Source organism: Georgenia halophila (assembly GCF_039541595.1).
Window position 1 is genome coordinate 1 of the sequence record NZ_BAABGN010000009.1, and the last position, 57,671, is coordinate 57,671.

General features: G+C 72.5%; 50 protein-coding genes and 1 pseudogene (1 of these 51 running past the window's edge). 43 read left to right on the forward strand and 8 right to left on the reverse strand.

The window, feature by feature from the left end:
- The 7 genes and pseudogenes from ABD907_RS21255 to ABD907_RS10415 all read left to right on the forward strand — a co-directional run.
- Window positions 1–109: pseudogene (locus tag ABD907_RS21255) on the forward strand (IS110 family transposase); the annotation flags it as partial.
- Window positions 110–123: 14 nt separating this feature from the next.
- Window positions 124–870: an MBL fold metallo-hydrolase gene (locus ABD907_RS10390; RefSeq protein WP_345216186.1), complete on the forward strand. Its 747-nt coding sequence runs from the start codon at window positions 124–126 to the stop codon at window positions 868–870.
- A gap of 109 nt (window positions 871–979) precedes the next feature.
- Window positions 980–2,332, forward strand: a complete 1,353-nt coding sequence (gene hisS, locus ABD907_RS10395) for a histidine--tRNA ligase (RefSeq protein WP_345216187.1) — start codon at window positions 980–982, stop codon at window positions 2,330–2,332.
- Window positions 2,329–4,089 (forward strand): dynamin family protein, encoded by a 1,761-nt coding sequence (locus ABD907_RS10400; RefSeq protein ID WP_345216188.1) that lies wholly within the window; start codon window positions 2,329–2,331, stop codon window positions 4,087–4,089. The genes hisS and ABD907_RS10400 overlap by 4 nt, the downstream gene beginning before the upstream one ends.
- The gene (locus tag ABD907_RS10405; RefSeq protein ID WP_345216189.1) at window positions 4,086–5,792 is read left to right on the forward strand and encodes a GTPase; all 1,707 of its coding nucleotides are present in this window, start codon (window positions 4,086–4,088) and stop codon (window positions 5,790–5,792) included. Before ABD907_RS10400 ends, ABD907_RS10405 begins: the two co-directional genes overlap by 4 nt.
- A gap of 46 nt (window positions 5,793–5,838) precedes the next feature.
- Window positions 5,839–6,381 (forward strand): P-loop nucleotide/nucleoside kinase family protein, encoded by a 543-nt coding sequence (locus ABD907_RS10410; protein WP_345216190.1) that lies wholly within the window; start codon window positions 5,839–5,841, stop codon window positions 6,379–6,381.
- A 220-nt stretch (window positions 6,382–6,601) separates the two neighbouring features.
- A complete protein-coding gene (locus ABD907_RS10415) occupies window positions 6,602–9,226 on the forward strand; it encodes an HNH endonuclease signature motif containing protein (protein ID WP_345216191.1) in 2,625 nt (874 codons plus the stop codon).
- Between the two features lie 111 nt (window positions 9,227–9,337).
- On the opposite strand, the gene ABD907_RS10420 is transcribed toward ABD907_RS10415, so the two are convergent.
- Window positions 9,338–11,182 (reverse strand): DEAD/DEAH box helicase, encoded by a 1,845-nt coding sequence (locus ABD907_RS10420; protein WP_486334074.1) that lies wholly within the window; start codon window positions 11,180–11,182, stop codon window positions 9,338–9,340.
- A 311-nt stretch (window positions 11,183–11,493) separates the two neighbouring features.
- On the opposite strand from ABD907_RS10420, the gene aspS reads away from it, so the two are divergent.
- The 3 genes from aspS to ABD907_RS10435 are packed head-to-tail and all read left to right on the forward strand — an operon-like array spanning window position 11,494 to window position 15,323.
- On the forward strand, window positions 11,494–13,326 hold the full coding sequence (aspS, locus tag ABD907_RS10425; RefSeq protein WP_345216193.1) for an aspartate--tRNA ligase: 1,833 nt from the start codon (window positions 11,494–11,496) through the stop codon (window positions 13,324–13,326).
- Window positions 13,323–14,690: a glycoside hydrolase family 3 N-terminal domain-containing protein gene (locus ABD907_RS10430; RefSeq protein ID WP_345216194.1), complete on the forward strand. Its 1,368-nt coding sequence runs from the start codon at window positions 13,323–13,325 to the stop codon at window positions 14,688–14,690. Before aspS ends, ABD907_RS10430 begins: the two co-directional genes overlap by 4 nt.
- 12 nt (window positions 14,691–14,702) lie before the next feature.
- Window positions 14,703–15,323, forward strand: coding sequence for an L-threonylcarbamoyladenylate synthase (locus tag ABD907_RS10435; protein ID WP_345216195.1), 621 nt, complete (start codon window positions 14,703–14,705; stop codon window positions 15,321–15,323).
- 81 nt (window positions 15,324–15,404) lie between these two features.
- Here ABD907_RS10435 and ABD907_RS10440 read toward each other — a convergent pair whose 3' ends face one another.
- Both ABD907_RS10440 and ABD907_RS10445 read right to left on the reverse strand, forming a co-directional pair.
- Window positions 15,405–16,682 (reverse strand): MFS transporter, encoded by a 1,278-nt coding sequence (locus ABD907_RS10440; RefSeq protein ID WP_345216196.1) that lies wholly within the window; start codon window positions 16,680–16,682, stop codon window positions 15,405–15,407.
- A 56-nt stretch (window positions 16,683–16,738) separates the two neighbouring features.
- Window positions 16,739–17,287 (reverse strand): hypothetical protein, encoded by a 549-nt coding sequence (locus ABD907_RS10445; RefSeq protein WP_345216197.1) that lies wholly within the window; start codon window positions 17,285–17,287, stop codon window positions 16,739–16,741.
- Between the two features lie 138 nt (window positions 17,288–17,425).
- Here ABD907_RS10445 and ABD907_RS10450 point away from each other — a divergent pair, with 138 nt between their 5' ends.
- Entirely contained in the window at window positions 17,426–18,157 is a 732-nt protein-coding gene (locus tag ABD907_RS10450; RefSeq protein ID WP_345216198.1) for an AIM24 family protein, read from the forward strand.
- 51 nt (window positions 18,158–18,208) lie between these two features.
- Here the strand turns inward: ABD907_RS10450 and ABD907_RS10455 are convergent, their stop codons facing one another.
- Window positions 18,209–20,491 (reverse strand): MMPL family transporter, encoded by a 2,283-nt coding sequence (locus tag ABD907_RS10455; RefSeq protein ID WP_345216199.1) that lies wholly within the window; start codon window positions 20,489–20,491, stop codon window positions 18,209–18,211.
- Between the two features lie 41 nt (window positions 20,492–20,532).
- On the opposite strand from ABD907_RS10455, the gene ABD907_RS10460 reads away from it, so the two are divergent.
- The 28 genes from ABD907_RS10460 (at window position 20,533) to ABD907_RS10595 (ending at window position 49,420) form a co-directional block, all read left to right on the forward strand.
- Window positions 20,533–21,894 carry a replication-associated recombination protein A gene (locus tag ABD907_RS10460; RefSeq protein ID WP_345216200.1) on the forward strand — a complete coding sequence of 454 codons (1,362 nt, stop codon included), beginning with the start codon at window positions 20,533–20,535 and terminating at the stop codon, window positions 21,892–21,894.
- Between the two features lie 141 nt (window positions 21,895–22,035).
- Window positions 22,036–22,659 (forward strand): 30S ribosomal protein S4, encoded by a 624-nt coding sequence (gene rpsD, locus ABD907_RS10465; RefSeq protein WP_345216201.1) that lies wholly within the window; start codon window positions 22,036–22,038, stop codon window positions 22,657–22,659.
- 155 nt (window positions 22,660–22,814) lie between these two features.
- Window positions 22,815–23,171, forward strand: a complete 357-nt coding sequence (locus tag ABD907_RS10470; protein WP_345216202.1) for a DUF948 domain-containing protein — start codon at window positions 22,815–22,817, stop codon at window positions 23,169–23,171.
- On the forward strand, window positions 23,168–23,383 hold the full coding sequence (locus ABD907_RS10475; RefSeq protein WP_345216203.1) for a hypothetical protein: 216 nt from the start codon (window positions 23,168–23,170) through the stop codon (window positions 23,381–23,383). The genes ABD907_RS10470 and ABD907_RS10475 overlap by 4 nt, the downstream gene beginning before the upstream one ends.
- 52 nt (window positions 23,384–23,435) lie before the next feature.
- Window positions 23,436–26,138: an alanine--tRNA ligase gene (gene alaS / locus ABD907_RS10480; RefSeq protein ID WP_345216204.1), complete on the forward strand. Its 2,703-nt coding sequence runs from the start codon at window positions 23,436–23,438 to the stop codon at window positions 26,136–26,138.
- The gene (gene ruvX / locus ABD907_RS10485) at window positions 26,135–26,611 is read left to right on the forward strand and encodes a Holliday junction resolvase RuvX (RefSeq protein WP_345216205.1); all 477 of its coding nucleotides are present in this window, start codon (window positions 26,135–26,137) and stop codon (window positions 26,609–26,611) included. Before alaS ends, ruvX begins: the two co-directional genes overlap by 4 nt.
- On the forward strand, window positions 26,608–27,771 hold the full coding sequence (mltG, locus tag ABD907_RS10490) for an endolytic transglycosylase MltG (protein ID WP_345216206.1): 1,164 nt from the start codon (window positions 26,608–26,610) through the stop codon (window positions 27,769–27,771). The genes ruvX and mltG overlap by 4 nt, the downstream gene beginning before the upstream one ends.
- Window positions 27,771–28,754 (forward strand): shikimate dehydrogenase, encoded by a 984-nt coding sequence (locus tag ABD907_RS10495; protein ID WP_345216207.1) that lies wholly within the window; start codon window positions 27,771–27,773, stop codon window positions 28,752–28,754. Before mltG ends, ABD907_RS10495 begins: the two co-directional genes overlap by 1 nt.
- Window positions 28,751–29,356 (forward strand): prepilin peptidase, encoded by a 606-nt coding sequence (locus ABD907_RS10500; RefSeq protein WP_345216208.1) that lies wholly within the window; start codon window positions 28,751–28,753, stop codon window positions 29,354–29,356. Before ABD907_RS10495 ends, ABD907_RS10500 begins: the two co-directional genes overlap by 4 nt.
- Window positions 29,357–29,404: 48 nt before the next feature.
- Window positions 29,405–30,619 (forward strand): chorismate synthase, encoded by a 1,215-nt coding sequence (gene aroC / locus ABD907_RS10505; RefSeq protein ID WP_345216209.1) that lies wholly within the window; start codon window positions 29,405–29,407, stop codon window positions 30,617–30,619.
- Window positions 30,616–32,226: a 3-dehydroquinate synthase gene (gene aroB, locus ABD907_RS10510; RefSeq protein WP_345216210.1), complete on the forward strand. Its 1,611-nt coding sequence runs from the start codon at window positions 30,616–30,618 to the stop codon at window positions 32,224–32,226. The genes aroC and aroB overlap by 4 nt, the downstream gene beginning before the upstream one ends.
- Window positions 32,223–32,798: a shikimate kinase gene (locus tag ABD907_RS10515; RefSeq protein WP_345216211.1), complete on the forward strand. Its 576-nt coding sequence runs from the start codon at window positions 32,223–32,225 to the stop codon at window positions 32,796–32,798. Before aroB ends, ABD907_RS10515 begins: the two co-directional genes overlap by 4 nt.
- 32 nt (window positions 32,799–32,830) lie before the next feature.
- Window positions 32,831–33,454 carry a hypothetical protein gene (locus tag ABD907_RS10520; protein ID WP_345216212.1) on the forward strand — a complete coding sequence of 208 codons (624 nt, stop codon included), beginning with the start codon at window positions 32,831–32,833 and terminating at the stop codon, window positions 33,452–33,454.
- Window positions 33,451–33,846 (forward strand): hypothetical protein, encoded by a 396-nt coding sequence (locus ABD907_RS10525; RefSeq protein WP_345216213.1) that lies wholly within the window; start codon window positions 33,451–33,453, stop codon window positions 33,844–33,846. Before ABD907_RS10520 ends, ABD907_RS10525 begins: the two co-directional genes overlap by 4 nt.
- A gap of 86 nt (window positions 33,847–33,932) precedes the next feature.
- A complete protein-coding gene (gene efp / locus ABD907_RS10530) occupies window positions 33,933–34,496 on the forward strand; it encodes an elongation factor P (protein WP_345216214.1) in 564 nt (187 codons plus the stop codon).
- Window positions 34,497–34,499: 3 nt separating this feature from the next.
- Window positions 34,500–34,922, forward strand: a complete 423-nt coding sequence (gene nusB, locus ABD907_RS10535) for a transcription antitermination factor NusB (protein WP_345216215.1) — start codon at window positions 34,500–34,502, stop codon at window positions 34,920–34,922.
- Between the two features lie 126 nt (window positions 34,923–35,048).
- Window positions 35,049–35,654: a bifunctional pyr operon transcriptional regulator/uracil phosphoribosyltransferase PyrR gene (pyrR, locus tag ABD907_RS10540; RefSeq protein WP_345216216.1), complete on the forward strand. Its 606-nt coding sequence runs from the start codon at window positions 35,049–35,051 to the stop codon at window positions 35,652–35,654.
- Window positions 35,651–36,667 (forward strand): aspartate carbamoyltransferase catalytic subunit, encoded by a 1,017-nt coding sequence (locus tag ABD907_RS10545; protein WP_345216217.1) that lies wholly within the window; start codon window positions 35,651–35,653, stop codon window positions 36,665–36,667. The genes pyrR and ABD907_RS10545 overlap by 4 nt, the downstream gene beginning before the upstream one ends.
- Window positions 36,664–37,989, forward strand: coding sequence for a dihydroorotase (locus tag ABD907_RS10550; protein WP_345216218.1), 1,326 nt, complete (start codon window positions 36,664–36,666; stop codon window positions 37,987–37,989). Before ABD907_RS10545 ends, ABD907_RS10550 begins: the two co-directional genes overlap by 4 nt.
- A complete protein-coding gene (gene carA, locus ABD907_RS10555) occupies window positions 37,986–39,290 on the forward strand; it encodes a glutamine-hydrolyzing carbamoyl-phosphate synthase small subunit (RefSeq protein WP_345216219.1) in 1,305 nt (434 codons plus the stop codon). Before ABD907_RS10550 ends, carA begins: the two co-directional genes overlap by 4 nt.
- On the forward strand, window positions 39,290–42,658 hold the full coding sequence (carB, locus tag ABD907_RS10560) for a carbamoyl-phosphate synthase large subunit (protein ID WP_345216220.1): 3,369 nt from the start codon (window positions 39,290–39,292) through the stop codon (window positions 42,656–42,658). The genes carA and carB overlap by 1 nt, the downstream gene beginning before the upstream one ends.
- Window positions 42,655–43,497, forward strand: coding sequence for an orotidine-5'-phosphate decarboxylase (pyrF, locus tag ABD907_RS10565; RefSeq protein WP_345216221.1), 843 nt, complete (start codon window positions 42,655–42,657; stop codon window positions 43,495–43,497). The genes carB and pyrF overlap by 4 nt, the downstream gene beginning before the upstream one ends.
- A 75-nt stretch (window positions 43,498–43,572) precedes the next feature.
- The gene (gene mihF, locus ABD907_RS10570) at window positions 43,573–43,884 is read left to right on the forward strand and encodes an integration host factor, actinobacterial type (protein WP_345216392.1); all 312 of its coding nucleotides are present in this window, start codon (window positions 43,573–43,575) and stop codon (window positions 43,882–43,884) included.
- Between the two features lie 67 nt (window positions 43,885–43,951).
- Entirely contained in the window at window positions 43,952–44,548 is a 597-nt protein-coding gene (gene gmk / locus ABD907_RS10575; protein WP_345216222.1) for a guanylate kinase, read from the forward strand.
- A 59-nt stretch (window positions 44,549–44,607) separates the two neighbouring features.
- On the forward strand, window positions 44,608–44,871 hold the full coding sequence (gene rpoZ / locus ABD907_RS10580) for a DNA-directed RNA polymerase subunit omega (RefSeq protein ID WP_345216393.1): 264 nt from the start codon (window positions 44,608–44,610) through the stop codon (window positions 44,869–44,871).
- A gap of 5 nt (window positions 44,872–44,876) precedes the next feature.
- Window positions 44,877–46,148 carry a bifunctional phosphopantothenoylcysteine decarboxylase/phosphopantothenate--cysteine ligase CoaBC gene (gene coaBC / locus ABD907_RS10585; protein WP_345216223.1) on the forward strand — a complete coding sequence of 424 codons (1,272 nt, stop codon included), beginning with the start codon at window positions 44,877–44,879 and terminating at the stop codon, window positions 46,146–46,148.
- 29 nt (window positions 46,149–46,177) lie between these two features.
- The gene (metK, locus tag ABD907_RS10590) at window positions 46,178–47,371 is read left to right on the forward strand and encodes a methionine adenosyltransferase (protein WP_486334078.1); all 1,194 of its coding nucleotides are present in this window, start codon (window positions 46,178–46,180) and stop codon (window positions 47,369–47,371) included.
- A 9-nt stretch (window positions 47,372–47,380) separates the two neighbouring features.
- Complete coding sequence (locus ABD907_RS10595) at window positions 47,381–49,420, forward strand: primosomal protein N' (RefSeq protein ID WP_345216225.1); 2,040 nt, start codon at window positions 47,381–47,383, stop codon at window positions 49,418–49,420.
- An 18-nt stretch (window positions 49,421–49,438) separates the two neighbouring features.
- Here the strand turns inward: ABD907_RS10595 and ABD907_RS10600 are convergent, their stop codons facing one another.
- From ABD907_RS10600 to ABD907_RS10615, 4 genes are read right to left on the reverse strand one after another with little or no spacing between them, the layout of a single operon-like run.
- Complete coding sequence (locus ABD907_RS10600; protein WP_345216226.1) at window positions 49,439–51,130, reverse strand: DUF4091 domain-containing protein; 1,692 nt, start codon at window positions 51,128–51,130, stop codon at window positions 49,439–49,441.
- Between the two features lie 4 nt (window positions 51,131–51,134).
- Complete coding sequence (locus tag ABD907_RS10605) at window positions 51,135–51,944, reverse strand: carbohydrate ABC transporter permease (protein WP_345216227.1); 810 nt, start codon at window positions 51,942–51,944, stop codon at window positions 51,135–51,137.
- 8 nt (window positions 51,945–51,952) lie between these two features.
- On the reverse strand, window positions 51,953–52,903 hold the full coding sequence (locus ABD907_RS10610) for a carbohydrate ABC transporter permease (RefSeq protein WP_345216228.1): 951 nt from the start codon (window positions 52,901–52,903) through the stop codon (window positions 51,953–51,955).
- 5 nt (window positions 52,904–52,908) lie between these two features.
- Entirely contained in the window at window positions 52,909–54,147 is a 1,239-nt protein-coding gene (locus tag ABD907_RS10615) for an ABC transporter substrate-binding protein (RefSeq protein ID WP_345216229.1), read from the reverse strand.
- A 299-nt stretch (window positions 54,148–54,446) separates the two neighbouring features.
- Here ABD907_RS10615 and ABD907_RS10620 point away from each other — a divergent pair, with 299 nt between their 5' ends.
- From ABD907_RS10620 to rpe, 4 genes are all read left to right on the forward strand, one after another.
- Window positions 54,447–55,064 carry an HAD family hydrolase gene (locus tag ABD907_RS10620; protein ID WP_345216230.1) on the forward strand — a complete coding sequence of 206 codons (618 nt, stop codon included), beginning with the start codon at window positions 54,447–54,449 and terminating at the stop codon, window positions 55,062–55,064.
- A gap of 9 nt (window positions 55,065–55,073) precedes the next feature.
- Window positions 55,074–56,021: a methionyl-tRNA formyltransferase gene (locus ABD907_RS10625; protein WP_345216231.1), complete on the forward strand. Its 948-nt coding sequence runs from the start codon at window positions 55,074–55,076 to the stop codon at window positions 56,019–56,021.
- Window positions 56,018–57,514, forward strand: coding sequence for an RsmB/NOP family class I SAM-dependent RNA methyltransferase (locus tag ABD907_RS10630; RefSeq protein ID WP_345216232.1), 1,497 nt, complete (start codon window positions 56,018–56,020; stop codon window positions 57,512–57,514). The genes ABD907_RS10625 and ABD907_RS10630 overlap by 4 nt, the downstream gene beginning before the upstream one ends.
- Before the next feature lie 62 nt (window positions 57,515–57,576).
- Window positions 57,577–57,671, forward strand: the 5' end (the start) of a protein-coding gene (gene rpe, locus ABD907_RS10635; protein WP_345216233.1) for a ribulose-phosphate 3-epimerase. 571 nt of this gene lie beyond the right edge of the window; only the first 95 of its 666 coding nucleotides appear in the window; it begins with the start codon at window positions 57,577–57,579; its stop codon lies beyond the right edge, outside the window.

Genomic DNA, 57,671 nt, shown 5'->3' on the forward strand with positions numbered 1-57,671 from the left:
GACTGAGGCCCTGCGCTGCCTGAAACGCCGACTCGCAAGAGTCGTGTTCAACACCCTGAAGAACAACCAGTCGACCGCCGCCGCACCCACCTACGCGGCAGCGGCTTGACATAGGAGAAACCCATGCTGCTCCGACGAACCACGACGCCCGTGCTCGAGGAAAACTGCTACGTCGTCGCGGCCCGCGAGGGGACCGAGGCGCTGGTCGTCGACCCCGGTTCGGGAACCGCTCCCGAGGTCCGTCGCGTCCTCGCCGAGCACGATCTTCGCGTCGGCGCCGTGGCACTGACCCACGGCCACGCCGACCACGTCTGGGACGCGGCTGCCGTCGCCGGCAGTGCGCCCGTGTACATCGCGGGTCCGGACAGCTACCGGCTTGCCGATCCCGCCCTCGCCCTCGGCGAGCCCCTGGCCACCCTGTTCACCGAGCTCGCCGCCGAGGACTGGAAGCGCCCCGACGACGTACGCCAGCTTCCGGCCGAGGTCCTCACCGGTGGGGGAGCGGAGCTGGTGCCCGGCGTCGGGATCCGTGCCGTCCCTGCGCCCGGACACACGGAGGGCAGCACGATTCTGCTCCTCGGCGGCGACGTTCCGCGCAGCGTCACGGACGACGTCCTCCCGGTCGGCGACGACGTGAGCGTCGAGGGCGGTCTCGTCGCCCTGTGCGGCGACGTCATCTTCGCTGGCTCCGTGGGGCGCACCGACCTTCCCGGCGGCGACGAGAAGGAGATGACGTCGACGCTGCGCACCCTGGCCTCCTCGCTCCCGCCCACGACCATCCTGCTGCCGGGCCACGGACCGGCTACCGTCCTGAGCCGGGAGATCGCGAACAACCCGCACGTGCGGGCCGCCACGGGACGCGGGCGCTGAGGCGCGGCCTGCCGCCGATGCCGCCGGACGAGCCGCCTGCTGAGCACCCGACGACCCGCCCGGTGGGCGGAATCGCCGAGGGGCGAGACGGGATGCGAAGATCAGCGCCATGGCACGTGCGTCATCCTTGTCCGGATTCCCCGAGTGGCTGCCCGACGGTCGCGTCGTCGAGCAGCACGTCCTGGACTCGCTGCGGCGCACCTTCGAGCTGCACGGGTTCGCCGGGATCGAGACTCGCGCCGTCGAGCCGCTCTCCCAGCTGGAGCGCAAGGGCGAGACCTCCAAGGAGGTCTACGTGCTGCGCCGTCTGCAGGACGAGCGAGCGGAACCGGACGCGTCGGGCACCGAGGACGGGCTGGGTCTGCACTTCGACCTGACGGTGCCGTTCGCGCGGTACGTCCTCGAGAATGCCGGGCAGCTCGCCTTCCCGTTCAAGCGCTACCAGATCCAGAAGGTTTGGCGCGGTGAGCGACCCCAGGACGGGCGTTTCCGCGAGTTCACGCAGGCCGACATCGACGTCGTCGGCGCCGACACCCTGCCGTTCCACTTCGAGGCCGAGCTGCCGCTCGTCATGGCGGAGGCGCTGGCTGCGTTGCCCATCCCGCCCGTGCTGATCTCGGTCAACAACCGCAAGGTGGCCCAGGGCTTCTACGAGGCGATCGGTCTGGCCGACGTCGAGGCTGCGCTGCGGGTGATCGACAAGCTCGACAAGATCGGGTCCGACGCCGTTGTCGAGTCCCTGCAGACCGAGGCCGGCGCCACCGCCGACCAGGCACGCGCCGCGCTCGAGCTCGCCGCCATCAAGGGCGACGACCCGTCGGTGGCGGACCGCGTGCGCGCGCTCGGCGCCCGTTCCGAGCTGCTCGACGAGGGCTTGGACGAGCTCGTCCGTCTGCTCGAGGCGGCGCAGCAGGCCTCGCCGGGCACCGTCGTCGCCGACATGAGCATCGCCCGCGGCCTCGACTACTACACCGGCACCGTCTACGAGACCACGCTCGTCGGTCACGAGAACCTGGGCTCGATCTGCTCCGGCGGCCGATACGACTCGTTGGCCTCCGACGGCAAGCGCACCTACCCGGGTGTCGGCCTGTCCATCGGCGTCTCCCGGTTGCTCACCCGCGTCCTCGGCAGGGGCCTGGCCACGGCGAGCAGACCTGTCCCGACGGCGGTGCTCGTCGCCGTGGCGGACGAGGCCGACCGGGCTTCCTCGGACCGGGTCGCGCGCTCCCTTCGGGCACGTGGCATTCCCACCGATGTCGCCCCGACCGCCGCCAAGTTCGGCAAGCAGATCCGCTACGCGGACCGGCGCGGCATCCCGTTCGTCTGGTTCCCGGGAGAGCACCCCGCCGGCGAGGTCAAGGACATCCGTTCCGGCGACCAGGCGCCGGCCGACGCCGAGACCTGGCAGCCGCCCGCGGCCGACCTGTGGCCCCGTGTGCTGGGCCAGGACGAACCGCGATGAGCCTGCCCGCCGGCACCGGCGACGCCGCGCGTGCCGTGCTCGGGGCGCTGGGCGAGCTGCGCGACGTCCTCGAAGGGCTCAACCTGCCGCTCGACGTCGAGGACGCGGCCCACGCGCGCGCCGACCGCCGGGAGGTCCTGGACCAGCTGTCCGACTACGTCATCCCGCGGTACCTCCAGCTGGAGGCTCCGCTGCTGGCCGTCGTCGGCGGCTCCACCGGTGCGGGCAAGTCCACGCTCGTCAACGCGTTGCTGCGAGAGAAGGTGACCGCGGCGTCCGCGATCCGGCCGACCACCCGCCGCCCGTTGCTGGTGCATCACCCGGACGACGCCGCCTGGTTCAGCGACGACCGGATACTTCCCGGACTAGCACGCGTCACCGTCGCGCCCGGGGCGCCGCCCACCCCGCCGGCGGGTGACGAGACGGCGGCGCGCGAGCTCGAGCTGCGCACCTCGACGGCGCTGCCGGCCGGCCTGGCGCTGCTCGACGCTCCGGACATCGACTCCGTGGTCGCCGACAACCGCCAGCTCGCGAATCAGCTGCTGGCCGCCGCCGATCTGTGGGTCTTCGTGACCACCGCGGCCCGGTACGGCGACGCCGTGCCGTGGGCGCTGCTCACCGACGCGGCCGAGCGCCGCATCGTCGTCGCCGTCGTCCTCGACCGGGTCCCGGCGGGAGTCTCGGCAGAGGTCCGACAGGACCTGTCGGCCCGGTTGGAGGAGGAGGGCCTTGGCCGAGCCCCGCTGTTCGTGGTCGGCGAGACAGAGCTCGGCGACGACGGTCTGCTGCCCTCGCAGGACGTCTCCGCCCTGCTCGGATGGTTGCACGGCATCGCCGCCGACGCCGGCTCCCGGGCCGCCGTCGCCCGCCAGACGCTCGGCGGGGCCGTCGACGCCGCGCTCGGGCGATCGATGCTCGTCGCCGACGGCGCTCAGCACCAGACCGTCGCGATGGTGCGGCTCGCCGGTCACGTGGACGAGGCCTATGCGGCTGCGCACCAGCGGATCATGACGGCCACGGCAGACGGCGCGATGCTGCGTGGCGAGGTGCTCGCGCGGTGGCAGGAGTTCGTCGGCACGGGCGAGTTCTTCCGGTCGGTCGAGGCCCACGTGGGCCGGCTCAGGGACAGGGTGGGGAGCTTCTTCCGCGGCCGGCCGGCACCCGTGGACGAGGTCGAGGTCGCGATCGGCACCGGGCTGCAGATACTGCTCGTGGCCGAGAGCGAGCGGGCCGCCGCCGAGGTGGACCATTCGTGGCGACGCGAGCCCGGCGCCCGCGAGGTGCTCGATGCCGCCACGAGGGCACTGCCCGACGAGCAGAGCCTCGCCGCGAGCAGCGCCGACCAGGTGCGCGGCTGGCAGGACGACCTGCTCGCGATGGTGCGCAGCGAGGGGTCCGACAAGCGGCTCACGGCGCGCGTGCTGTCCTTCGGCGTCAACGGGCTCGGCATCGCGCTGATGGTCGTCATGTTCGCCTCGACCGCGGGACTGACGGGTGCCGAGATCGCGATCGCCGGAGGCACCGCCGTCGTGGCGCAGAAGCTGCTCGAGGCCGTCTTCGGCGACGAGGCCGTGCGGCGAATGGCCGCCGCCGCACGCCGCGACCTGCACGGCCGGGCCGGCCGGCTGCTGGCCGACCAGGCGGACGCGTACCGCCGAGCACTGGCCGACACGAGGATCGACCCGTCTGCGGCCGACCGGATCCGAGGCGCCGTGACCGCCGTCAGCGCGGCACGCCGGTCGGAGGCCGGCCTGTGAGGGTCCTGCACCGCCGTCGTGCGGACGACGCCGCCACGCTGCCCGTTGATCTCGACAAGCTCGGGTCGGCGGCCGAGATAGCCGCGGGGCACCTGCCCGCACCGGCCGTCGAGAAGGCGCAGACGCTCGTCCGGCGTGCGGCGGAACGGCAGAATCTCGCCGCAGGCAGGACCGTCGTCGCCCTGCTCGGCGCGACCGGGTCCGGCAAGTCCACGCTGTTCAACGCGCTCGTCGGCCGGGACGTCGCCCCGATGGCGGCGAGGCGGCCGACGACGACTCGTCCGCTGGCGGCCGTGTGGGCGTCCGGGGACGACGGGGACACCGCCGACGCCACCGAGCTCCTCGACTGGCTCGGGGTGCCGGAGCGGACCACCGGCGGGCCCGGAGGCCCCGGCGGCCCCGGAGGTGCCGACGGCCGGGGAGGTCCCGGCAGCGGCCGGGCCGACGGCGAGCTGGCCGGCCTGGTGCTGCTCGACCTGCCGGACATCGACTCGACGGCCCGGGAGCACCGGCAGGTCGCCACCCGGATGGCGGGTTCGGTCGATGTGCTCGTCTGGGTCCTGGACCCGCAGAAGTACGCCGACGCCATCGTGCACCGCGACTACCTGACGCGGATGTCCGCGCACGCCGAGGTCACCCTGGTGGTCCTCAACCAGGTCGACACGCTCGCTGCGGACGAACGCGACGGTGTCCTCCTCGACCTCGACCGGCTGCTCGCTCGCGACGGCCTTCACGACGTGCCCGTGCTGCCGGTCTCCGCGCGCACCGGTGAAGGCCTGGACCTGCTCCGCGAACGCATCAAGACCGTGACCGCGTCGACCCGGGCCACCCGGCTCCGACTCGCGGCGGACGTGCGAACCACCGCCGCGGACCTGCTTCGCACGGCGGAGCTCGAGGGCGACGGCGAGGAGCCGCCCACCACCGTGGGGGAGCGGCCCGCGCGCCGCCTGTCCGCGACCGCTGCCGAGGCTGCCGGTGTGGATGCCGTGCGCGAGGCCGTCCGGGGCGCGTACGTGCGGGCCGCTCGCCGTCGCGTCGGCTGGCCACCCGTGCGCTGGCTCGCACGGCTGCGTCCTGATCCCATCCGCCGTCTGCACCTCGACAAGGTCGGCTCCTCGGAGGCGGCCCTCGCGAGGACGTCGCTACCGGGGCCCACGCCGGTGCAGGAAGCCGCCGTGCGGTCGGCCGCGCACTCGCTCGTGGCGTCCGCGACGACGCATCTGCCCGGCACGTGGCGCGACGACGTCCTCCTGGACGTCGAGGGGCGGATCCCCTCGCTGGTGGACTCGCTCGACCAACGCATCGCGGGCACGGAGCTCGAGCAGACGCGCAGACCGGCGTGGTGGTCGCTCTTCGGGGTGCTGCAGGGACTGTTCTTCGCGGCGGCGCTCGCCGGCGGCGCCTGGCTCGGCACGCTCGCGATGCTCGCGTACCTGCAGATGCCCGAACCCGCCACGCCGATGGCCGGCCCGGTGCCGTGGCCGACTTCGTTGCTGGTCGGGGGCTTGATCATCGGGCTCGTGCTCGCCCTCGTCGGCGGTCTGCTCGCACGGGCGGGGGCACGGCGGCGTGCTCGTCGGGTGGACAGGCGGCTCCGCGCCGAGGTCGACGAGACGGTCCGCGCACAGGTGGTGGCGCCGCTTGAGCGGCAGCTCGACGAGTTCGCGACGTTCCGGCGGATCGTCACGGCGCTGGCCGGTTGACGGACCGACGGTCGAAGGCTGGCTGGCCAGGGCGGGTGAGCTCGACGTGACGGCTCGGGGTGGCGATGTGTCCGGCGAGGTGGCACGGCTGATCGTGGTGGTGGGTAGACCCGGGACCGGGAAGACGACACTCGCCCGGGCGCTGAGCGAGCGGCTGGGCGCTATGTATCTGCGGGTCGATGCGGTCGAGGCGGCGCTACGACGGGTCCAGGGTCACGACCCGGGGGTGGCGGGCTACGCCGTCGTGCACGAGCTGGCCGAGGCGAATCTCCGGCTCGGGCGCGACGTCGTCGTGGACGCCGTCTGCCCGGTTCCGGAGGCGCGTGGCTCCTGGGTGGTGACCGCCGCCGCTGCGGGCGCGGAGGTCACCGTGCTGGTCACGCACCTGCCGGACGACCGGGAGCACGAGCGACGGGTCACGCAACGGCGACCCGACCTCGCCGGCCAGCACGTGCCGACCTGGCCCGAGGTCAGAGCCGCCCGGTGGGAACCGTGGGACAGGGCCCGAGACGGCCCGTCCACCGAGGTGGACACGACGTCGTCCGGTGCGGCGCTGGAGCGGGCGTTGCGGGTGCTTGGTCAGACGTGACATCGATGGCGGAGGACACAGCCGCCTCGAACTCGCGGACCACACGTTCCGGTAGGGGTCAGCTGGGGGCAAGACGTGGCCTGGGACGTCGCTCGTCGCTGCGAGTCTGCGAGGTCGGCTGACAGGACCGGATGCCCCACATCCGCACTCCATGGCCCGTCGGTCCACAGGGGCCTCAGCCGCCGACCGCCGTGTCGGTGGTCGAACGTATATTCGATTCATGGCCACCGACCCCGCGCCGCAGCCGCCCGAGTGCTGCACGGACCCGTTCGGTCCGTGCGAGCACGAGCGCGCGCTGGTGCGGCGCCTGGACGCGGAGATGCGGATGGCGCGAGCCGCCGACGTCGCTCGGATGGGTATACGTGGAGTGGTCGAGCGCGCCGACGCGGGTGATCCGTGGGCCGACGAGGTGTTGGCAGACCTGTTCGGGGGCATCGCACCGGACGAGGACGGCGCCGCGTACGCTCCCGACAAGCTGCCGGTCGACCCGTTGGCTGACGAGTTCGCGGCCGAGGTGCCCGATGGATCCGCACCCGCCGTTCTCACCATGGTCCGTCGAGAGTCGCCCCAAGCTGGCGACTGTGATGAGGCCGGCTTCGACGCGACGGCGTTCTCGCGCGTGCTCCGTGGTGAGTACGGCGAGCTGGTGGGCAAGGCCCACGACGATCAGGTGTCCGCCTCCTTCGGCGTCGGCCTGGTCGCCCTGGCTTCCATGCCTGCTGGTCCCGAGCTTGCCGCAGCGCTGGCCGGAGTCGACATGACGCAGCTGGGACGGGCAGCCCTGGTGGAGGTGATGGCCGCCTTCAAGAGGTTGGAGTCCCAGTTCGCCGGGCAGGCGGCTCAGGCAGCGGCCCAGCTGGCAGCCACGTCACAGATTCATCGCCATCCGACCAACGGGCGCAAGTTCCACGCCGCAGGCGAGGAGATCGCGATGCGACTCGCCGTGTCCCGCCGCGAGGCCAGTCGGATGGTTCGCGTCGGAGCAGGCCTTGGTGACCGGTTCAGCGAGACCGGCGCCGCCCTGGCCGCCGGTGCCATCGACTACCGCAAGGCGGAGACGATCGTGACGACCCTGGACGGCTCGTCTGCCCCGGTGGCGTGGACGGTCGAGCACGATGTGCTCGACCGCGCCGACGGACGGACCCGCGGCCAGATCGAGACCGATCTCCATGACTCCCTCGTATCGGTCGATCCGGAAGACGCCCGGCTCCGCCACACTCGCGCCAGGTCGCGCCGGAGGGTGGAGCGCACGCGCGTGCTGCCCGACGGCATGGGCTCGATCACAGCGGTGCTGCCCGCCGGCGACTGTGTGCTGGTCGACAAGACGTTGGACGCCGTTGCCCACGCCGCCCACAGTGGCGGTGACGTGCGCAGCACCGACCAGCTCAGGGCCGACACCCTCGTGGCGCTCACCCGGGCCGCCATCCACACCGGACGCACCGGTCACCACGCGGAGATGGAGACTGACAGTGCCTGTTGGGACGCCATCAGTGCGAGCCTGGACGACAACCCCGCTGCCACGGCTGAGTGCGGTACCGGCTCGGAGGACGCCCCTGCCCGCCATGGCGAGGGTGGGGCGCACGCCGAGCATCCTGCCCGCACAGAAGTCGGGACTGACGCTTCGGAAACGGGGGAGTCGCCCGCGGCGCCGCAGTGGTGGGAGCGACACAGTCGCCCGCAGCCGCATGACACGGATAGCGGACCCCAACCGGACGGCGGCGGTCAGGCTCCGGCGGAGAGCGACACAGGGGCCGGTCGCACCGCCGATGACGGCGGCAACGGGCAGACCATCGACGTTCCGCCGGGCGTGGTCCCCGACGTTGCGGTGATCTCACCTCTGCTGATGCGGCTCCTGCGCGACCCGTCAGAACGCCTCGGCGTACCGAAGCCGCAGATTCGCGTCACCGTGCCGTTCCGGGTGCTGGTCCCGCCGCACAAGGACGCGGAACCCGGCGATGTGGCGGCGGACAACGGCCAGCAGCAAGGGGCCGCATCCTTCGTCGGGACGACTCTGCCCACGGAGACCGACTCGCCAGGGCACATCGGGCGTGTGCCGGCGGACCGGGGGACGAGTGTGCCCGCCGGGCAGCGAGAAGGCGCAACCGTTCGGCAGGGGAGCAGTCCGTCAGCAGAGCGGCAGAACGACCGGTCGGCCCAACGAGCTAGCGATGAGGCGATCGAAAGCACGAGCGACCTGCCCGGCATCGGCACCCGCGAATCTCCTTCCGAGCTGGCCGCGATCCTGGATGCCGCTTCCCAAGAGGTAGCAGTCCTCGCGGGATACGGCCCGATCGACGACGTCGAGGCACAGGCGCTGGCTGCCGGCGGCGTGCTGCGGCGCATGCTGACCGACCCGATCACGAATGTCCCGATCGAGCTCGGGCGCCGGCGCTACCGACCGCCGCAGGCGTTGCAGGACCTCGTACGCGCCCGTGACCGCACCTGCGCGCGGCCTGGTTGCACCGTGCCGGCCGAGGACTGCGAGATCGACCATACGATCGCCTGGTCCGCTGGTGGCGAGACCGGACCGGGCAACAACAAACCGTTGTGCGGACGCGACCACCTGCTCAAGACGGTGGGTGCCATGCGGGTGAGGCAGCCCAAACCGGGCATCTTCCTCTGGACGACGGCGACCGGCCACACCTACCGCCGCGAGCGCGACGGCACCATCACCCTCATCGCCGTCGACCTGCCCGACGAGGAGCGTCCCGGTGACTACGAGGGACCCAGCCGGACGGCGACCGCCGGTGATGGCCAGCAGCGCCGAGACGCCGACCAGACCGGTCAGGGCGACCCTCTCGCCGAGACGCCGGACGACCTGTGGGAGGACGAACCGCCGTTCTGACCGGAACGCCCTGTTCAGCCGAGAGGGCGCCGCCGGTCTCACCGGTCTCGCACATGACAGAACCCGGCCAGCGCACCGCTGACCGGGTTCCGTCGTGACGAGTGTTGTGCGTCAGGCCTTGCGAGCCTTGGGCCGGCGCGCCTGGGCGCCGTGGGCTGGGCGCGAGGCACGCGGGCCCGAGTCCGGACGGATCTTCAGGCGACGGCCGGCGACCTTGGCGGCACCGATACGTGCGCTCACCTCGGGACTCAGGTCGCCCGAGATCTCCACGAGCGAGAAGCTGGGGTAGATGTCGATCTTCCCGAGCTCGGAGCCGTTCAGGCCGCCCTCGCCAGTGATGGCACCGACGATGGCACCCGGCTGGACGCCGTCCTTGTGGCCGACCTCGACGCGGTAGCGGTTGCCTCCGCCGACGGGACGGCGACCGCCGCGCTCCCCGGATCCGCGGCGAGCCGATGAGCCTTCGTCGAAACGGGCTGCGACGAACGATCCATCGCCGTCGAGCGTCTCCTCGTGGCGCACGCGGCGTCCGTCGTCGTTGCGACGCGGCCCCTCGTCCCCGACCGCCAGGGCCACCAGCGTGGCAGCGACCTCCTCGAGGTCGTTGCCCGTCTCCTCCAGGTGCGCGCGCAGGACGTCGCGGTACATGTCGAGCCGACCGGCCTTCCGGCGGGTCTCGAGCTGCTCGATCAGTACACGCGCCTTGTGCGCGGAAACGTCGGCCGGCGTCGGGACCGTGATCTCTTCGAGCCGCGAGCCGGTGAGTCGCTCGATCTGGGCGAGGCGTCCACGCTCACGCGGCGTCAGGAACAGCAGCGCCTTGCCGCTGCGGCCCGCTCGGCCGGTGCGCCCGATGCGGTGGACGTAGGCATCCGCCTCACGGGGCACGTCGAAGTTCACGACCAGACCGATGCGGTCGACATCGAGCCCGCGCGCCGCGACGTCCGTGGCGACGAGGACGTCGAGGGTGCCGGCACGGAGCCGGCCGATGAGCTTCTCACGCTCCTTCTGCGGGACGTCACCGGACAGACCGGCCGCGGACACGCCGCGCGCGGCGAGCTCGCTCGAGACGTCCTCGACGGCCGCCTTGGTACGCACGAACACGAGCGCAGCGTCGGCGTCGGTGGTGGCGAGGACGCGGGAGAGCGCCCCGACCTTGTGCTGGAACGGCACGACGGCGAAGGTCTGGTGAACCGTCGCGACGGTCGAGGCCGGCCGGGAGACGGTGACCCGGACCGGGTTGTTCAGGTGCGTGTCGGCCACGCGACGGATGGCTGTCGGCATCGTGGCGGAGAACAGCGCCGTGCGCCGGTCGTCGGGCACGTGCGACGCGATGGTCTCGACGTCCTCCGCGAAGCCCATGCGCAGCATCTCGTCGGCCTCGTCGAGGACGAAGAACTTCATGGCACGCAGGTCGAGGCTGCCGCGCTCGAGGAGATCCATGACGCGGCCGGGCGTGCCGACGACGACCTGTGCACCGTCGCGCAGCCCTCGCAGCTGGGGCACGTAGCTCGAGCCGCCGTAGACGGGCAGCACACGCAGGCCGGTGCGGGTGGCGAAGGAGGCGATGGCCTCCGAGACCTGAACGGCGAGCTCACGAGTCGGTGTGAGCACGAGCGCCTGCACCTTGCGCTGGCCCGGGTCGACGGCCGCCAGCAGCGGAAGTCCGAACGCGGCGGTCTTACCGGTGCCGGTCTGAGCGATGCCGACGACGTCACGGCCGGACAGCAGCGTGGGGATCGCCTCGGTCTGGATGTCGGTCGGGATGGTGAAACCGAGCTCTTGGACGGCGGCGAGCAGGTCGTCGGGAAGGCCAAGGTTCGCGAACGTGGCGGGCACCTCGGTCGGCGCAACGGTCGGCGCAACGGTCGCGGCGGCCGGTTCGGCGACGTGGGTGGTCGGCTCGGCGGTCGGAGCGGCGGGCATGGTTGACACAGCGGTCACAGGGAATCTCATCTCACGAGGCGGAGTGTCGGTGGCGACGCAGGTCTGCGAAACACCGGTCCGCTCGTGGGCCCGACATGCGCAACTTCCGCGGAGGGCCTGGTGCGGGGACGTGCACTCCAGGAGGTACCAGTCTACGGGCGGCCAGGCTCGACGGGGCGGTGGAGACTTCGTGACCTTGCCCACCAGCGCCCGCGTACGCCGGCAGTACAGCGCGTACGCGGGCAGTACAGCGCGTACGCCGGCAGGACGGCGTCGGCAACTAAGATCGTCGGCAGCGCCCGCCCGTCTCGCGGTGCGCTCCGCAACCCGGAAGGACTCCCGTGCTCCGCACACACCCCGCAGGTTCGCTGCGCGCCAGCGACATCGGACAGACCGTCACCCTCGCCGGCTGGGTGGACCGCCGGCGTGATCACGGCGGTGTGGCGTTCATCGACCTGCGGGACGCCTCGGGAATCGCCCAGGTGGTGGTCCGCGACGAGGACGTGGCGCACGAGCTGCGAGCCGAGTACGTCCTCCAGGTCGCCGGAGAGGTCGCACGCCGCCCGGAGGGCAACGCCAACCCGAGCCTGCCCACGGGCGCCATCGAGGTCGTGGCGTCCGACGTGGCCGTGCTCAACGCCGCCGCGCCCCTGCCGTTCCAGGTCTCCGAGCACGCCGAGGACTCCGGCCAGGTCGGCGAGGAGGCGCGCCTGCGCCACCGCTACCTCGACCTGCGCCGCCAGGCACCGGGCGAGGCGATCCGGCTGCGCGCCAAGGTCAACCAGGCCGCGCGCCGGGTGCTGGACTCGCACGACTTCGTCGAGATCGAGACGCCCACGCTGACCAGGTCTACCCCAGAGGGTGCGCGTGACTTCCTCGTCCCGGCGCGGCTATCCCCGGGAAGCTGGTACGCGCTCCCGCAGTCGCCCCAGCTGTTCAAGCAGCTCCTCATGGTGGCCGGGATGGAGAAGTACTACCAGATCGCCCGCTGCTACCGCGACGAGGACTTCCGCGCGGACCGGCAGCCGGAGTTCACCCAGCTCGACGTCGAGATGAGCTTCGTGGACCACGACGATGTCATCGAGCTCTCCGAGGAGGTCCTCGGTGAGCTGTGGCGCCTCATCGGCTACGAGATCCCGCGCCCCATCCCGCGCATCACGTACCGCGAGGCCATGGAGAAGTACGGCACCGACAAGCCCGACCTCCGGTTCGGTCTCGAGCTCACCGAGCTCACCGAGTACTTCGCCGAGACCCCGTTCCGGGTCTTCCAGGCGCCCTACGTCGGTGCCGTCGTCATGCCCGGTGGCGCCTCGCAGCCGCGGCGCACCTTCGACGCCTGGCAGGAGTGGGCGAAGCAGCGCGGCGCCAAGGGCCTCGCCTACGTCACGGTCGCCGAAGACGGCACGCTGGCCGGTCCGGTCGCCAAGAACCTCTCCGACGCCGAGCGGGACGGCCTCGCCGCCGCGGCCGGCGCGAACCCCGGGGACTGCGTCTTCTTCGCCGCGGGCAACCCCGCCGCCTCCCGTGCGCTGCTCGGAGCAGCCCGGCTGGAGATCGCCCAGCGTGTCGGCCTGCTCGACGAGAACGCATGGTCCTTCGTGTGGGTCGTGGACGCGCCGATGTTCAAGCCGACCGGAGAGGACGACGACGTCGACCTCGGGCACAGCGCCTGGACGGCCGTGCACCACGCCTTCACCGCGCCCACCCCGCAGTGGCTGGACCGCTTCGACGAGAACCCCGCCGAGGCGCTATCGAACGCCTACGACATCGTCTGCAACGGCAACGAGATCGGTGGTGGCTCGGTCCGTATCCACCAGCGCGAGATCCAGGAACGGGTGTTCGCCGTCATGGGTATCGGGCCGCAGGAGGCGCAGGAGAAGTTCGGGTTTCTTCTCGACGCGTTCCAGTACGGCGCGCCGCCGCACGGCGGCATCGCCTTCGGCTGGGACCGGATCGTGGCGCTGCTCACCGGCTCTGACTCGATCCGCGAGGTCATCGCGTTCCCGAAGTCGGGCGGCGGCTACGACCCGCTGACCGAGGCGCCCGCGCCGATCACGCCGCAGCAGCGCAAGGAGACCGGTGTGGACGCCGCGCCGAAGGACAAGGAGGCCGCGTCGACGGACCAGCGCGCCGACAGCCCCGGTGAGCGTCAGGCGGCCGCCGTCACGCGATGACCCGACGGCTCCTCCCGCTCGCGCTCGCCACGCTCGCCGCCACCACGCTGGCGGCGTGCACGCCGTCCGTACCCGGGCCGACGGCGGAGCCCTCGGCGACGCCGTCCGCCACCGGCACGGGCACGGGCACGGGCACGGGCGAGGCGAGCGCGGCACCATCCCGGTCTCCCACGCCGAGGCCGGCGCCGACCCCGACCGAGCCGGCGGACTTCGCCAACCCCTGGGGGCCCACGCCCCAGGAGGTCGATTCCGCCACCGCGATCGCGGCGCAGATGACGCCGGAGGAGGTCGCCGGACAGGTGATCGTGTCCACCATTCTCGTCCCCGACCCCTCGGCGGTCGCCCAGCACGTGGCGGAGCTCCACCTCGGCGGCGTGATCCTCATGGGCGACGCCGTCACCGGTCTGGACCAGGTCGTGACGCTGACCGACGCGGTCCAGGGCGCCCAGGCGGACGGCGGACGCGACTGGCCTGCGCTCGTCAGCACCGACAACGAGGGTGGCACCGTGCAGCGGCTCGACGCCGCGGCCGGGCCGTGGACGGACTTCCCCGAGTACGCCGTCGCGGGGCAGGCCGTCGCGAACGGCCGCACCGACGTCGTGCGCGACGCCTACGCCGCCATGGCACGCGAGCTGCGCGGCTCCGGTGTGAACACCGACTGGGCACCGGTCGCCGACGTCACCGTGCCCGGGCAGGACGTCACGATCGGCGGCCGGTCGGCCGGCTCCGACGCCGCCGTCGCCGTCGCCGCCGAGACGGTCGGCGCCACCGTGGCCGGATTCCTCGACGAGGCAGTCCTGCCGTCCGCCAAGCACTTCCCGGGTCACGGATCGCTCAGCGTCGACTCCCACGAGAGACTGCCGACCCTGGAGCGCACCGAGGATCAGATCGCCGCCCAGGACCTGCCGCCCTTCGAGGCAGCCGTCCAGGCCGGCACGCCGATGGTGATGATGGGACACATCGAGGTTCGCGCGTGGGATCCCGGCGTCGCCGCGTCCGTCTCACCAGAGGCCTACCGGCGGCTGCGGGAGGACCTCGGCTTCTCCGGTGTCGCCGTCACCGACGGTCTCGACATGGGTGCGTTGACACCGGTCGGCGACCCGGGCGACATCGCCGTGGCCGCCCTCGGGGCGGGTGCCGACCTCCTGCTCGGACCCGCGGATGACGCCACCGCGCACGCCGGCGTGGTCGCCGCCCTGCGTGACGGCACGCTGGACCGCGCCCGGGTCGACGAGGCCGCGGGTCGCGTCATCGCGATGATGCAGCACCAGAGCGAGCTGGCCGAGCAGGCGGGTCCGGTCGGTCCAGACGCCGTCGGCAGCGCCGACGAGCCCGTCGCCGCGCTGTCGGACGCCGCGGACTGATTCACTGGGTCCATGGCTAGGTATCTCGAGATCCATCCCGAAGACCCGCAGCCGCGACTCGTCGGGCAGGCCGTGGACGCCGTCCGAGACGGCGGTCTGATCGCCTACCCGACGGACTCCGGGTACGCCGTCGGGTGCGCGCTCGGCAACAAGGCCGGGCTGGACCGGATCCGCACCCTGCGGCGTCTCGACGCGAAGCACCACTTCACCCTCGTCTGCCGGGACTTCTCGCAGCTCGGGCAGTTCGTCCACGTCGACAACGCGGTGTTCCGGCTCGTGAAGTCGCTGACCCCGGGGCCGTACACCTTCATCCTGCCCGCCACGCCGGAGGTGCCACGGCGGCTGCTGCACCCGAAGAAGCACACGGTGGGCGTCCGGATCCCCGCCCACCGGACCACCCAGGCGCTGCTGGCCGAGCTGGGGGAGCCGCTGCTGTCCTCGACCCTCATCCTCCCGGGACAGGAGGAGCCGCTCTCGGAGGGATGGGTGGTCAAGGACGAGATCGACCATCTCCTCGACGTCATCGTCGACAGCGAGGTCGACTCGACGGAGCCGACGACGGTGGTGGACCTGACGTCCGGCGCACCGGAGGTCATGCGCACCGGCAGCGGTGACACCTCGCGCTTCGAGTAGCGGTCCTCAGCGGTGCGGGTGCTAGCGCCTTGGCGCTGCACTCGGCGCGGGACCTCGGCGTGAACCGTCCGCGCAGGCCGCTCACGGGACCGGGTGACGCGAGTCGTAGGCGAGGAAGCCGCGCTGCCAGCGAGCAAGCAGCACCACCGCCACGACGCACGCCAGCCCGCCGGCCACCACGGCCGTGCCCTCGGTGAGCAGCGTCGCCACGGACCCGGAGACGGTGTCGCCCAGCCGTGGGCCGCCGGCCACCACGACGACGAAAACACCCTGCAGACGCCCCCTCAGGTGGTCGGGGGTCGCCGCCTGCAGGATCGTGGTGCGGAACACGGACGAGACGGAGTCGGCCGCACCGGCCGCGGCCAGGCACGCGGCCGCCACCCACAGAGCGACGGTCGGGTGGAGCACGTTGCCGGCGGCGAGGACCGCGGCGCCGAACCCGACGACCGCACCGCCCCAGCCGACGACCGACACCACCACCGCGCGGCCCTGGTGGACCACACCGCCGAGCGGTCCGGACAGGAGCATCGCGACCATCGCGCCGACCGCGATCGCGGCCGACATGATCCCCACCGTCGCGGCGCCACCACCGAACGCCAGCACCGCGACAGCGGGGAACAGCGCCCGGGGATGGGCGAGGATCATGGCGCAGAAGTCGGCCAGAAAGGTCATCCGGACGTTCGGGCGCGTCGACAGGAACCGCAGCCCTTCGACGACGCTCGAGAGTCCCGGTACCCGGCGCCGCGCGGTCGCGGCATCGACCTCCGGCGGGATCGGGGGCAGCCGGAAAATGCCCCACAGGGCGGCGACGAACAACACCGCGTCGAGGCCGTAGGTGACGGTGTAGCCGTAGAGGTCGACGAGGAACCCTGCGCAGAGCGGGCCGACCGTCATGGCGACGTTCATCCCGACGACGCTCAGGGCGTTCGCCGCGGGCAGCAGCCGAACAGGCAGCAGCCGGGGGTAGATCGCGGAGCGGGCGGGGCTCACGACGGCGAACCCGGCGCTCGACAGCGCCACGAGCCCGTAAAGCACCCACTCGTTGGTGTTGCCCAACGCCGCCTGCACCGTGTTCAGGATCGCCGTCACCCAGAGGAAGAGTCCGGCGACCAGCGCGACGGTGCGGCGATCGTGCGCGTCCACCAGGGCACCGCCGTACAGACCGAGCGCGACGAGCGGCACCAGCGCGAAGATGCCGACCAGGCCGACCGAGAAGGACGAGCCGGTGATGTCGTAGACCTGCAGGCCGATGGTCGTCGTCGCCAGCTGCGTCCCGACGCCCGAGAGCGTGAACCCTGTCCACAGCCGCCGGTAGCGGGCATCGACCCGCAGCGGAGTGAGGTCGAGCAGCAGGGCCACCGTCGAAGGTTAAGCCTCAGGCCGGCGGCGGCCGCTCGCTGTCTCGCGCAGGCAGCTCAGCCCTGGCCCTTCTGCGTCATCCAGGACGGTGGTGGTGGCGAAGCATGCTCGTCGCGCGCGGGGCCGGGGCGCTGTTGCTGTGCCTGTTGCTGTGCCTGCGACTGCTCCGCCGGCTGGGACTGCGGGTGGGCTTGGGACTGCGTGGGGGCTTGGGACTGCGCGTGGGCTTGCGACTGCGCCTCGCCCCGGGGCTGCGTGGAGCCGGGCGGCGGGGGGACGGTCTGACCGGCCGGCGCAGCCGGCGAGCTCGGCGCACCGGGCGCTCCCGGTGCCGGCGGGGGCGCCGTGTGCAGCGAGAAGGACCGGACCGCACCGCGCGAGTCCAGGTCCCGCAGCGCCGCCAGGATCCGCTCACGCTCGCCCGGGGGCACGGGGCGCCCGCTCTCCTCGAGATAGGCGAGCACGCCCAGATCCCGGAAGTACCGTTCGGCGTCACCACCACCGGCTGGCGCTCCCGGTGTATTCAGGCCGGACCCCGCCATCGCGGTGTCCGCCTTCGCCGCCAGGTCGTTCGCCGCGGCTTTGGCCTTGTCGAGAAAACCCATGTCGAACATCTCCCTCGGTCGCGCCCCGTGACGCCCGCCAACTTCCGGTTCCGAACAGTACTCACGCCGGCAAGCGCATCGATAAGGTCCAAGTGACCCGGGCCACCGCCCGCCGTGAATACCAGAAGGAGACCACACATGGCCGTCCACGGCTCACTGTTCAGCGACTTCCAGGAGACCCGGTCTCAGGACCCCTTCACGCTCCAGAACAAGAAGTTGCTGAAGATTCAGATGGGTTACGGCCCCGTATGGGCGAAGAGCGGCTCGATGGTGGCCTACCAGGGCGACGTGCGCTTCGAGAACAAGGGCTCCGGCGGCTTGAGCAGGATGGTGAAGTCGGCGGTCACCGGTGAGGGTGTCGAGCTGATGCAGTGCTCCGGCCAGGGCGAGGTCTTCGTCGCCGACAACGCCAGCGAGGTCCAGGTCATATACCTGGAGAACGACTCCATCTCCGTCAACGGCAACAACGTCCTCGCCTTCTCCTCCTCGATCAACTGGGACATCCATCGCATCCAGGCCCGTGGTGGCGCGATGACCGGCGGAATGTACAACGTGTCGCTGCAGGGCACCGGCTACGTGGCCGTGACCACGAAGGGCGACCCGATCGCTCTGGACGTCGCGGGCTCGCCCACGTTCGCCGACGCGCAGGCCGTCGTGCTCTGGACGGCGGGCGTGAGCATGGACGTCCGGGTGGACACCGGCGGCCTGAAGTCGTTGGTGCGTGGCGGCACCGGGGAGATGCTCCAGATGGCTTTCGGCGGTCAGGGATACGTCCTGGTCCAGCCCGCCGAGTCGGTCGTCGAGGGCGGCCACCAGTCCAACGGGAACCAGAGCTCCAGCGGCGGCCTCTCGAACCTGTTCGGCGGCTGACCGGTCCCGCAGGCCGCGCCCAGCCGGCTCAGTGCACGACGCCCAGCCGGCTCAGTGCACGACGCCCAGCCGGGCGTACAACCGCCGCAGCGGGGCCGGCGCCCACCAGTTCCATCGGCCCAGCAGGGTCATGGTCGCCGGCACGAGGAGCATCCGAACCACCGTGGCGTCGACCAGGACCGTCACCGCCAGCGCGAGGCCGACCTGCTTGATGACCACGAGATCGCCCGCGACGAAGCCCCCGAAGACGGCGATCATGATGACGGCGGCCGAGGTGATGATGCGGCCGGAGCGCTGCAGACCGTGCTCCACGGCCGCGTCGTTGCCGGCTCCGGCGTCCCAGTACTCCTTGATCCGCGCCAGCAGGAACACCTCGTAGTCCATCGCCAGGCCGAAGCCGAACGCCACCACGACCGCGACCACATAGGACTCCAGGCCCGCCACCGGGTCGAAGCCCAGCAGCCCGCTGAGATGGCCCTCCTGGAACACCCAGACCGTCACCCCGAGCGAGGCGATCAGCGACAGCGAGTTCACCAGCAAGCCCTTGAGCGGGACCAGCAGCGAGCCCGTCATCAGGAAGAGCAGCACGAAGATCGCGGCGACCACCACGGCGCCCGCGAGCGGCAGCCCGTCCAGCAGCGCCTGGTTGAAGTCCGTCTGCACGGCCGCCTGGCCGGTCACCCACGTCTCGAACCCCGGTTCCATGGCACGCAGATCCTCGACGACGGCGACCGCCTCCTCGCCGGACGCGTCGCCGCCGGAGACGAAGACCGGCAGCACCGCGTGATCACCGGCCTGGCGGTCACCGGCCTCGGCGGGCTCCCCGACGCGCTCCACGCCGGGGAGGTCTGCCACCTCGTCCGCCCATGCATCGAGGTCATCCGTGCCCGTCCCGGCAACGGCATAGATCTCGGGCGAGCGGGCCAGCGGGTACTCCGCGGACATGACCTCGGTGAACTCACGCTGCTCGCTCCCCGCGGGCAGCATCTGGGCCATCGAGCTGCGCATGCTCAGACCCGTCACCGGGGAGGCGAGAAGGACCAGCAGCGCGAACGAGCCGAGCATGACCAGCCAGGGACGCCGCTGCACGCCGCGGGCGAGTCGGGAGAAGGCCCCGTCGCGCGGGGAGACGTCGCCGAGACCCCGGACGAGGCCCCGCATCCCGGGAACGCGAGACAGGGCGGAGGGGCGCGTCATGCGGTCACCGAGCAGCACGAGAACCGCGGGCACGAGCGTCACCGCGCACGCCACCGCGAGGAGCACGGCGGCGATACCGGCCGCGGCGATGGCCCGCAGCATCTCGGGCCGCATGAGCAGCAGCCCGGTCACCGCCAGCGCCACGGTGAGTGCCGAGAACGTCACGGTCCGGCCCGCGCTGGCGATCGTGGCCCGAACCGCCTCGAGCAGGACGGGGTCGCGGCCACGGCCGCGTCGCCGTCGTCCGCCGCCGGCGCCGTCCGCCGTCGCGCCGCCCACCGCCGGCGTGCCCAGGCGGTGCAGCTCCTCGCGGTACCGGGAGACGACCAGCAGCCCGTAGTCGATGGACAGCGCCAGGCTCATCAGGGTGATGACGTTGACCACCACCGAGTCCAGATCGATCACGTACGACAGCCCCAGCAGGATGCCGAGGCCACCGACGATCGAGACGAGCGAGCCGAGGAGCGGCAGGCCCGCGGCGAGGAAGCCGCCGAAGACGACGACCATGATGACCAGCGCGACCGGAAGTGCGACGGCCTCCCCGGTGACGAGGTCCTCCTCCATCTGGCCGACGATCGCGTCGGCGACCAGCGTCCCGGACCCGACGACCCCGCCGGCTCCCGGCGCCTCGGGCGCCAACGCGCCCGGGACGTCACGCAGGATCTCGACGACCGTGTCGTGGACCTCCTCGCTCGCGCCGGCCTCGAGCGTCACCACGACGAGGAACCCGTCGCGCTCGGTGGAGACCAGAGCCTCGGCGGCCGGGTCGTCGAGCATCTCCGGAAAGGTGAACGGGGACACCACGGACTCGACGCCGTCCGCCTCGACGAGATCGGCGCGGACCGGGTCGAGCTCCTCGGCGAGGGCCGCCCACCGCTGCCTGCCGCCGTCGAGGTCGACGTTCTCGACGGCCAGGGTGACCTGCTCGGACCGGGGCCCCTGCTCGTCGAGGATCTCCTGCCCGGCCGCGCTCTCCGACCCGGCCACCGCCGGGGCGCCGGCCTGCAGGCGAGCAAAGAGCCCGTCGCCGCCGAGACCCGTCAGCGCCGTGACACCGCAGAGGACGGCGAGCACGGCCCAGGTGGCGACGACGAAGCGGGGACGGCGAGCGACCAGGCGACCGAGGACCTCGAACACGCGCGTCAGTCTCGCACCGTCGCGCCCCATAGCCTGTACGGGTGGATCTGTTCGACGCTGCCGGCTCGGACGACGCCGGTGTGCCCGCCGCCCGTGCGTCGTCGCCTCTGGCCGTACGCATGCGCCCGGCGTCCCTGGACGAGGTCCTAGGGCAGGAGCACCTGCTCGAGCCCGGCAGCCCGCTGCGGCGGCTGGTCGAGCCGGCGCCTGCGGGCCGCAGGCAGGGGATCTCGGCCGCGTCCGTCGTGCTGTGGGGGCCGCCGGGGACCGGCAAGACGACCCTCGGGTACCTCGTCGCCCACACGTCGGGGCGGCGCTTCACCGAGCTGTCGGCCGTGACCGCGGGCGTCAAGGACGTCCGCACGGTCATCGACGACGCCAGGCGCCGCCTCGTCACCTCGGGGGAGGAGACGGTGCTCTTCATCGACGAGGTCCACCGCTTCTCCAAGACCCAGCAGGACGCCCTGCTCCCGGCCGTGGAGAACCGGTGGGTGACACTCGTCGCGGCGACCACCGAGAACCCGAGCTTCTCGGTCATCTCGCCGCTGCTGTCCCGGTCGCTGATGCTCACGCTCCGGCCGCTCACCGAGGCTCACGTGCGAGAGCTGGTCCGCCGCGCCCAGACCGACGCTCGCGGGCTGGACGGCGCCCTCACCCTCGACGACGACGCCGAGGACCACCTGGTCCGTCTCGCCGGGGCCGACGCCCGCAAGGCCCTGACCATCCTCGAGGCGGCCGCCGGCTCGGCCGACGCGGCGGGGGACCAGGCGATCACCCTTCAGGCCGTCGAGCGCGCCATCGACGTCGCCGCCGTGCGCTACGACCGCGCGGGCGACCAGCACTACGACGTCATCTCGGCGTTCATCAAGTCGATGCGTGGCTCCGACGTCGACGCCGCCCTGCACTACCTCGCGCGGATGGTGGTCGCGGGCGAGGACCCGCGGTTCATCGCCCGCCGCATCGTCATCGCGGCCGCGGAGGAGGTGGGGATGGCCGACCCGACGGCGCTCCAGACCGCCGTCGCGGCGGCCCAGGCCGTCGCACTCATCGGGATGCCCGAAGCACGGATCATCCTCGGCCAGGCCGTCGTGCACGTCGCCACCGCGCCGAAGTCGAACGGTTCGTACAAGGCGCTGGACGCTGCCATCGCGGACGTGCGCGCCGGCAAGGTCGGGCCGGTACCCCCGCACCTGCGCGACTCGCACTACCCGGGCGCCGAGGGGATGGGGCACGGAGTGGGCTACGCCTACGCCCACGACGCGCCGCACGGCATCGCCGCACAGCAGTACGCCCCGGACGACCTCGTCGGCACGCGGTACTACACCCCCACCACGCACGGCCATGAGCGGGAGATCACATCCCGGCTGGAACGGATCCGCGAGCTCCTCGACCCCGGCACCTGAGCGCCGGTGCTAGCATTGTCCGGCTGCGCGGAACCGTCATGGTCCCGGCAGCCACCTGGGGTCCTGGCCACACGGTCGACCCCACGCCGCCCGTTCCCGGAGCGGTGTGACGTTCCCGAACAACGACAGGAAGTTTCCCGCATGGCAATCTCCCGCACGCGCCGCCAGGTGCGTCTTTCCCGGTCCCTGGGTATCGCCCTGACCCCCAAGGCCGTCAAGTACTTCGAGAAGCGCCCGTACGGGCCCGGCGAGCACGGCCGTGCACGCCGGCGCACCGAGTCGGACTACGCCGTTCGTCTCAAGGAGAAGCAGCGTCTGCGCGCCCAGTACGGCCTTCGGGAGGCCCAGCTGCAGCGCGTCTTCGACGAGGCCCGTCGTGAGCAGGCCCTGACCGGTGAGTCGCTCGTCGAGCTCCTGGAGATGCGTCTCGACGCCCTCGTGCTGCGTTCCGGTTTCGCCCGCACGATCGCTCAGGCTCGCCAGGCGGTCGTGCACCGCCACATCATGGTCGACGGCAAGCTCGTCGACCGCCCGTCCTTCCGGGTCAAGCCGGGCCAGGTCATGCAGGTCAAGCCCCGCTCCCAGGCGACCGTGCCGTTCCAGGTGGCCGCCGCGGGCGCCCACCGCGACGTGCTGCCCAACGTGCCGGCCTACCTCGAGGTCCAGATCGAGAAGCTGCGCGCCGAGCTCGTCCGCCGCCCGAAGCGTGTCGAGGTCCCCGTGACCTGCAACGAGCAGCTGGTCGTCGAGTACTACTCGCGCTGATCTGCTCGCCTGCTCCACGCTGCGCCCCGGGCAGCCGGCCCTGCCGGTTTCCTGGGGCGCAGCCGTAGGAGGGTAGGTTTCCTGTGGCGCAGCCGTAGGAGGGTAGATTCTCGCTGGTCGGCAGCCGCCGGCCGGCCAACGAGGGAGGAGCTCACATGTCCGTCGGTGATCTTGCCGGCCTCATCGCCGCGCTGGCGTTCGTGGTCCTCGTGGTCCTCGTGGCCGTACCGCTCCTCAAGCTCGGCAGCGTGCTGGAGGAGACCCGCGGCACGGTTCGCCGCATCACCGAGCACACGCTCCCGGCCATCGACGAGGCGGTGGAGACGATCCGGTCCGCCAACGGCCAGCTCGCCAAGGTGGACACCGTCACCACCTCGGCCACCCGCGTCACCGAGGACGTGTCCGCCCTGACCACGCTGGTCTCCGCCACGGTCGGTGGTCCTCTCATCAAGCTGTCCGCCTTCTCCTACGCGGTGCGCAGCGTCCTGCGGCGGAAGGGCGCGGGCACATGAGCGCCCTCCTGGACCGCCTGCGCAGCTTGCCGCGGGACTTCGCCGCCGCCTACCGGGAGCGGGAGACGGAGCTGCGTGCGGCTCTGCTGCCGGACGACGACGCCGTCACCGACGCCCGTGCCGCCGTCGCCGCCCGGCGCGCCGCCTCCGCACGGCACTCCATGTACGCGACGAACGAGCCGGACGACGACATCTCCGCCGTTCCGTACTGAGCCACCGACCGATCGACATCCCCCGGACCCTCCCCGGCACACTGAAGGAACCATGCGCACCGCCGACATCCGCACACGCTGGCTGGACTTCTTCGCCCAGCGCGACCACAAGGTCGTGCCCAGCACCTCCCTGGTCTCGCCGGACCCGTCGATCCTCTTCACGATCGCCGGGATGGTGCCGTTCATCCCGTACATCGTCGGGACCGAGCCGGCCCCGTGGCCCCGTGCGGTCAGCGTGCAGAAATGCATCCGCACCAACGACATCGAGAACGTCGGCCACACCACCCGGCACGGCACGTTCTTCCAGATGTGCGGGAACTTCTCCTTCGGCGACTACTTCAAGGCCGGCGCCGTCGACATGGCGTGGGAGCTGCTCACCAGCCAGCAGGACCGCGGCGGCTACGGCCTCGACGGCGACCGGCTGTGGGTGACCGTCTGGGACCAGGACGACGACGCCATGGAGGCCCTGCGCGGCGTCGGCGTGGACCCGCGACACATCGTGCGCCTGCCCCGCGAGGAGAACTTCTGGGACACCGGCCGGCCAGGTCCGGCCGGGCCGTGCGCCGAGTTCCACTACGACCGTGGGCCCGAGTACGGCCCCGACGCCGAGGGCGGGACCATCGACCCGGGCGGGGACCGGTACCTCGAGGTCTACAACCTGGTCTTCGACCAGTTCCTCCGTGGCGAGGGCGCCGGCAAGGACTACCCCCTGCTCGGTGAGCTGGAGCAGAAGTCGATCGACACCGGTCTGGGCCTCGAACGTCTCGCGTACGTCCTGCAGGGCCAGGAGAACATGTACGAGATCGACGAGACGTTCCCCGTGATCGCCGCCGCCGAGGAGCTCTCCGGACGGCGCTACGCCCGCGGCCAGAACTCCACCGCGCCCGACGACGTGCGCATGCGCGTGGTCGCCGACCACGTGCGCTCCTCCCTCATGCTCATCGCCGACGGCGTCCGACCGGCCAACGACGGCCGCGGCTACGTGCTGCGCCGGCTCATCCGCCGGGCCGTGCGCTCCATGCGCCTGCTCGGCGTGGACGAGGCGAGCCTGCCGGTGCTGCTGCCGGTCTCGAAGGACGCGATGAAGGCCTCCTACCCGGAGCTGGAGGCGGACTTCGCACGCATCTCGCAGATCGCCTACGAGGAGGAGGAGGCCTTCAGCCGGACCCTCACCGCGGGCACGACGATCCTCGAAGGAGCAGTGGCCCGGGCCAAGCAGGCGGCACCGACGGCACCGGTGCTCGGTGGCGAGGACGCGTTCACCTTGCACGACACCTACGGGTTCCCGATCGACCTGAGTCTCGAGATGGCCTCGGAGCACGGCGTGAGCGTCGACGAGTCCGGTTTTCGGGCCCTGATGGACGAGCAGCGCCAGCGCGCCCGCGCCGACGCCCTCGCGAAGAAGACGGGCCACGTCGACACCTCGCTGTACACCGAGCTCCAGCAGCGCCTCGACGGCCCGGTCCAGTTCCTCGGCTACACCGACGCCACGGCCGAGTCCCGCCTGGTCGGCCTGCTCGTCGACGGCCGGCCCGCCGCGGCCGCGACCGCACCCGCCGACGTCGAGGTCATCCTCGACCGGACGCCGTTCTACGCCGAGGCCGGCGGACAGCTCGCCGACCAGGGCAGCATCACCTTCTCCGGCGGCGGCATCGTCGACGTGGCCGACGTCCAGTCGCCCGTCCAGGGCCTGAGCGTCCATCGCGGGAGGCTGACCGAGGGCACTGTCACCGTCGACGAGCAGGCCGTCGCGTCCATCGACACGGACCGTCGCAAGGCGATCGCCCGGGCGCACACCGCCACCCACATGGTGCACAAGGTCCTGCACGAACAGCTCGGCGAGCAGGCGACGCAGGCCGGTTCCGAGAACGCACCCAACCGGATGCGCTTCGACTTCCGGCACGGGTCCGCGCTGCCCGGGGAAGCGCTCGGCGAGATCGAGGAGCGGGTCAACGAACGGCTGGCCGAGAACCTCGACGTCACCGACGACATCATGAACCGCGACGACGCCCTGGCGGCCGGCGCGGTGGCCCTCTTCGGCCAGAAGTACGGCGACCGCGTCCGGGTCGTCTCCATCGGCGGCGACTGGTCCAAGGAGCTGTGCGGAGGCACCCACGTGCCGGCCACCGGCTCGCTCGGGCGCGTCACGCTGCTCGGCGAGGCCTCCATCGGCTCCGGCATCCGGCGGGTCGACGCCCTCGTCGGCCAGGGCGCGTACGGCTACCAGGCCAAGGAGCACGCCCTGGTGAACCAGGTGACCTCGCTGCTCGGCGGCCGCCCCGAGGAGCTGCCCGAGCGGATCGACGGCCTCATGACCCGGCTGAAGACCGCCGAGAAGGAGCTCGCCAGGCTCCGCCAGGACCAGCTGCTCGCGCGGGCGGGAGAGCTCGCGTGCTCCGCCACCACCGCGGGCCGCACCCGGGTCGTCACCCACGACGCCGGAGAGGTCGCCTCGAACGACGAGCTGCGCACCCTCGCGCTCGACGTGCGCTCGCGCCTCGGGGAGGCCGATCCGGCGGTCGTCGCGATCGGTGGCGTCGCCAAGGACCGGCCGGTCGTCGTCGTCGCCACCAACGCGTCCGCGCGCGAGTCCGGCGTGCGGGCCGGCACGCTCGTGCGCACCGCCGCGACCACGCTCGGCGGCGGTGGCGGCGGCAAGGACGACCTCGCACAGGGCGGCGGCACCGACGTGAGCGCGCTCGGCGCGGCGCTGGCCGCCGTCCGGGACGACGTCGCGAGCCTGGTGGGTGCATGAGGCGCGGCGTGCGGATCGGGGTCGACGTCGGGAGCGTCCGCGTGGGTGTGGCACGCTGCGACGCCGACGGCATCCTGGCCACCCCCGTGCGGACGGTCTCCCGCGACAGGGCGAGGCCGGGTGCCGACGTCCGCGAGATCGCCGACATCGTGCGCGAGCAGGAGGCGCTCGAGGTGCTCGTGGGACTGCCCCGCAGCCTCTCCGGCCGCAACGGCCCCGCCGCCGGCACCGCACGCGGCTACGCCCACCAGCTCGCCGCCGCGGTCGCCCCGGTCCCGGTGCGACTCGTGGACGAACGGTTGACGACCGTCAGCGCCCACCAAGCGCTCCACGCGTCCGGCCGCAGCGGCCGGAAGCACCGCCAGGTGGTCGACCAGGTGGCCGCGGTCATGATCCTCGAGCAGGCGCTCGAGATCGAGCGGCGCACCGGGAACCCCGCCGGCGAGACCGTCCGAGGGACTGAGACGACGTGAACGATCTCTTCGAGGCACAGACCTCACCCGCCGAGACCCAGCCGACCTCCGGTCGCCGCTCGAACCGGCGCGAGTACCGGCGAGCCCGCCGGCGGCGCCGCGTACGCACCTTCGTCGTGCTGACGATCGCCATCGCCGCGGTCGTCGGCTTCGGCTTCTTCTGGGCGTTCCCGCAGGTGCGGGAGATGCTGGCGGACGGCTCGGGCATCGAGACCGACTACCCGGGTCCTGGGCACGGCGAGGTGCAGGTGCAGATTCCGGAGGGATCCACCGGCAGCGACATCGGCGCCATCCTCGAGGAGGAGGGCGTGGTCATGACCCAGGGCGCGTTCGTCGACGCGTTCTCCGACAACGCCAACGCCTCCCTGATCCAGCCCGGGACGTACAACCTGCGCCTGGAGATGGCCGCCTCGGACGCCGTCGCGGCCCTGCTCGACCCGGCCAACCGGGCCGAGGTGACCGTCACGGTGCCGGAGGGCTTCACCACCTGGCAGGTGTACGAGCGCATCGCCAACGTCGCCGACATACCGCTCGAGGATGTCGAGGCCGCCGCGCAGGACACCGAGGCCATCGGGCTGCCCGACGCGGCCGAGGGTGAACCGGAAGGTTGGTACGCCCCGGCGACCTACTCCTTCGAGCCGGACGACGACGCGACCGAGATGCTCGCGACGATGGTCGACCAGACCGTCGCACGGCTCGACGGGCTCGACGTGCCGCAGAACGAGCGCCAAGAGATCCTCACGGTCGCCTCGATCGTCGAGCGCGAGGTCAACCAGCCGCAGTACTACGGCAGGGTCGCCAGGGTCGTCTACAACCGGCTCGACGACCTCAACGGCGAGACCGGCGGTCAGCTGGAGATGGACTCCACCGTGCTGTACGGCGCCGGTGAGGTCGGCGGCATCCCCTCGACCGAGCAGACGAACGACGAGTCGAACCCGTACAACACCTACGAGCACGCCGGCCTGCCGCCGACGCCGATCGGCTCGCCCGGTACCGAAGTCATCGAAGCCACGCTCGACCCGCCGCAGGGTGACTGGCTGTACTTCGTCACCGTCAACCTCAACACCGGCGAGACGCTGTTCGCCTCCACCCTCGAGGAGCACAACGCCAACGTCGAGCAGCTGCGGCAGTGGCTCGAGGAGAACCCGCAGGGGGACTGATGGCGATGGTCGGTCAGGACGTGCGGCAGGCACGGCGGCGAGCCGCCGTGCTGGGCCACCCCGTGCGCCACTCCCTCTCACCGGTGCTGCACCGGGCGGCCTACGACCGGCTCGAGCTCGAAGGGTGGGCCTACGGTCTCCAGGACGTGACCGCCGAGCAGCTGCCGGACGCCGTGGCAGGACTCGACGCCAGCTGGGCCGGGCTGTCGCTGACCATGCCGCTCAAGCAGGCCGTCCTGCCGCTGCTCGACGTCGTCGACCCGCTCGCGGAGGTCACCGGCGCCGTCAACACGCTCGTCGTGCAGCCCGGTCGTGCCGGAACCGCCGGCCCGTTGGTGGGTTTCAACACCGACGTCGCCGGGATCGTCGCGGCCCTGCGGGAGACCGCCCGAGCCGCCGGGCACGTCGACTGGCGTCCGCGCTCGGCCGCCGTCCTGGGAGCGCGGGCGACGGCGTCCTCCACCCTGGCGGCGCTCGGCGAGCTGGGGCTGGCGTCGACGACCCTGATCGCCCGCAACGTCTCCGGACCGGGCAACGCCCTGCTGGCGGCGCACCGGATGGGGGTGGCGGCCGCGCACCGCGCCTGGAGCTCGCCGGAGGCCGGTGCCGATGCCCTGCTCCGGGCGGGGGCACCGGACGTGGTGGTCTCGACCGTGCCCGCCGGCGCCGCCGACGAGCTCGCCGCCGCCCTGGCGGACCGGCTCGACGGCGCCGCGCTGGCCGGTTCGGTGCTGCTCGACGTCGTCTACGACCCCTGGCCCACGCCGCTCGCCCGCGTCTGGGAGTCCGCGGGCGGCACGGTCGCGCCGGGCTGGGTGATGCTCCTGCACCAGGCGGTCGCACAGGTCCAGCTCTTCACCGGCCGGAAGCCCGACGTCGAGGTGATGCGGGCAGCGCTGGTCGCCGAGCTCGCGGCACGCGCCGCCGGAGCCGAGGTGCCCGACTCGCCGCCGGTGCTGAGCGTGACGAGCAGCAGAGCGTGATTCGTGACCGGCCGACCAGCCGGCTCGAGCAGCCGACCCGTGCACCGCTGCGGGTGGGAGCCGGTGTCCTTGGCGTGGCCGGCGCCGCCGCCGTCGTCGGGCTCGTCGCGCTGGCCGGCCGGCCCTGGCCCGTCGTGGTCGCCGGGACGGGACTCGCCGGCGTCGGTGTGTTGCTCGCCGTCGTCGACGCCCGTCACCACCGCCTGCCGGACAGGTTGGTGGCTCTCGCGTACGCCGTCGTGGTGGTGCCGCTGGCGCTCGGCGCCCTCGCGGGGTGGCTGCCCGAGCCCTCCCGTGCCTGGTGGGCGCTGGGGCTGGGGGCCTGCTCGTTGCTCGGGTACCTCCTGCTGGGTCTGATCAAGATGGGCGGCCTCGGGCTCGGCGACGTCAAGCTGTCCGGTGCGCTGGGCACCTGGCTGGGCTGGTTCGGCTGGCCCGCCGTCCTCGCCGGACCGGTGGTCACGTTCGTCCTCGCCGGGGTCTTCGCCCTGGTGCTCCTCGCCACCCGTCGCGCCGACCTGCGCTCCCACGTCGCCCTCGGACCCTGGATGGTGGTGGGAACGGCCGTGGTGACCGCGGCGACGGGCGGCGTGCTCGGCTGACGGTGGACGCGTCGGCGAGCGGTCCGGGCCCCGTGGCAGGATCGGGCCATGCTCAGATGGACCACGGCAGGGGAGTCCCACGGCCAGGCGCTGGTGGGCGTGCTCGAAGGTCTCCCGGCCGGCGTGGAGGTGACCTCCGGCGTCGTGCGTGAGGCTCTGGCCCGCCGGCGACTCGGACACGGGCGCGGCGCCCGAATGAAGTTCGAGCAGGACGAGATCCGCATCCTCGCGGGCGTCCGGCACGGCGTCACGATGGGCGGGCCGGTCGCGATCGAGATCGGGAACTCGGAGTGGCCCAAGTGGGAGACCGTCATGTCGGCGGACCCGGTCGCGCCCGAGTCGCTGCTCGTCGACGCCGGCACCGGCGACGAACGCGAGGTCGCCCGGAACCGGTCGCTGACTCGCCCCCGGCCCGGGCACGCCGACCTGGTCGGGATGCAGAAGTACGGGCTGAGCGACGCGCGTCCCGTCCTCGAGCGCGCCAGCGCCCGGGAGACCGCCACCCGGGTGGCGCTGGGCACGGTGGCCGCCCAGCTGCTCGAGCAGGTGGCGGGCGTCCGGCTCGTCTCGCACGTCGTCGCGATCGGCCCGGTCGGCGTCCCCGAGGACGCGCCCGCGCCCGGGCCCGACGACGTCGCCGCCCTGGACCAGGACCCGGTGCGCTGCTTCCACCCGGAGACCTCCGCGGCGATGGTGGCCGAGATCGACGCCTGCCAGCAGGACGGGGACACGATCGGCGGCGTCGTCGAGGTGCTCGCCTACGGGGTCCCGCCCGGGCTCGGCTCCTACGTCTCGGGCGACCGGCGCCTGGACGGCCGCCTCGCGGCCGCGGTCATGTCGGTCCAGGCCGTCAAGGGCGTCGAGATGGGCGACGGTTTCCGCACGGCCGGCCGCCGTGGGTCCGCGGCCCACGACGAGATCGTCCGCACCGACGGCCGGTTGACCCGCGCGACGAACCGGGCCGGCGGCACCGAGGGCGGGATGAGCAACGGCGAACCGGTCCGGGTCCGGGCCGCGATGAAACCCATCTCGACGGTCCCGCGGGCCCTGGCCACGATCGACGTCAGCACCGGGGAGGCCGCCACGGCCATCCACCAGCGCTCGGACGTCTGCGCCGTCCCCCCGGCGGCCGTCGTCGCCGAGGCGATGGTCGCGCTGGTGCTCGCCCAGGCGCTGCTCGAAAAGGTCGGCGGCGACTCCCTCGAGGAGTGCACACGCAACCTGCGCGGCTACCTCGACACCTTCCCCGAGGAGATGCGGTGAGCCGCTCGGGACCCCGGGCCGTCCTCGTCGGTCTCCCGGGCGCCGGGAAGTCCACCGTCGGCCGCCGCGTCGCCCGCGCCCTGGGCGTGGACTTCCTGGACACCGACACGGCGCTGGAAGAGTCCGCCGGGACGACCGTCCCGGACTACTTCCGTCACCACGGCGAGGCCAGCTTCCGTGCGCTGGAGCACGACGTGGTGACCCGCACGCTGGCCGAGCACGACGGCGTCCTCGCCCTGGGCGGGGGAGCCGTGCTCGACCCGCGCACGCGCGCCGCGCTCGCCGCGCACCCCGTCGTGCTGCTCGAGGTGGGCGTCGACGACGCGCTGGACCGGCTCCGGGGCTCCGCCGAACGTCCGCTCCTGGTGGGCGACCCGGCCGGGCGCCTGGCGCGCCTGCGGGAGGAGCGGGCGCCGGTGTACGCGGAGGTGGCCACCACCGTGGTCGACACGACCGGCCGTTCCACCCGCGACGTCGCCGAGGAGATCGTCCGGCTCCTGCCGACGCGCATCCCGGTGGGCGGGGCCGACGGCTACGACGTCGTGGTGGGCAACGGCCTGGACCACGAGGTCGTCCGCGCGGTGACCGGCGCGGGCCCCGCAGCCCTGGCCCCCCGCGCCTTCGTGGCGCACGCCCCGGCGACGGCGCAGCGGGCCCGCCGCGTCGCCGCCGTCCTGGAGGGGGCGGGCGTCGGCGCCGTGCTCCACGAGCTCCCCGACGCCGAGGACGCCAAGGCGCTTGACGCCGCCGCCGCCTGCTGGGACCACCTGGGCACGGAGCGGTTCGGCCGTGAGGACGTCGTGGTGGCCGTCGGCGGGGGGGCCACCACCGACGTCGCCGGGTTCGTCGCGGCCAGCTGGCTGCGCGGCGTCCGGCTCGTCAACGTCCCGACGACGCTGCTCGGCATGGTCGACGCCGCCGTGGGCGGCAAGACCGGCATCAACACCGCCGCCGGCAAGAACCTCGTGGGCTCCTTCCACCCGCCGTCCGCCGTCGTCTGCGACCTCGACACCCTCACGACCCTGCCCGCGCCGGACCTGCGGGCCGGCCTGGCCGAGGTGGTCAAGTGCGGCTTCATCGCCGAGGAAGAGATCCTCCACCTCGTCGAGGCCGACGACGGCCGGGCCGCCACCGACGCGTCCGCACCGGTCCTGCGCCGGCTCGTCGAACTCGCCGTGGCGGTCAAGGCCCGGGTGGTCGGCGAGGACCTGCACGAGGCCGGGCTGCGGGAGATCCTCAACTACGGCCACACCTTCGCCCACGCCGTCGAGCGCGTCGAGGGCTACCGGTGGCGGCACGGTGACGCGGTCGCCGTCGGGATGGTCTTCGTGGCCGAGCTGGCCCACGCGGCCGGCCTGCTGGACGCCGCACTGGTGACCCGGCACCGCCGTGTGCTGGAGGCCGTCGGGCTGCCGACGGCGTACTCCGGCGCCTCCTGGGAGGAGCTGGCCGAGGCGATGGCCCACGACAAGAAGGTCCGGGGGAACGCGTTGCGCTTCATCGTCCTCACGGACGTCGCGCACCCCACCGTGCTGCGCGATCCCGCGCCGGAGCACCTGCAGGCGGCGTACGGCGCCGTCTCCCGCGCGGTCGGGTCGGCGCTGTGAGCGGGGCCGACGCCGCGCACGACCGCGCTCCCGTCCTGGTCCTCGTCGGGCCTCCCGGAGCGGGGAAGTCGACGGTCGGGCGGCGGGCGGCCGAACGCCTCGGCGTCGGCTTCGTCGACACCGACGAGCTGATGGCCGAGCAGGCGGGTGTGCCGATCGGGGAGCTCATCGTCGACCTGGGCGAGGAGGAGTTCCGGGCGCGCGAGGCCGAGGCGGTCGCAGGTGTGCTGGCGAGCGGAGCAGGCGCGGGTGCCGGGGAAGTCGTCGCGCTCGGCAGCGGAGCCGTGCCGGCGGCGACCGCCGACCTCGAGCGCTGCACCGCGGCGGGGACGGTCGTGGTCTTCCTCGACGTCTCGCTCTCCGCGGGCGTGCCGCGCGTCGGGCTCAACGCCCCCCGCTCCGTCGCGCTCGGCAGCGCCCGCGGTCAGTTCGCCGCGATGGCCCGGGAGCGCCGCCCGGGTTACACCGCGGTGGCCACCCACACGGTGGACACCTCCGAGCGGGACGTCGACGAGGTCGTGGACGCCGTGCTCGCCCTCCTTGATCCGGGCCTGTCAAGTCACAAGGCTTGATCAGGCGTGATCAAGGCGCTAGCCTTTACGAGATGATGTTCGTGGTGACGGCGGACCAGCACGCCAGCAAGAAGCGCGGGGACCGCGTCGACCAGCTGATCGCCGATCTTCGCGGCTGGGGCGACGAGCACGCGCCCGACATCGCCCTGCCCGTCGAACGCACGGTCGGGGACGAGGTGCAGATCGTCCTGACCGCGTCCGAGACCGTGCTGGACCTCGCGCTGCGCCTGTGCCGCACGCAGGACTGGGCGGTCGGCATCGGTGCCGGAGCGGTCCACGATCCGCTCGGTGCGAGCTCCCGGGCCAGCTCCGGGCCTGCCTTCGTGCACGCCCGGGCCGCCGTCGAACGGGCCCGCGGGCGCGGCGAGCCGGTCCCGCTGGTCGTCGCCGGCGACGACCCGGACGCGGCGGAGGACGCCACCGCCGTCGTGCAGCTGCTGGCCGCCGTCGTGCGACGGCGGTCCGCCGCCGGCTGGGAGGTCGCCGACCTGCTCGGCCCGGACACCCGGCAGAAGGACGTCGCCGCCACGCTGAGGATCTCCGAGCAGGCCGTCAGCCAGCGCGTACGGTCGGCCATGCTGGACGAGGAGCGCCGGGCACGCCCGGTGGCCGCGGCGCTCCTGCGACGCGCCGGCGCGAAGGGGGTTCAGGGGTGAGTTCCGTCATGGCGGGGTGGCTCGTCGCTGCCGTCGTCGTCGCGGCGCTGGCGCTGTCCGTCCCGCTCGGGAGCGTCCTCGTCACGGCCGTGCTACGGCGCGTCCAGCGCGACGACGAGCGTGAGCCGCCGGCCGGCGTGCTGCGGGGAGGCGCGTGGATCGGCATGCTCGAGCGGTTCGCGATCACGGGATCGGTCCTCGCCGGATTCCCGGAGGCCGTCGCCGTCGTCCTGGCGATCAAGGGCCTGGGCCGCTACCCCGAGCTGCGCGAGACCCATCCCGACCACCGCAGTCCCGCGGCGGAGCGCTTCATCATCGGCACCCTGGCCAGCTACGTGTGGGCCGCCGTGCTGGGAGTCACCGCCACCCTGGTCGTCAGCGCGGTATCCTGACCGCCGCGCTCCGACCGGCACGTCGCGGACACCCGCCCGGCGACAGCGCTCATGTCACCCCACGAGAAGGCTAGGACGGCGCACGCATGGCTTCGACGAACGACCTCAAGAACGGGATGGTGCTCAACCTCGAGGGACAGCTGTGGTCCGTCGTGGAGTTCCAGCACGTCAAGCCCGGCAAGGGACCGGCGTTCGTCCGCACCAAGATCAAGAACGTGCTGTCCGGCAAGACCGTCGACAAGACGTTCAACGCCGGCACGAAGGTGGACACCGCGACGGTCGACCGTCGCGACATGCAGTACCTGTACAAGGACGGCACGGATTTCGTCTTCATGGACTCCGAGACCTTCGACCAGGTACTCGTCCCGGAGGCGACCGTGGGCGACGCCGCCCGTTTCATGCTGGAGAACCAGGACGTCATCGTCGCCATGCACGAGGGCCAGGTCCTCTACGTCGACCTGCCGCCCTCGGTGGTCCTGGAGATCACTTACACCGAGCCGGGCCTGCAGGGCGACCGTTCCTCCGCCGGCAACAAGCCGGCCACCCTGTCCACCGGCGCCGAGATCCAGGTCCCGCTGTTCGTCGAGCCCGGCACCAAGGTCAAGGTCGACACCCGGTCCGGGGCCTACCTCGGCCGAGTCAACGACTGACGGATGGCCGCACGCACCAAGGCACGCCGGCGGGCCCTGGACGTCCTCTTCGAGGCCGACCACAAGGGCATCTCGAACCGCGAGGATCTGCTCCTCCTGCTCCAGCAGCGCCGCGACGTCACCGTGGCGCAGGGACCCTTCCCGGCCTACGCCAGCGAGCTCGTCGAGGGTGTGGCCGCGCACCGCGAGCAGATCGACGAGCTGCTCAGCACCTACTCGCAGGGCTGGACGCTCGACCGCATGCCGACCGTCGACCGGTGCATCCTCCGGCTCGGTGCCTGGGAGCTGCTGCACAACGACGACGTGCCGGACGCGGTCGCCGTCGACGAGGCGGTCCACCTGGCCCAGGAGCTGTCCACGGACGACTCACCCGGTTTCGTCAACGGCGTGCTCGGCCGGCTGCTCGAGCTCAAGCCGACGCTGTGAGACCCGTCCCGGCGCTGTGACGATCACCTCTCGAGACGTGCGGCCCGGCCCGGTGGCCGGGCGATAGCATCACAGGGACCGACATCCTTTAAGGCCCGTCCGGTGAGGCGGGGAAGGAGGTCCGAAGTGGCCAGCACACCCAGAACCGGTACGCCCGGGCCCGCGACGCCGGCGTCCGGAGGCGCACCCGCCTCCCGCGAGGTGCTCACCGAGTCGGACGTCTCGCGTTCGCTCACCCGCATCGCCCACGAGATCGTCGAACGCAACCACGGCAGCGACGCCGTCACGCTGCTCGGCATCCCGACCCGCGGCGCCCCGCTCTCCGCCCGGCTCGGCCGGCGCATCGCGCAGGCCGAGGGTGCCGACGTACCCGTCGGCGTCCTCGACATCACCATGTACCGGGACGACCTGCGCGGCCAACCGACACGAACGCTCGGGCGCACCGAGCTTCCGGGTGCCGGGATCGACGGCCGCGTGGTGGTGCTCGTCGACGACGTGCTCTACTCCGGCCGCACCATCCGGGCCGCCCTCGACGCCCTGAGCGACCTCGGCCGCCCCGCCGCCGTCCAGCTCGCCGTCCTCGTCGACCGCGGCCACCGCGAGCTCCCCATCCGCGCGGACTTCGTCGGCAAGAACCTCCCCACCTCCCGCACCGAGCGCGTCGACGTCCGTCTCGTCGAGACCGACGACGTACCGGACTCGGTCACCATCTCGGTGGAGGAGGCGCGATGAGACACCTGCTCTCCGCCGCAGAGCTCGGCCGCGACGACACCGTCCGCATCCTCGACGACGCCGAGGCCATGGCCAGCACCCAGCGCCGCACCATCAAGAAGCTGCCCACGCTGCGCGGCCGCACGGTCGTCAACCTGTTCTTCGAGGACTCCACCCGCACCCGGATCTCCTTCGAGGCGGCCGCCAAGCGGTTGAGCGCCGACGTCATCAACTTCTCCGCCAAGGGGTCCTCGGTGTCCAAGGGCGAGTCGCTCAAGGACACGGCACTGACGCTGGAGGCGATGGGCATCGACGCCGTCGTCATCCGCCACCACGACTCCGGCGCGCCGCACCGCCTCGCGCACTCCGGGTGGATCGACGTGCCCGTGCTCAACGCGGGGGACGGCACGCACCAGCACCCGACGCAAGCCCTGCTGGACGCCTTCACCCTGCGCCGCCACCTGACCACCGGGACCGACGCCCCGGCGCCGGAGGGCACGGACCTGGGGGGCGCCTCCGTGGTGATCGTGGGCGACGTGCTGCATTCCCGTGTGGCGCGCTCGGACGTGCAGCTGCTGCACACGCTCGGTGCCCGCGTCACGGTCGTCGCACCGCCCACGCTGCTGCCGGTCGGGATGGCGCCGTGGCCCTGCGCGGTTCGCTACGACCTCGACGCGGCACTGGCCGAGGCGGACCCGGACGCCGTGATGATGCTGCGGGTCCAGCGTGAGCGGATGACCAGTGCCGGCGGCTTCTTCCCCTCCCCGCACGAGTACCACCGGCGGTACGGGCTGGACGTCGCCCGGCTCGCCGCGCTGCCGGAGCGGACGGTGATCATGCACCCGGGGCCGATGAACCGCGGGCTGGAGATCAGCGCCGACGCCGCCGACTCGCCCCGCTCGACCATCGTCCAGCAGGTCTCCAACGGCGTCGCCGTGCGCATGGCGGTGCTGTACCAGCTCCTCGCGGGTGAACCGGACGGCGGCGCCGAGACCGCACCCCAAGCTGCCACCACTACGGAACGGGACTCATGACCCAGGAACGCCTGCTGCGAGGTGTCCGCCCGCTCGGCGGCGACCCCACCGACCTCCTCCTGCGTGACGGCGTCATCGTCGCGACCGGTTCGCAGGCCGCGGAGGCTGCCGACGCCGTGTCCGCGACGACCGCGCTGGACGGCGACGGTCTCGTGGCCCTGCCTGGGCTCGTCGACCTGCACACGCACCTGCGCGAGCCGGGACGCGAGGACACCGAGACGGTCCGGACCGGTACCCGGGCCGCCGCGGCCGGCGGATTCACCGCCGTGCACGCCATGGCCAACACCACGCCGGTCGCCGACACCGCGGGCGTGGTCGAGCAGGTACACAGGCTCGGCGCCCGGGCCGGTTACGTGGACGTGCACCCGGTCGGCGCCGTGTCCGTGGGTCTGCGCGGCGAGCAGCTCGCCGAGCTCGGCGCGATGGCCTCCTCGACCGCCCGCGTCCGCGTCTTCTCCGACGACGGACGCTGCGTCGACGACCCGGTGCTCATGCGCCGCGCCCTGGAGTACGTCAAGGCGCTCGACGGCGTGGTCGCCCAGCACGCGCAGGAGCCGCGGCTGACGGCCGGCGCCCAGATGCACGAGGGCGCGGTCTCCGCCGAGCTCGGGCTGACCGGGTGGCCCGCCGTCGCGGAGGAGTCGATCATCGCCCGCGACGTCCTGCTCGCCGAGCACGTCGGGTCGAGGCTGCACGTGTGCCACCTGTCGACCGCCGGCAGCGTCGACATCGTGCGGTGGGCGAAGTCCCGGGGCATCGACGTGACCGCCGAGGTCACGCCGCACCACCTGCTCCTGACCGACGAGCAGGCCCGCAGCTACGACCCGCGGTACAAGGTCAACCCGCCGCTGCGCACGGCCGAGGACGTCGAGGCGGTGCGGGCCGGGCTCGCCGACGGCACCATCGACATCGTCGCCACGGACCACGCCCCGCACGCCGTCGAGGACAAGGACTGCGAGTGGCCCGCCGGCGCCTTCGGGATGACCGGTCTGGAGACGGCGCTCCCGGTCGTCATCGCCACCATGGTCGAGACCGGACGGCTCGGCTGGGGGGACGTCGCCCGGGTGCTCTCCACCACCCCGGCACGCATCGGCCGGCTCACGGGCCAGGGCCGAGCGCTGGCGGTCGGGGAGCCGGCCAACATCACCCTGGTCGACCCGGCGGTCCGCCGCGTCGTCACGCCGGCCGCACAGGTCACCCGCAGCCGCAACACCCCCTTCGCCGGCACCGAGCTGCCCGGCCAGGTCGTGGCCACGTTCCTGCGCGGACGTGCCACCGTGCTCGATGGCGCCCCGGTGGCGCTCGAGGAGGCAATCTCATGAACACCCGCACCCGCTCCAGCGCCGAGCTCGCTCGCGCCCCCCGCGGCGCCCGCCGAGAGCCGGCCCTCCTCGTCCTCGAGGACGGCACCGTCCTGCGCGGCAACGCCTACGCGGCCCTGGGCCGCACGGTGGGGGAGATCGTCTTCTCCACCGGGATGACCGGCTATCAGGAGACCCTCACCGATCCCTCGTACCACCGGCAGATCGTCGTCATGACGGCGCCGCACGTGGGCAACACCGGCGTCAACGACGAGGACCCGGAGTCCGGCCGGATATGGGTGGCCGGCTACGTCGTCCGAGACCCCGCCCGGCGGGCGTCCAGCTGGCGCTCGAAGCGCGAGCTCGAGGACGAGCTGGCCGAGCAGGGCGTCGTCGGGATCTGCGACGTCGACACCCGCGCGCTCACCCGGCACCTGCGCGACCGGGGCGTCATGCGCGCCGGGATCTTCTCGGGGACCGCTCTGCCCGCAGGCGCCGAGCACCTGAGCGACCAGGCCGTCGAGGTCCTCCTCGACGTCGTGCGGGAGTCGCCGCCGATGCTGGGCGCCGACCTGGCTCGCGAGGTGAGCACGGCGGAGGCGTACGTGGTCGAGCCGACGGGGGAGCACGCGGGCCAGGAACCGGTCGCCACCGTGGCTGCGGTCGATCTGGGCATCAAGTCCCGCACACCCCAGCAGCTTGCCGCCCGAGGCGTCCGGGTCCACGTCCTCCCGCAGTCCTCCACCTTGGCGGACGTGCTCGCACTGAACCCGGACGGCGTCTTCTACTCCAACGGCCCTGGCGACCCCGAGGCCGCCACCCACGAGGTCGACCTGCTGCGCGGCATCCTCGACGAGGGCGTGCCGTTCTTCGGAATCTGCTTCGGCAACCAGCTGCTCGGCCGGGCCCTGGGCTACGGGACGTACAAGCTCGAGTTCGGCCACCGCGGCGTCAACCAGCCGGTGCTCGACAAGGAGACCGGCCGCGTGGAGATCACGGCGCACAATCACGGCTTCGCCGTCGACGCCCCCATCGGTGAGGCCTCCGTCGCTCCGTACGACGGCGGACGGTACGGCCGCGTCGAGGTCTCCCACGTCGGTCTGAACGACCAGGTCGTGGAAGGGCTGCAGGCCCTCGAGATCCCTGCCTTCTCGGTCCAGTACCACCCCGAGGCCGCGGCCGGTCCGCACGACGCCGAGCACCTCTTCGACCGGTTCGTGCGCGTCATGCGCGGGCGCCGCAGCACAGGCAGCGCCGCCACCGACGACAGCGGCACTCACGACACGAGCACGCAGACCCAGAACGAGAGCGAGGCCGGCTGATGCCACGGCGCAACGACATCTCCAGCGTCATGGTGATCGGCTCCGGGCCGATCGTCATCGGCCAGGCCGCCGAGTTCGACTATTCGGGCACCCAGGCCGTGCGCGTGCTCCGCGAGGAGGGCATGCGCGTCATCCTCGTCAACTCCAACCCGGCGACGATCATGACCGACCCGGAGATGGCGGACGCCACGTACGTCGAGCCGATCACGCCCGAGGTGGTCACCTCGATCATCGCCAAGGAGCGCCCCGACGCGCTGCTGCCGACCCTGGGCGGTCAGACGGCGCTGAACACCGCCATCGCCCTGGCCCAGGCCGGCGTCCTCGAGGAGTACGGCGTCGAGCTCATCGGGGCCTCCATCGACGCGATCAACCTCGCCGAGGACCGGGAAGCCTTCAAGGGCGTCGTCGAACGGTGCGGCGCCGAGAGCGCCCGTTCCGCGATCGCGCACTCGCTCGCGGAGTGCCACGACATCGCGGCCGACCTCGGCTACCCCCTCGTGGTCCGGCCGTCCTTCACCATGGGCGGGCTCGGGTCCGGGATGGCGCACACGCCGGAGGACCTCGACCGCATCGCGGGCGCCGGGCTGCACCACTCGCCGACCACCGAGGTGCTCCTGGAGGAGTCGATCCTCGGGTGGAAGGAGTACGAGCTCGAGCTCATGCGGGACAAGGCGGACAACGTCGTGGTGGTGTGCTCGATCGAGAACGTCGACCCGGTCGGCGTGCACACCGGGGATTCCGTCACGGTCGCGCCCGCACTGACCCTGACCGACCGGGAGTACCAGAAGATGCGCGACGTCGGCATCGCGGTCATCCGCGAGGTCGGGGTCGACACCGGCGGTTGCAACGTCCAGTTCGCGGTGGAGCCGAGCACGGGACGGGTGGTCGTCATCGAGATGAACCCGCGGGTCTCGCGCTCCTCGGCGCTGGCGTCGAAGGCGACCGGCTTTCCCATCGCCAAGATCGCGGCCCGCCTCGCCATCGGGTACACCCTCGACGAGATCCCCAACGACATCACCGGCTCCACCCCCGCGAGCTTCGAGCCGACGCTGGACTACGTCGTCGTCAAGGTCCCGCGGTTCGCGTTCGAGAAGTTCCCGGCCGCGGACGCGACGCTGACCACCACCATGAAGTCGGTGGGCGAGGCGATGGCGCTGGGCCGGAACTTCACCGAGGCCCTGCAGAAGGCCATGCGCTCGATCGACAAGCGCGGCAGCACCTTCCACTGGGACACGCCGGTGCCGGACATCGAGGACACAGCCGCGACCGCCGCTCTCGTCGACTCCGTGCGCACCCCGACCGAGTCCCGCCTGATCGACGTCCAGCAGGCGCTGCGCGGCGGGGCGAGCGTCGAGGACCTGCACACCGCCACCGGTATCGACCCGTGGTTCCTCGACCAGATCGTGCTCATCGAGGAGATCGCCGCAGAGGTCCGCGACGCCCCCGCCCTGACCCAGGACGTGCTCCGCCTCGCGAAGCGGCACGGCTTCTCCGACACCCAGATCGGGGACCTGCGCGGCCTGGGGGAGGCGACCGTGCGGGAGGTCCGCCACGCCTACGGACTGCGCCCCGTCTACAAGACGGTCGACACCTGCGCCGCCGAGTTCGAGGCCCGCACGCCTTACCACTACTCGTCGTACGACACCGAGACCGAGGTGCGCCCCCGCGAGAAAGAGGCCGTGATCATCCTCGGCTCCGGGCCGAACCGCATCGGCCAGGGCATTGAGTTCGACTACTCGTGCGTGCACGCGACGCTCGCGCTGGCGCACCGGTACGAGACCGTCATGGTCAACTGCAACCCCGAGACGGTCTCCACGGACTACGACATCTCGGACCGGCTGTACTTCGAGCCGCTCACCTTCGAGGACGTCCTCGAGGTCTACCACGCCGAGGTCGCGGCCGGTCCGGTCGCCGGCATGATCGTCCAGCTCGGCGGGCAGACCCCGCTCTCGCTCGCGCAGCGGCTCGCCGACGCCGGTGTGCCGATCCTCGGTACCTCTCCGGAGTCCATCGACCTGGCCGAGGACCGCGGCTCCTTCGGCTCCGTCCTCAGCCGCGCCGGTCTGCCCGCTCCCGCCTACGGGACCGCCAGCACGGGCCCGGAGGCCCTGCAGGTGGCCCGCGACATCGGCTACCCCGTCCTCGTGCGTCCGAGCTACGTGCTCGGCGGGCGCGGCATGGAGATCGTCTACGACGAGCCGGGTCTGCGCGACTACGTCGAGCGCACCGCAGCGGCCGACGCGGTCGGCGGCAGGGGCGGCGACGCCGGGCACCGGGTTGCTCCGCTGCTGATCGACCGGTTCCTCGACGACGCCATCGAGATCGACGTCGACGCGGTCTACGACGGCACCGAGCTGTTCCTCGGCGGCGTCATGGAGCACATCGAGGAGGCGGGGATCCACTCCGGCGACTCCGCCTGCGTGCTGCCGCCCGTCACCCTCTCGGCCGCGGAGATCGACCGGATCCGCAGCTCCACGGAGGCCATCGCCGCTGGGGTGGGCGTGCGCGGCCTGCTCAACATCCAGTTCGCGCTGGTCTCCGACGTCCTCTACGTCATCGAGGCGAACCCGCGGGCCTCGCGCACCGTGCCGTTCGTCGCCAAGGCGACCGGTGTGCCGCTGGCGCGGGCGGCGTCGCGCGTCATGGCCGGCGAGTCGATCGCCGACCTGCGTGCGCAGGGCCTGCTGCCCGAGCAGGACGGCGGCGTCGTCGACCTCGACGACCCGCTGGCGGTCAAGGAGGCGGTCCTGCCGTTCCGACGGTTCGCCACGCCGGGCGGCTCGATCGTCGACACGCTGCTCGGCCCGGAGATGCGCTCCACCGGCGAGGTGATGGGCTTCGACGCGGACTTCCCGACGGCGTTCGCGAAGTCCCAGGCCGCCGCCTACGGCGGTCTGCCGACCACCGGACGGGTTTTCGTCTCGGTCGCCGACCGCGACAAGCGCTCGATCATCTTCCCGGTCACCCGACTCGTCGAGCTGGGATTCGAGATCCTGGCGACGGCTGGCACCGCCGGGGTGCTGCGCCGCTACGGCGTCCGCGCCACCGTGGTGCGCAAGGCCAGCCAGGGACGCGGCCCGGGCGGCGAGCCGACCATCATCGACCTCATCTCCGAGCGCAGCGTCGACATGGTCGTCAACACCCCCAACGGCCAGGGCGCCCGCGCGGACGGCTACGAGATCCGCGCCGCGACGACGGCTGCGGACCGCCCGATCGTCACCACCGTCCAGGAGTTCGGCGCCGCCGTCCAGGCCATCGAGGCGCTGGGCAACGGGCAGTTCGGCGTGCAGAGCCTGCAGGACCACGACTCCGCGCGGGCGGCCCGGCGGGCGGAGGCCGCCGGGGCGACGGCGGTGGACGTCCGGTGACCCCGTTCGGCGACCGGCTGGCGGCCGCCATGGACGCGCACGGGCCGGTCTGCGTAGGCATCGACCCGCACCCGAGCCTGCTGGCGTCCTGGGGGCTGGACGACGAGGCCGAGGGCCTGCGCCGGTTCGGCCTCGCCGTCGTCGAGGAGCTCGGCGGCCGGGTGGCGGCGCTCAAGCCGCAGTCGGCGTTCTTCGAGCGGCACGGCGCCGCCGGTGTCGCGGCGCTCGAGGACGTCCTCGCCGCCGCCCGCGACACCGGCACGCTGACGATCCTGGACGTCAAGCGCGGGGACATCGGCTCCACGATGACCGGCTACGCCGAGGCCTACCTGGGGGACCGCGGACCCCTGCGCGCGGACGCCGTCACCCTGAGCCCCTACCTCGGGCTGGAGTCGCTCCGGCCCGCGCTGGACCTGGCCCGCCGCACCGGCCGCGGCGTCTTCGTGCTCGCCCTGACCTCCAACCCCGAGGCCGCGGCCGTGCAGCACGCACGCCACGACGGCGTCCCGGTCGCCGCGCAGATCGCCGACGGCGCACGGGCCGAGAACGCGGCCGCACCCGGCGAGCGACTGGGTTCGGTCGGGCTCGTCGTCGGCGCGACGACCGGCTCCGCCACCCAGGATCTGGGGCTCGACCTCGCGGGTGTCGGCGGCCCGCTGCTCGCGCCGGGCGTCGGCGCCCAGGGCGCGGGCGCGGCCGAGCTGGCGCAGGTCTTCGGGCGGGCCTGCGGCCAGGTGCTCGCGAGCACCTCCCGCACGGTGCTCCAGCAGGGCCCGGGCAGGCTCCACGAGGCGGCCGCGCAGGTCGTCGAGGAGGTCCGTGCGGCCATGTCGGCATGAGCCGCCGTTGCCCCGACCCCCGCTGACCGCTAACGTCCAGGCATCGCACATCCGTGAGCTGACGAGGTGACCGACGTGCCCCTCCCGCCGTTGACCCCTGAGCAACGAGCCGACGCCCTGGCGAAGGCTGCTGCCGCGCGCGCCACCCGCGCAGAGGTGAAGAACAAGCTGAAGTACTCCCAGGTGTCGCTCTCGGAGGTCCTCGAGCAGGCGAAGTCGGACGAGGCGCTGAGCAAGCTGCGGGTCGTCTCGCTGCTGGAGTCGCTCCCGGGTGTGGGAAAGGCGACCGCGCGCTCGGTGATGGCCGACATCGGGATCTCCGAGGCACGCCGCGTGCGGGGCCTGGGCCCGCACCAGAGCGCCGCGCTGGTCGAGCGGTTCGGCTGAGCACCGGCGGGCCGCGCTCCGTCCGGCGGCTTTCCGGCACCGCCGAGGGACCTGGCAGGATGGCGGGATGACGAGCGCGGCACCCGGCAGCCCTGAGGCCCACGCCCGGCTGACCGTCCTGTCGGGCCCGACCGCCGTCGGCAAGGGCACGATCATGACGGAGATGCGCGGCCGCGCCCCGGACGTGTGGATCTCGGTCAGCGCCACCACCCGGCCGCCGCGGCCCACCGAGATCGACGGCGTGCACTACTACTTCCTCAGCCCGGAGACGTTCGACGAGCTCGTCGCGGGCGGGCAGATGCTCGAGTGGGCCGTGGTGCACGGCAAGCACCGCTACGGCACGCTGCGTGCGCCGGTCGAGCGCGAGCTGGCCGCCGGACGCCCCGTCTTCCTCGAGGTGGACCTGCAGGGTGCCCGGCAGGTGCGCCGCGCGATGCCGGACGCCCGGTTCGTCTTCCTCGCTCCACCGTCGTGGGAGGAGCTCGTGCGTCGCCTGACCGGCCGCGGCACCGAGAGCCCGGCCGAGCGCGAACGCCGGCTCGTCACGGCCCGCGGCGAGCTGGCCGCGGCGGGGGAGTTCGACCACGTCGTCGTCAACGACGACGTGGCACGCGCCACGGACGAGGTCCTCAGCCTCATGGGCGTGACCCAGCGGGTAGACTGAGGCACTGCATGCCCGTGGGCTGCGCGCCCGCGAGAACCCCCAGCCTGGAGAAGGTCACTGTGTACGGAACCGTCGCCGCCCCCGAGGGCATCACCGATCCGCCCATCGACGAGCTGCTCACGAGGGTCGACTCGAAGTACGCCCTCGTCATCTACTCGGCGAAGCGTGCGCGCCAGATCAACACCTACAACGCGCAGCTGCAGGAGGGCCTGCTCGAGTTCGTCGGACCGCTCGTCCCGGCCGCGCAGGAGGACAAGCCCCTTTCGATCGCCATGCGCGAGATCACCGAGGGCATGCTCACCGTCACGCCCATCGAGGAGTGACGCAGGTGCCCCGGATCCTCCTCGGGGTCACCGGCGGCATCGCCGCCTACAAGGCCGCGCTCCTGCTGCGGCTGCTGAAGGAGGACGGGCACCGCGTCCGCGTCGTGCCCACGCCGTCGGCGCTGCAGTTCGTCGGGCGACCGACCTGGGAGGCACTCTCCGGAGAGCCGGTGCGTACGGACGTCTTCTCGGGCGCCGAGGAGGTCGACCACGTCGCACTGGGCCGGAGCGCCGACCTGGTGGTCGTCGCCCCGGCAACGGCGAACCTGCTCGCCAAGGCGGCCGCGGGCATGGCGGACGACCTGCTCACCGCGACGCTGCTGACGGTGCGCTGCCCCGTGCTGATCGCCCCGGCGATGCACACCGAGATGTGGCAGCACCCGGCCACCGTGGCGAACGTCGCGACGCTGCGCGAGCGTGGCGTCCACGTGCTCGATCCTGACGAGGGCCGCCTCACCGGCGCCGACTCGGGACCCGGGCGGCTGCCGGAGCCCGAAGCCGTCGCCGCCGCCGCTCTCGAGCTGCTCGAGGACGCGCCGCGTACCGAGGCTCGCACCGCCCGGACAGACCTCGCCGGGCGGCACGTCGTCGTCTCCGCCGGCGGCACCCGTGAGCCGCTCGACCCGGTCCGCTTCCTCGGCAACCGGTCCTCCGGACGGCAGGGCGTCGCCCTCGCCGAGTCCGCCGCCCGCCGCGGCGCCCGGGTGACCCTCGTCGCCGCCAATGTGGCGGACTCGCTCCTGCCCGAGGACCCCGCCGTCACCGTGCACCGCGTCGAGACCACCCTCGAGCTGCGGGAGGCCGTCCGCGCCGCCGCGGCCGGTGCCGACGCCGTCGTCATGGCCGCGGCCGTCGCCGACTTCCGACCCGCCGGACGCTCCGAGCACAAGATCAAGAAGGCCCCCGCCGGGGACGGGTCGACCGCAGAGCCGGAGCCCATCAGGCTCACCACCAACCCCGACATCCTCGCCGAGCTGGCCGCGGACCGGCTGCGGCCCGGTCAGCTCGTGGTCGGCTTCGCCGCCGAGACGGGTGACGGCACCGGTGACGCCCTGAGTCACGGGCGGGACAAGGCGCGCCGCAAGGGCGCCGACCTGCTCGCCGTCAACCAGGTCGGCGCCACGCAGGGCTTCGGCGACGTCCCCAACGACGTGACCGTCCTCGACCGCGCAGGCGAGGTGGTCGCCCGGGCCGCCGGCACGAAGACCGAGGTCGCCGACGCCCTGTGGACGAGCGTCGTCGAACGGTTGCGGCAGGCCAGTACGATCGACCGGTGAGTTCTACGCCGTCGTCCGGTTCCTCCGTGCTGCGCCAGTTCACGTCCGAGTCGGTGACCGAGGGTCATCCCGACAAGGTCTGCGACCGTATCTCCGACGCGATCCTGGACGCCATCCTCGAGCGGGACCGGGCCGCCCGCGTCGCGGTCGAGACGATGGTGACGACCGGGCTCGTGCACGTGGCCGGCGAGGTCACCACCGAGGCGTACGTCGAGATCCCGCAGCTGGTCCGCGAAGAGGTCCGTCGGATCGGCTACACCTCCTCCGCGATCGGGTTCGACGGGTCCTCGTGCGGCGTGGAGGTCTCCATCGGCCAGCAGTCCCCGGACATCGCTACCGGTGTGACCGACTCGGAGGAGAAGCGCACCGGTGCGGGCTACCACGATGCGCTGGACCGTCAGGGCGCGGGCGACCAGGGTCTGATGTTCGGGTACGCGTGCGAGGACACCGCGGAGCTGATGCCGCTGCCGATCTTCCTGGCCCACCGCCTGGCCGAGCGGCTGGCGCTGGTGCGCAAGGAGGGTGTGGTGGCCGGTCTCCGGCCGGACGGCAAGACGCAGGTGACGATCGGCTACGACGGTGAGCAGGCCGTGTCGTTGGACACCGTGGTCGTCTCGACGCAGCACGACGAGTGGGTCCGTCAGGACATGCTCGCCCATGCCATCCGTGGCGAGGTCGTCATGCCGGTGCTCGAGGCCGCCGAGATCGAGCTGCGGACCACCGACTTCCAGCTGCTGGTCAACCCGACCGGCCAGTTCGTGGTCGGCGGCCCGATGGGTGACGCCGGCCTGACCGGGCGGAAGGTCATCGTCGACACCTACGGCGGCATGGCCCGTCACGGTGGCGGGGCGTTCTCGGGCAAGGACCCCTCGAAGGTCGACCGGTCCGGCTCCTACGCGATGCGGTGGGTGGCCAAGAACGTGGTCGCGGCCGGGCTGGCGCACCGCTGCGAGGTGCAGGTGGCCTACGCGATCGGTCGGGCGCACCCGGTGGGGCTCTTCGTCGAGACGTTCGGGACCGAGACCGTGCCGCCCGAGCGGATCGTCTCGGCGGTGCGGGAGGTCTTCGACCTGCGCCCGGCGGCGATCGTGCGAGACCTGGACCTGATCCGTCCGATCTACCGGCACACCGCCGCCTACGGGCACTTCGGCCGCGAGCTGCCCGAGTTCACCTGGGAGCGCACCGACCGGGTCGACGACCTGCGCGCCGCCGCCTCCCGCTGAGCCGCCCGCATGGCCGACCAGCCGGAGCAGGGCGCGCTGCTCGAGCTCCCGACCCCGGACAAGGCGGTCGACGGCGGCGGCGTGAGCGACCCGGTGGCGCGGGTCCTGGTCGACGTCCCGCTGCCGCACCTCGACCGGCCGTTCGACTACCGCGTCCCGCCGGAGCTCGCCGCGAACGCGGTGCCCGGGGCCAGGGTGCGGGTGCGCTTCGCCGGTCAGGACCGGCAGGCGTTCGTGCTCGAGCGGCGGACCGAGACCGACCACCGCGGCACCCTGACCCCCGTGCGGCGCGCGTCCTCGCCCGTCCCGGTGCTCTCACCTCCCGTGCTGAGGCTGTGCCGTGCGGTCGCCGACCGCTACGCCGGCATGCTGATGGACGTCGTCCGGCTCGCCGTGCCGCCCCGGCACGCGACGACGGAGAAGTCCGTCCTCGACAAGCACCAGTCGTTCGTGACACCAGCGGTCCCCGCACCCGGCGGTGAGGCCTGGGCCCCGTACACCGGCGGTCCGGCCTTCTTGCACCACCTGGCCGCCGGGGAGAGCCCCCGGGCCGTCTGGACGTCGCTGCCCGGCCCATTGACCGGTTCCCTCGCCCAGGCGGCGCAGGCCACGCTCACCTCGGGACGCGGCGTCCTCGTCGTCGTGCCGACCACCCGCCAGGTCGACGAGGTCGTCGCCGCCCTGCGGGAGCTGCTCCCGGAGGAACAAGTGGCGCGGCTGGTGGCCGACGACGGGCCCGCTCGCCGCTACCGCAGCTTCCTGCGTGTGCTGCTGGGGGAGGTGCGCGTCGTGGTCGGAACCCGTGCGGCGGCGTTCGCACCGGTGCACGACCTGGGGCTCGCCGTCGTGGTCGACGACGGCGACGACCGGCTGCAGGAGCCGCACGCCCCGTACCCGCACATCCGCCAGGTCCTCGCGATGCGGGCGGACCTCGAGGACGCCGCGCTGCTGGTGGCCGGGTACGCCCGCACGGTCGAGGCCCAGCTCCTCGTCGAGCAGGGCTGGGCACGAGCCGTGCAGGCACCCCGCCCGGCCGTGCGCGCCGCAGCTCCACGGGTCGTGGCGCCCACCGACGTCGACCTGGCCCGTGAGGGCCCCGCGGCCGCCGCCCGCATCCCGCGGCCGGCGTGGGAGACGGTGCGCGACGGCCTGGGCCGGGGTCCGGTGCTCGTCCAGGTCGCCCGCGGCGGGTACCTGCCGGCCGTCGCCTGCGCACGGTGCCGCGAGCCCGCCCGATGCGCCACCTGTCACGGTCCGCTGCGGCTCGAGGGGGCGGGCTCGGCGCCGGCGTGCGGGTGGTGCGGTCGCCACGCCGTCGACTGGGCGTGCCCCGAGTGCGGGGGGACGGCGCTGCGCTCCGTCCGGGTGGGTTCCAGCCGGACCGCCGAGGAGCTCGGGCGGGCGTTCCCGTCCGTGCCGGTCGTCGTCTCGGGCGCGTCCGCCTCGCACGGCGTCGTGGAGACGGTGGACGACACGCCACGCCTGGTGGTGGCCACGCCCGGCGCGGAACCGGTGGCCCAGGCGGGCTATGCCGCCGCACTGCTCCTCGACGCCGGGGCGACGACCTCCCGGCCCGAGCTGTGGGCCTCGGCGGAGGCGCTGCGCCGCTGGTTCGGCGCGGCGGCACTCGTGCGGGGCGCCGGCGACGGCGGCACCGTGATGCTGCTGGGCAAGCCCGCCCAGGTGCCGGCGCAGGCTCTCGTGCGGTGGGACCCGGCAGGCTTCGCCGAGCGCGAGCTCGCCGAGCGGGCCGAGCTCGCGTTCCCGCCGGCCGTACGACTGGCCGCGCTGCAGGGCGGCCGCTCGGCGGTGCGTTCCCTGCTCACCCACCTCGGTGACGTGCCGGGGATGGAAGTGCTGGGGCCCGTGGAGGTGGCCGGCGAGGCGTCGCAGCTGCCCGGTGAGGAGCAGGTTCGGGCACTCGTGCGCACCGATCGACGGCACGGTGCCGAGCTGACCCGAGGGCTGGCCCGGGCGGCGGGGGTGCGCAGCGCGCGCAAGGAGCCCGGCGCGGTGCGGGTCCGGGTGGACCCGACGGACCTGTGGTGAGGCGGGGCCTGACTCGGCCTACCCGCCGAGTCCGAGCTCGTCGAGGATGCGGGCGTCGACCGCTCGGCGAGATTCCAGGTAATGCTCCGGGTCGTAGCTGAAGGAGTCGTACGTCAGTGCACCGCCCTGGTCGACGTAGGAGCGAGCGGTGGCCGCGTCGGTGAGGTCGCGGAGCAGCTGCAGCGCCCGGTGGTCGTCCATCGCCTGGGCGAAGACCCGGTGGCGCAGCGACAGCAGCGGTGTGCCGTCCACGCCCGGGTAGACGATGAAGGGATCGCCGGCCGGGAAGGCGCCGCCCCCGCAGGTGTCCTGGAACGGGTCGACGGCACGGGTGGAGTCCTGTGCCAACCAGAAGTTGAACCCCCAGTGCAGGAATCCTGACGCCTGCGCCACGAACAGCTGGCGACCCAGCACACGGTTGCGCAGGGAGGGCATGCCGATGAAGCGGTTGGCCACGTCGCGATGCTGGGAGACGCAGTAGTACACCCACGGTGTCATCCCCGCCCGGAGGAACGGTCCGACGTGGTCGGTGGCCACGATGGGGTTGTGCACCAGCCCGTCACTCACGAAGGTGAAGTCGCTGAGAGCGTCGGCGACCGTGGCACCGTGCAGCAGATCCTCCACGACGGCACGCGCACCGCGGTAGTCCTCGACCATGTCCGCATGCGGCTCGTCGCTGATGTGGAAGACGACGTCGCCGTCCCAGTGCTCCTCGAGGTATCGCCGGAGCTCTGGCAGCAGCCGTTCCATGAGCGCGCGGTAGCTCGGGTCGGTGGCCGGAACGTGCCAGCCGAAACGCTGCTCGGTGCCGGACGGCGTCTCGACGTAGATCGCCGGGGTGGCGCGGGCACCCCACTGCGTGAACAGGTGCGCGATCTCCAGACCCCGGATCCCGTGCCGCTCGCACATCCGCAGCCACTTCGCCAGCCGGTCGAACCCGAACCGGTAGCCGCCGCCGTCGTCGGAGATCTCGATCAGCTGCACCGGTGTGCGGGTGTGCCCGACCGCCGTGTCGAGCGGCGGGGTCCAGGTCGGGGTCAGGACGGAGTTCACCCGCATCTGCGCAGCGGCGCCGACGTAGTGGTCCAGGATGCGCCAGTGCTCCTCGCCGAACGCCTCGACGTCGTAGTGGTCGGCGAGGCAGTCGGCGTGGAGCCAGTGCGTGTTGACGATGTCCAGCTCGGGCAGCTCCGCGGGGTGGATCGTCACGGGGAGCTCCGCACGGTGCAGGACCTGGCCGCTCTCGGCGTCCGACACCACGACGGCGAGGTCGTGCCGGCCCGCCGACGTCGCGTCGTCCACCCGGACGTCGAACCAGATCGCGCGCCAGTAGCCGATCGCCGGCGGGATCGTGTCCCCGGCGCCGAGCGGCCGCAGCAGGTCGGGGTAGAGGCCGGGGGTGTCGCGCAGGTACCCGTCGTCATGGCCGTCGAAGGCGAGGAGCGTGGCCGGGACCAGCTCAACGGTGCTGAAGGTGACGAGCCCGGCCAGGGTTCCTTCGGCGTGGACACGCAGGGGCGGCACCGCTCGCAGGTTGTCGGCGGCAGGTGGCAGGAAGGCGATCTGGCCCGACACGGTCTCGCCGAGGAAGCCGGCGAGGGGAACGTCGGCGCGGGCACCGCGGGGGCGTTCGTCGGCGAAGACCTTCTCCAGGGAGTCGACCGTCAGGAAGGTCCAGTCCGGCCGGGCGGAGGCGGGTGAGGGGAACACGTCGTCATCCCTTCAGTCCGACCGAGGCGACACCCTGGACGAACTGTCGTTGGAGCAGGACATAAATGAGGAACGGGACCACGAAGGAGACGGTCGCACCGGCCATGACCAGGCCGTACTCGGTCACGAACCGGCCCTGGAGCCGCGCCGCGGCCAGCGTGATGGTCTGCATGGACCCGTCCGAGGTGGTCACCAGGGGCCACAGGAAGTCGTTCCACGCGGTGATGAACGTGAAGACCGTCAGGGCCACGAGCACGGGGCGGATCAGCGGCAGCACGATCAGGACGAAGATGCGCCGGTCGCTGGCGCCGTCGATCCGCGCGGCCTCGAGGAGCTCGTCGGGCACGCTCGACATGAACTGCCGGATCAGGAAGACCCCGAAGGCGTTGATGATCGGCAGGATCAGGACCAGGTGCGTGTTGAGCAGCCCGAGGTCCCGGACGATGACGAAGAGCGGGATGATCGTCACCTGGACGGGCACCATCATCGTCGCGATGTAGATCCAGAAGAGCGCCTCCGACCCCGGGAAGCGCTTCTTCGCGAAGGCGAATGCGGCGAGCGAGCTGACGACGAGGTTCACCGTGCAGGCGAGCACCACCACGATCGAGCTGGTGATCAGGGCGCGACCGAACCCGTAGTCGGTGAACAGGCGCACGAAGTTGTCCAGCTGCAACCGGTCCGGGTCGAAGGCGAGCGACACGGCCTCGGAGCGCTGGATGCCGGTCACGACCATGAACAGGAAGGGCAGCAGCGCCACCACGACCAGCACCAGCAGCAACCCGTTCGTGGCAAGGCCGACGGATCTCTTGAGCATGGGCCCTCCTACTTCCGGTTCACCAGTGCGCGCTGAGCGAGCGAGACGATGAGGACGACGACGAAAAGAACCATGGCCATCGCGGAGGCGTAACCCATCTGCAGGTTCTCGAAGGCCGAGTTGTAGATCGCGAGGACCAGCGTGATCGTCCCGCCTCCGGGCCCGCCGCCCGTCATCGTGTAGACCAGGTCGAAGACCTGGAACGACCAGATGGTGCCGAGGATGACGACCAGGAGGGTCACGGGCCGCAACGACGGCACGGTGATGTTCCAGAACTGGCGGATGCCGCCCGCGCCGTCCAGCGAGGACGCCTCGTACAGGTCCTCGGGAATGTCGAGCATGCCCGCGTAGTAGATCACCAGGAAGTAGCCGACGTTCTTCCACACGGTCACGAGCGCGACGACGACCAGTGCCGTGCCGGGTCGACCGAGCCAGTTCACGGCGTCGATCCCCACGAGCCCCAGGATGGTGTTCACGAGCCCGTGCTCGGTGCCGAGCAGGTAGCGCCACACGCTCCCGGCGATGACCATCGACGCGATGACCGGGATGAAGAGCGCCGATCGGACGAAGGCGCCGAACCGGTTGCGGGTCCGGCGGGCGATCACTGCCGCGATGACGAGCGCCAGGCCCGTCTGGAGCGGTACGGAGATGGCCGTGTAGACGAACGTCTGCCAGAGCGCTCGCCGGAAGCCGGCGTCCGCGACGAGATCGAGGTAGTTCTCCGCCCCGACCCATCCTGGAGACCCGAGCAGCGAGTAGTCCGTCAGGCTGTAGTACGCCGACATCAGGATCGGGACCACGACGACCACGAGGAGGATGGTCAGGCTGGGGGCGATGTACCACAGGCCGGCGAACGAAGGCGGTCGATCTGGTCGCACGGCGGTTGCCCCCGGCGGTGCGGCGCCGTCGGCGGGCGCGCCAGACCCACGGGTGCGCCAGGTCATAAGTCTTGTCGTCATCGCGGTCAGCCCTGCGCGTTCGCCAGCGCGCGGTCTCCTTCGTCAGCGGCGTCCGAGAGCGCTTGTTCGGGCGTCTTCTGTCCCAGCAGCATCTGCTGCAGGTTCGTGAACAGGGAGTTGTAGACGGCGGTGCTCCCCGCCACGATCGGGAGGTTGTGCAACATCTCGGTCTGCGCGTAGACGTCCCGGAACTCCGGCGCGGCGAGGTACTCCTCCTCGGCGCTGATCGGCGGGTACGGCGCGAACTCGTGGATCTGCTCCATCTGCGCCGGCGACGTGAGATACACGGCCAGGTCGGTGCACAGCTGCTTGTCCGGGCACTTCTCCAGGACTACCAGGGAGTCACTGGCCACGAACGTCCCGGAGGTCTCGTGCTCCAGGCTGTCGACGAGCCCCAGCTCGAAGTCGCCCTCGTCGAACGTCGGGTACCCGGCGTCGGCGCCGAAGAGGAACGCCGTCTCTCCACCGACGAAGGCCGACTCGACATCCTCTGGGACGAGGCTCGTCACCGCCTCCGACATGGCACCGGTCTCGCGGAGCTGCATCAGGAACTCCGCCGCCTCGAGGCCCTCCGGCGAGTTGAAGGCGGTCGCCGAGCCGTCCTCGGTGAACAGCTCCCCGCCGGCCTGCCACAACAGCGGGAAGTAGCTCTCGTTGAGCATGCCCCGATGGCCGCCCCAGGGTTCCTGCAGGGGCGTGATGCCGGCGGCCTGGAGCTGCTCGGACGCGTCCAGGAACTCCTCCCAGGTCGACGGCGGCTGCTCGACGCCGGCCTCTGCGAGAAGATCCTTGTTGTAGTAGAGGACTCGCGCGCCGCCGACGACGAACGGCATGGCCACCTGCTCACCGTTGACGACGCCCTGGTCGAGGTAGAGGTACTCGGGCGTGTCCGCCTCGGCGAGGTACTCGCCGAACGGGACGATGGCGTCCTGCGCCAGGTAGTCGCCCATCATCTCGGTGTACATGTAGCCGACGTCCGGCCCCTCGCCACCGGAGATACCCGTCAGGTACGCCTCCTCGTAGTTGGCCCACGGGATGATGCGCACGTTGACGTCCACATCGTGCTCCTGCTCGAAGCCCTCGAGGATCGGGTCCCAGGCCGCCGCGTCGGTGTTCTCGCCCAGCGTCGGCAGCCAGAGGTCCAGGGAATCGGTGCTCCCGGCGGTCGGGCCGCCGCCGCAGGCCGCGAGCACCGAAACACTCGCGGCGACGGCTCCGATCATCATCGGTCGGTTGCGCTTCATGGTCTCTCCTTCGGGTCGCGAGCCGAGCGTCACCGCTCGCCTCACCAGGTGCCCAGACGGTAACCCCGCGAAGTGCTCGATCACGACTGGTTTTGATCAGAGCATAGGGATAACTAGCAATCTCACTCAAGAGCGCTCGCGGGACGTCGTCGTGCCATCGGTGACCAAACCCGGGCGCGCCGGGCCGTCCGGGCGGCACGCACGGTCGTCTCACCCCCGGGCGGAAGGGCGCTTTGCCACCGAGGGCCAGGGTCGATCCAGGGCCGTGCGGCGAGCCGAGTCGCCTAGACTCTCGGACGGTGACGAATCGATATGACACCGTGGTGCTCGACCTGGGGCAGGTTCTCGTCGGGTGGGATCCCTACCTGGCGGTCGCCGACCGAGTGAGCCGAACCGAGTGGGAGGCGTTCTCCGTCGCCGTCGACTTCCCGGCGCTCAACCACTCGGTGGACGCCGGGACGACCGCCACGGACGCGGCGGCCCGGGCCGCCGCCGTCGATCCGGCGCACGGCGAGACGGTGACGCGGTACTACGAGAACTTCGCGGGCGCCCTGACCGGACCGGTCCCCGGCACGACCGAGATCGTCGAGGAGCTGGCCGCCGCCGGGGTGCGGCTCCTCGGCCTGACGAACTGGTCGGCGGAGACCTTTCACCACGCCGCGGTCGCCGCGCCGGTCATCGACCTCCTCGAGGAGGTCGTGGTCTCGGGGCGCGAGGGGCTCGTCAAGCCGGACCCCGCGATCTTCCGGATCGTCGTCGACCGCCTCGGCGTCGACCCCGCGAGGGCCGTGTTCGTGGACGACTCCGAACCGAACGTGTGCGGCGCCGCATCCGTCGGATTCACCGCGTTGCACTTCACCGGCGCCGACCGGCTCCGCGGGGATCTGCAGCGCCTCGGGCTGCTCCGCGCCGCCTAGACTTCCCCCGTGCGTCTTCTCTTCGCCGGGACCCCCGAGGTCGCCCTGCCCAGCCTGCGGGCCCTGCTCGCCTCCGACCACGAGACGGTCGCAGTGCTGACCCGGCCTGACGCCCGGCGCGGTCGCGGCCGCACCCTCCACCCGAGCCCTGTCGCCGAGGTGGCCCGGGCGGAGGGCATCGAGGTCCTCACTCCGCGCAGCCTCAAGGAGGACGGGATCGCCGAACGGCTCGCCGACCTCGAGCTGGATGCCGCGCCCGTGGTCGCCTACGGCGGCCTGGTACCGGCCGATCTCCTGACCGTCCCCGCCCACGGCTGGGTCAACCTGCACTTCTCGTTGCTCCCGGCGTGGCGGGGTGCAGCACCCGTCCAGCGCGCCATCATCGCGGGTGACCAGATCACCGGCGCGAGCGCCTTCCAGCTCGAGGCCGGCCTGGACACCGGCCCGGTGTACGGCACCGTCACCGAGGCCGTGCGCCCCCGGGACACGGCCGGCGACCTCCTCGGCAGGCTCGCCGAGTCGGGGGCCCCGCTCCTGGTCGCGGTCCTCGACGCCCTCGCCGCCGGCACCGCCGACCCGCGCCCGCAGCCGGCCGACGGCCTCAGCCACGCGCCCAAGCTGGATGTGGCCGAGGCGGCGGTCCGGTGGACCGACCCCGCCCTGGCGGTGGACCGGCTGGTCCGCGGCTGCACCCCCGCGCCGGGTGCGTGGACGACGATGCCCGACGGCGCCCGCCTCAAGCTGGGACCGGTGATCCCGAGACCCGACGTGACGGACCTCAGGCCCGGCGAGGTCCGTGCCGGTCGGCACGAGATGCTGGTGGGCACAGGCTCGACGGCCGTCGAGCTGGGCGAGGTCGCACCGGCGGGGCGCAGCTGGATGCCGGCCGACGCCTGGGCCCGTGGCGCGCGCCTCGACGACGGCCTCGTCCTCGGCGCCGCGGACGGAGCGGCATGAGTCGTGGGCAGCGTGACGGCAGCGGGCGGACCAGGGGGACGGGCCCGCGGAGCGGGGCTGGCGGGCCCGCACCCGACGCGGCGCGGCTCGCGGCCTACGAGGTCCTCCGCCGGGTCGCCGAGTCCGACGCCTACGCCAACCTCGTCCTCCCGGGCCTCCTGCGCGAGCGCGGCATCACCGGACGCGATGCCGCCTTCGCCACCGAGCTGACCTACGGCACGCTCCGGCTGCGGGCTCGCTACGACGCCGTGCTGAGCCGCTGCACCCGCGACCGCGCCCTGAGCTCGCTCGACCCCGAGGTCCTCGAGCTGCTGCGGCTGGGCACCCACCAGATCCTCGGGATGCGGGTGCCGGTGCACGCGGCGGTCTCCGAGACGGTTGCGCTGACCCGGGAGGTCGCCGGCCCCGCGCCGACCGGGATGGTCAACGGCGTGCTGCGGACGGTGTCGCGGACCGCTCCGGAGGCCTGGCTCGAGCGCCTGGTGGAGGAGACCGACCCGGATGGCACCGACCCGGTGGCCCGTCTGTCCGTGACCGAGTCGCACCCCGAGTGGATCACCCGCGCGCTGCGGCAGAGCCTGATCGCCGACGGCACCGAGCCCGCCGGCGCCGACGCCGAGCTCGCCGATCTCCTGGCGGCCGACAACGTCCCCGCGCCGGTCGCGCTGGTGGCACGGCCGGGACTCGTCGAGGTAGCAGACCTGGCGGCCGAGTGCGCCCGGGAGTCGAGGGAGCCCGAACCGGGTCGATGGTCGCCCTACGCGCTCATCCCGGGCTCCGGCGATCCGGGCCGGCTGGGTGCGGTGGCCCGCGCGGCGGCCGGCGTGCAGGACGAGGGCTCCCAGCTCGTGACGCTCGCTCTCGCCGAAGCGCCGCTCGCCGGTCCAGCGGTGGACGGTGGTGCGGCCGACACGGCGTGGCTGGACCTGTGCGCCGGGCCTGGCGGCAAGGCGGCCCTGCTCGGTGCGCTGGCGCACCAGCGCGGCACAGAGCTGCTCGCGAACGAGGTCGCCCCGCACCGTGCCGGCCTAGTGCGCGGCGCGGTCGCGGCGATCCCGGCAGGCACGGTCGAGATCCGCGTCGGTGACGGTCGCGAGCTCGAGGCTCCGGGCCGGTTCGACCGGGTGCTCGTCGACGCACCCTGCACCGGGCTCGGCGCGCTCCGACGCCGCCCGGAGGCTCGATGGCGCAGGACACCGGCGGACCTGGCACCCCTGGGTACGCTGCAGCGCGAGCTCCTGGCAGCGGCGCTCGACGCCACCCGAGCCGGGGGAGTGGTTGCCTACGTGACCTGCTCGCCGCACATCGCCGAGACGCAGCTGGTCGTCGACGACACCCTGCGCCGCCGGGACGACGTCGAGGTGCTCGACGCCGCCGAGATCCTGCGCGGGGTGTCACGGACGGATCCCCTCCTGTCCGGCCCCTACGCACAGCTGTGGCCGCACCGGCACGGGACCGATGCGATGTTCCTGGCGTTGCTGCGCCGGACCTGACGGGGCGCGCGGAGGGCACCGCCGGCGAGAGCGGGGAGGGGAACGCTGGATACATTGGTCCGGTGAGCATCCTGATCGCCCCCAGCATCCTGAACTCCGACTTCTCCGACCTGCGCGGCGAACTCGCGAAGATCTCGGGGGCCGACTACGTCCACGT

Bases quoted from the DNA above. Each gene is read 5' to 3' on its own strand.
- ABD907_RS10595 (WP_345216225.1), top strand. From the start codon at position 47,381: ATGGCCGACCAGCCGGAGCAGGGCGCGCTGCTCGAGCTCCCGACCCCG.
- ABD907_RS10390 (WP_345216186.1), top strand. From the start codon at position 124: ATGCTGCTCCGACGAACCACGACGCCCGTGCTCGAGGAAAACTGCTAC.
- ABD907_RS10450 (WP_345216198.1), top strand. From the start codon at position 17,426: ATGGCCGTCCACGGCTCACTGTTCAGCGACTTCCAGGAGACCCGGTCT.
- ABD907_RS10495 (WP_345216207.1), top strand. From the start codon at position 27,771: ATGGCGATGGTCGGTCAGGACGTGCGGCAGGCACGGCGGCGAGCCGCC.
- carA (WP_345216219.1), top strand. From the start codon at position 37,986: ATGAACACCCGCACCCGCTCCAGCGCCGAGCTCGCTCGCGCCCCCCGC.
- ABD907_RS10415 (WP_345216191.1), top strand. From the start codon at position 6,602: ATGGCCACCGACCCCGCGCCGCAGCCGCCCGAGTGCTGCACGGACCCG.
- rpsD (WP_345216201.1), top strand. From the start codon at position 22,036: ATGGCAATCTCCCGCACGCGCCGCCAGGTGCGTCTTTCCCGGTCCCTG.
- ABD907_RS10615 (WP_345216229.1), bottom strand. From the start codon at position 54,147: ATGAAGCGCAACCGACCGATGATGATCGGAGCCGTCGCCGCGAGTGTT.
- ABD907_RS10430 (WP_345216194.1), top strand. From the start codon at position 13,323: ATGACCCGACGGCTCCTCCCGCTCGCGCTCGCCACGCTCGCCGCCACC.
- gmk (WP_345216222.1), top strand. From the start codon at position 43,952: ATGACGAGCGCGGCACCCGGCAGCCCTGAGGCCCACGCCCGGCTGACC.
- ABD907_RS10435 (WP_345216195.1), top strand. From the start codon at position 14,703: ATGGCTAGGTATCTCGAGATCCATCCCGAAGACCCGCAGCCGCGACTC.
- efp (WP_345216214.1), top strand. From the start codon at position 33,933: ATGGCTTCGACGAACGACCTCAAGAACGGGATGGTGCTCAACCTCGAG.
- ABD907_RS10445 (WP_345216197.1), bottom strand. From the start codon at position 17,287: ATGGGTTTTCTCGACAAGGCCAAAGCCGCGGCGAACGACCTGGCGGCG.
- ABD907_RS10475 (WP_345216203.1), top strand. From the start codon at position 23,168: ATGAGCGCCCTCCTGGACCGCCTGCGCAGCTTGCCGCGGGACTTCGCC.
- ABD907_RS10470 (WP_345216202.1), top strand. From the start codon at position 22,815: ATGTCCGTCGGTGATCTTGCCGGCCTCATCGCCGCGCTGGCGTTCGTG.
- ABD907_RS10400 (WP_345216188.1), top strand. From the start codon at position 2,329: ATGAGCCTGCCCGCCGGCACCGGCGACGCCGCGCGTGCCGTGCTCGGG.
- ABD907_RS10630 (WP_345216232.1), top strand. From the start codon at position 56,018: ATGAGTCGTGGGCAGCGTGACGGCAGCGGGCGGACCAGGGGGACGGGC.
- ruvX (WP_345216205.1), top strand. From the start codon at position 26,135: ATGAGGCGCGGCGTGCGGATCGGGGTCGACGTCGGGAGCGTCCGCGTG.
- ABD907_RS10520 (WP_345216212.1), top strand. From the start codon at position 32,831: ATGATGTTCGTGGTGACGGCGGACCAGCACGCCAGCAAGAAGCGCGGG.
- alaS (WP_345216204.1), top strand. From the start codon at position 23,436: ATGCGCACCGCCGACATCCGCACACGCTGGCTGGACTTCTTCGCCCAG.
- ABD907_RS10550 (WP_345216218.1), top strand. From the start codon at position 36,664: ATGACCCAGGAACGCCTGCTGCGAGGTGTCCGCCCGCTCGGCGGCGAC.
- nusB (WP_345216215.1), top strand. From the start codon at position 34,500: ATGGCCGCACGCACCAAGGCACGCCGGCGGGCCCTGGACGTCCTCTTC.
- carB (WP_345216220.1), top strand. From the start codon at position 39,290: ATGCCACGGCGCAACGACATCTCCAGCGTCATGGTGATCGGCTCCGGG.
- ABD907_RS10605 (WP_345216227.1), bottom strand. From the start codon at position 51,944: ATGCTCAAGAGATCCGTCGGCCTTGCCACGAACGGGTTGCTGCTGGTG.
- aroC (WP_345216209.1), top strand. From the start codon at position 29,405: ATGCTCAGATGGACCACGGCAGGGGAGTCCCACGGCCAGGCGCTGGTG.
- ABD907_RS10545 (WP_345216217.1), top strand. From the start codon at position 35,651: ATGAGACACCTGCTCTCCGCCGCAGAGCTCGGCCGCGACGACACCGTC.
- ABD907_RS10610 (WP_345216228.1), bottom strand. From the start codon at position 52,903: ATGACGACAAGACTTATGACCTGGCGCACCCGTGGGTCTGGCGCGCCC.
- hisS (WP_345216187.1), top strand. From the start codon at position 980: ATGGCACGTGCGTCATCCTTGTCCGGATTCCCCGAGTGGCTGCCCGAC.
- ABD907_RS10420 (WP_486334074.1), bottom strand. From the start codon at position 11,182: ATGAGATTCCCTGTGACCGCTGTGTCAACCATGCCCGCCGCTCCGACC.